General features: G+C 28.0%; 52 protein-coding genes (1 of these 52 cut by a window edge). 31 read left to right on the top strand and 21 right to left on the bottom strand.

Features of this window, described 5'->3' with window-relative positions; all coding sequences use genetic code 11:
* Positions 1 to 2: 2 nt before the first annotated feature.
* Both ppk2 (DS884_RS02880) and ppk2 (DS884_RS02885) read right to left on the bottom strand, forming a co-directional pair.
* Positions 3 to 785: a polyphosphate kinase 2 gene (gene ppk2 / locus DS884_RS02880; protein WP_093870725.1), complete on the bottom strand. Its 783-nt coding sequence runs from the start codon at positions 783 to 785 to the stop codon at positions 3 to 5.
* A 4-nt stretch (positions 786 to 789) separates the two neighbouring features.
* Positions 790 to 1,647, bottom strand: a complete 858-nt coding sequence (gene ppk2, locus DS884_RS02885) for a polyphosphate kinase 2 (RefSeq protein WP_093870724.1) — start codon at positions 1,645 to 1,647, stop codon at positions 790 to 792.
* A 69-nt stretch (positions 1,648 to 1,716) separates the two neighbouring features.
* Between ppk2 (DS884_RS02885) and DS884_RS02890 the strand changes: the two genes are divergently transcribed.
* Positions 1,717 to 2,667 (top strand): lipid A deacylase LpxR family protein, encoded by a 951-nt coding sequence (locus DS884_RS02890; protein ID WP_113785840.1) that lies wholly within the window; start codon positions 1,717 to 1,719, stop codon positions 2,665 to 2,667.
* A gap of 71 nt (positions 2,668 to 2,738) precedes the next feature.
* Positions 2,739 to 3,857 carry a DNA polymerase III subunit beta gene (dnaN, locus tag DS884_RS02895; RefSeq protein WP_093870723.1) on the top strand — a complete coding sequence of 373 codons (1,119 nt, stop codon included), beginning with the start codon at positions 2,739 to 2,741 and terminating at the stop codon, positions 3,855 to 3,857.
* A 77-nt stretch (positions 3,858 to 3,934) separates the two neighbouring features.
* On the opposite strand, the gene DS884_RS02900 is transcribed toward dnaN, so the two are convergent.
* Positions 3,935 to 4,891: a hypothetical protein gene (locus DS884_RS02900; protein ID WP_147239361.1), complete on the bottom strand. Its 957-nt coding sequence runs from the start codon at positions 4,889 to 4,891 to the stop codon at positions 3,935 to 3,937.
* Positions 4,892 to 5,281: 390 nt separating this feature from the next.
* Here DS884_RS02900 and DS884_RS02905 point away from each other — a divergent pair, with 390 nt between their 5' ends.
* The 7 genes from DS884_RS02905 to DS884_RS02935 all read left to right on the top strand — a co-directional run bounded on the left by DS884_RS02905 (position 5,282) and on the right by DS884_RS02935 (position 11,129).
* Positions 5,282 to 6,046: a ParA family protein gene (locus DS884_RS02905; protein WP_093870721.1), complete on the top strand. Its 765-nt coding sequence runs from the start codon at positions 5,282 to 5,284 to the stop codon at positions 6,044 to 6,046.
* Between the two features lie 7 nt (positions 6,047 to 6,053).
* Positions 6,054 to 6,941, top strand: a complete 888-nt coding sequence (locus DS884_RS02910; RefSeq protein WP_093870720.1) for a ParB/RepB/Spo0J family partition protein — start codon at positions 6,054 to 6,056, stop codon at positions 6,939 to 6,941.
* On the top strand, positions 6,942 to 7,523 hold the full coding sequence (locus DS884_RS02915; RefSeq protein ID WP_093870719.1) for a DUF5683 domain-containing protein: 582 nt from the start codon (positions 6,942 to 6,944) through the stop codon (positions 7,521 to 7,523). It abuts the gene before it with no gap.
* Positions 7,524 to 7,527: 4 nt separating this feature from the next.
* The gene (gene dapB / locus DS884_RS02920; RefSeq protein ID WP_093870718.1) at positions 7,528 to 8,229 is read left to right on the top strand and encodes a 4-hydroxy-tetrahydrodipicolinate reductase; all 702 of its coding nucleotides are present in this window, start codon (positions 7,528 to 7,530) and stop codon (positions 8,227 to 8,229) included.
* A 73-nt stretch (positions 8,230 to 8,302) separates the two neighbouring features.
* Positions 8,303 to 9,886: a signal peptidase I gene (gene lepB, locus DS884_RS02925; RefSeq protein WP_113785722.1), complete on the top strand. Its 1,584-nt coding sequence runs from the start codon at positions 8,303 to 8,305 to the stop codon at positions 9,884 to 9,886.
* Positions 9,886 to 10,503, top strand: a complete 618-nt coding sequence (locus DS884_RS02930; protein ID WP_093870716.1) for a WbqC family protein — start codon at positions 9,886 to 9,888, stop codon at positions 10,501 to 10,503. Before lepB ends, DS884_RS02930 begins: the two co-directional genes overlap by 1 nt.
* Positions 10,504 to 10,550: 47 nt before the next feature.
* On the top strand, positions 10,551 to 11,129 hold the full coding sequence (locus DS884_RS02935) for a Crp/Fnr family transcriptional regulator (protein WP_143032784.1): 579 nt from the start codon (positions 10,551 to 10,553) through the stop codon (positions 11,127 to 11,129).
* Positions 11,130 to 11,264: 135 nt separating this feature from the next.
* Here DS884_RS02935 and DS884_RS02940 read toward each other — a convergent pair whose 3' ends face one another.
* Genes DS884_RS02940 through DS884_RS02965 form a run of 6 tightly spaced genes read right to left on the bottom strand, consistent with a single transcriptional unit; the run spans position 11,265 to position 17,954 of the window.
* Positions 11,265 to 12,764, bottom strand: a complete 1,500-nt coding sequence (locus DS884_RS02940; RefSeq protein ID WP_113785723.1) for a lipopolysaccharide biosynthesis protein — start codon at positions 12,762 to 12,764, stop codon at positions 11,265 to 11,267.
* Position 12,765: 1 nt separating this feature from the next.
* Positions 12,766 to 13,851 (bottom strand): non-hydrolyzing UDP-N-acetylglucosamine 2-epimerase, encoded by a 1,086-nt coding sequence (gene wecB / locus DS884_RS02945; protein WP_113785724.1) that lies wholly within the window; start codon positions 13,849 to 13,851, stop codon positions 12,766 to 12,768.
* Positions 13,848 to 15,128, bottom strand: coding sequence for a glycosyltransferase family 4 protein (locus DS884_RS02950; RefSeq protein WP_199488179.1), 1,281 nt, complete (start codon positions 15,126 to 15,128; stop codon positions 13,848 to 13,850). The genes wecB (DS884_RS02945) and DS884_RS02950 overlap by 4 nt, the downstream gene beginning before the upstream one ends.
* A gap of 1 nt (position 15,129) precedes the next feature.
* On the bottom strand, positions 15,130 to 16,344 hold the full coding sequence (locus tag DS884_RS02955; RefSeq protein WP_113785726.1) for a glycosyltransferase: 1,215 nt from the start codon (positions 16,342 to 16,344) through the stop codon (positions 15,130 to 15,132).
* On the bottom strand, positions 16,341 to 17,432 hold the full coding sequence (gene wecB, locus DS884_RS02960) for a non-hydrolyzing UDP-N-acetylglucosamine 2-epimerase (RefSeq protein ID WP_093870710.1): 1,092 nt from the start codon (positions 17,430 to 17,432) through the stop codon (positions 16,341 to 16,343). The genes DS884_RS02955 and wecB (DS884_RS02960) overlap by 4 nt, the downstream gene beginning before the upstream one ends.
* Positions 17,433 to 17,954, bottom strand: coding sequence for a methyltransferase (locus DS884_RS02965; protein WP_113785727.1), 522 nt, complete (start codon positions 17,952 to 17,954; stop codon positions 17,433 to 17,435).
* A gap of 309 nt (positions 17,955 to 18,263) precedes the next feature.
* Here DS884_RS02965 and DS884_RS02970 point away from each other — a divergent pair, with 309 nt between their 5' ends.
* Complete coding sequence (locus DS884_RS02970; protein ID WP_113785728.1) at positions 18,264 to 19,958, top strand: AraC family transcriptional regulator; 1,695 nt, start codon at positions 18,264 to 18,266, stop codon at positions 19,956 to 19,958.
* Here the strand turns inward: DS884_RS02970 and DS884_RS02975 are convergent.
* Entirely contained in the window at positions 19,955 to 22,363 is a 2,409-nt protein-coding gene (locus DS884_RS02975; protein ID WP_113785729.1) for a YfhO family protein, read from the bottom strand. The two genes, DS884_RS02970 and DS884_RS02975, sit on opposite strands and share 4 nt — an antisense overlap.
* A gap of 2 nt (positions 22,364 to 22,365) precedes the next feature.
* Positions 22,366 to 22,641: a DUF4834 family protein gene (locus tag DS884_RS02980; RefSeq protein ID WP_233487098.1), complete on the bottom strand. Its 276-nt coding sequence runs from the start codon at positions 22,639 to 22,641 to the stop codon at positions 22,366 to 22,368.
* 144 nt (positions 22,642 to 22,785) lie between these two features.
* Here DS884_RS02980 and DS884_RS18380 point away from each other — a divergent pair, with 144 nt between their 5' ends.
* From DS884_RS18380 to DS884_RS03015, 7 genes are all read left to right on the top strand, one after another.
* Positions 22,786 to 24,156 (top strand): transporter, encoded by a 1,371-nt coding sequence (locus DS884_RS18380; protein ID WP_158530812.1) that lies wholly within the window; start codon positions 22,786 to 22,788, stop codon positions 24,154 to 24,156.
* Positions 24,157 to 24,179: 23 nt separating this feature from the next.
* Positions 24,180 to 25,298, top strand: a complete 1,119-nt coding sequence (locus DS884_RS02990; protein WP_113785730.1) for a GNAT family N-acetyltransferase — start codon at positions 24,180 to 24,182, stop codon at positions 25,296 to 25,298.
* Positions 25,298 to 26,008 (top strand): 16S rRNA (uracil(1498)-N(3))-methyltransferase, encoded by a 711-nt coding sequence (locus DS884_RS02995; protein WP_113785731.1) that lies wholly within the window; start codon positions 25,298 to 25,300, stop codon positions 26,006 to 26,008. Before DS884_RS02990 ends, DS884_RS02995 begins: the two co-directional genes overlap by 1 nt.
* Before the next feature lie 142 nt (positions 26,009 to 26,150).
* Positions 26,151 to 27,221: a helix-turn-helix domain-containing protein gene (locus DS884_RS03000; protein WP_113785732.1), complete on the top strand. Its 1,071-nt coding sequence runs from the start codon at positions 26,151 to 26,153 to the stop codon at positions 27,219 to 27,221.
* Positions 27,222 to 27,711: 490 nt separating this feature from the next.
* Positions 27,712 to 28,353, top strand: a complete 642-nt coding sequence (locus DS884_RS03005; protein WP_113785733.1) for a DUF4159 domain-containing protein — start codon at positions 27,712 to 27,714, stop codon at positions 28,351 to 28,353.
* Positions 28,337 to 29,254: a bile acid:sodium symporter family protein gene (locus DS884_RS03010; RefSeq protein WP_113785734.1), complete on the top strand. Its 918-nt coding sequence runs from the start codon at positions 28,337 to 28,339 to the stop codon at positions 29,252 to 29,254. Before DS884_RS03005 ends, DS884_RS03010 begins: the two co-directional genes overlap by 17 nt.
* A complete protein-coding gene (locus DS884_RS03015; RefSeq protein WP_113785735.1) occupies positions 29,254 to 30,297 on the top strand; it encodes a lysophospholipid acyltransferase family protein in 1,044 nt (347 codons plus the stop codon). The genes DS884_RS03010 and DS884_RS03015 overlap by 1 nt, the downstream gene beginning before the upstream one ends.
* Here DS884_RS03015 and DS884_RS03020 read toward each other — a convergent pair.
* From DS884_RS03020 to DS884_RS03035, 4 genes are read right to left on the bottom strand one after another with little or no spacing between them, the layout of a single operon-like run.
* The gene (locus DS884_RS03020; protein ID WP_113785736.1) at positions 30,284 to 33,202 is read right to left on the bottom strand and encodes a glycoside hydrolase family 3 N-terminal domain-containing protein; all 2,919 of its coding nucleotides are present in this window, start codon (positions 33,200 to 33,202) and stop codon (positions 30,284 to 30,286) included. The two genes, DS884_RS03015 and DS884_RS03020, sit on opposite strands and share 14 nt — an antisense overlap.
* 37 nt (positions 33,203 to 33,239) lie before the next feature.
* Positions 33,240 to 33,725, bottom strand: a complete 486-nt coding sequence (locus DS884_RS03025; RefSeq protein WP_113785737.1) for an ABC transporter ATPase — start codon at positions 33,723 to 33,725, stop codon at positions 33,240 to 33,242.
* A gap of 18 nt (positions 33,726 to 33,743) precedes the next feature.
* Positions 33,744 to 34,571, bottom strand: coding sequence for a 3'-5' exonuclease (locus DS884_RS03030; RefSeq protein ID WP_113785738.1), 828 nt, complete (start codon positions 34,569 to 34,571; stop codon positions 33,744 to 33,746).
* Between the two features lie 37 nt (positions 34,572 to 34,608).
* Positions 34,609 to 35,463 carry a PPK2 family polyphosphate kinase gene (locus DS884_RS03035; RefSeq protein ID WP_113785739.1) on the bottom strand — a complete coding sequence of 285 codons (855 nt, stop codon included), beginning with the start codon at positions 35,461 to 35,463 and terminating at the stop codon, positions 34,609 to 34,611.
* A 146-nt stretch (positions 35,464 to 35,609) separates the two neighbouring features.
* Between DS884_RS03035 and DS884_RS03040 the strand changes: the two genes are divergently transcribed.
* Genes DS884_RS03040 through DS884_RS03050 form a run of 3 tightly spaced genes read left to right on the top strand, consistent with a single transcriptional unit; the run spans position 35,610 to position 37,011 of the window.
* Positions 35,610 to 36,119, top strand: a complete 510-nt coding sequence (locus DS884_RS03040) for a flavodoxin family protein (protein ID WP_093870696.1) — start codon at positions 35,610 to 35,612, stop codon at positions 36,117 to 36,119.
* Positions 36,120 to 36,176: 57 nt separating this feature from the next.
* Positions 36,177 to 36,506 carry an ArsR/SmtB family transcription factor gene (locus DS884_RS03045; protein ID WP_093870695.1) on the top strand — a complete coding sequence of 110 codons (330 nt, stop codon included), beginning with the start codon at positions 36,177 to 36,179 and terminating at the stop codon, positions 36,504 to 36,506.
* A gap of 31 nt (positions 36,507 to 36,537) precedes the next feature.
* Positions 36,538 to 37,011, top strand: a complete 474-nt coding sequence (locus DS884_RS03050) for a DUF6428 family protein (protein ID WP_113785740.1) — start codon at positions 36,538 to 36,540, stop codon at positions 37,009 to 37,011.
* Positions 37,012 to 37,068: 57 nt separating this feature from the next.
* Here the strand turns inward: DS884_RS03050 and DS884_RS03055 are convergent, their stop codons facing one another.
* From DS884_RS03055 to DS884_RS03070, 3 genes are all read right to left on the bottom strand, one after another.
* The gene (locus DS884_RS03055) at positions 37,069 to 37,995 is read right to left on the bottom strand and encodes a GyrI-like domain-containing protein (RefSeq protein ID WP_113785741.1); all 927 of its coding nucleotides are present in this window, start codon (positions 37,993 to 37,995) and stop codon (positions 37,069 to 37,071) included.
* Between the two features lie 349 nt (positions 37,996 to 38,344).
* Complete coding sequence (locus tag DS884_RS03065) at positions 38,345 to 38,656, bottom strand: hypothetical protein (RefSeq protein WP_093870691.1); 312 nt, start codon at positions 38,654 to 38,656, stop codon at positions 38,345 to 38,347.
* Positions 38,649 to 39,953: an NAD(P)/FAD-dependent oxidoreductase gene (locus tag DS884_RS03070; RefSeq protein ID WP_113785743.1), complete on the bottom strand. Its 1,305-nt coding sequence runs from the start codon at positions 39,951 to 39,953 to the stop codon at positions 38,649 to 38,651. The genes DS884_RS03065 and DS884_RS03070 overlap by 8 nt, the downstream gene beginning before the upstream one ends.
* A gap of 86 nt (positions 39,954 to 40,039) precedes the next feature.
* Here DS884_RS03070 and DS884_RS03075 point away from each other — a divergent pair, with 86 nt between their 5' ends.
* On the top strand, positions 40,040 to 40,483 hold the full coding sequence (locus DS884_RS03075) for a hypothetical protein (protein WP_113785744.1): 444 nt from the start codon (positions 40,040 to 40,042) through the stop codon (positions 40,481 to 40,483).
* Between the two features lie 27 nt (positions 40,484 to 40,510).
* Here DS884_RS03075 and DS884_RS03080 read toward each other — a convergent pair whose 3' ends face one another.
* Positions 40,511 to 41,785: a metallophosphoesterase gene (locus tag DS884_RS03080; protein WP_113785745.1), complete on the bottom strand. Its 1,275-nt coding sequence runs from the start codon at positions 41,783 to 41,785 to the stop codon at positions 40,511 to 40,513.
* A gap of 11 nt (positions 41,786 to 41,796) precedes the next feature.
* The gene (locus DS884_RS03085) at positions 41,797 to 43,017 is read right to left on the bottom strand and encodes a hypothetical protein (protein WP_113785746.1); all 1,221 of its coding nucleotides are present in this window, start codon (positions 43,015 to 43,017) and stop codon (positions 41,797 to 41,799) included.
* Between the two features lie 148 nt (positions 43,018 to 43,165).
* Between DS884_RS03085 and DS884_RS03090 the strand changes: the two genes are divergently transcribed.
* Positions 43,166 to 45,037, top strand: coding sequence for a sensor histidine kinase (locus DS884_RS03090; RefSeq protein WP_113785747.1), 1,872 nt, complete (start codon positions 43,166 to 43,168; stop codon positions 45,035 to 45,037).
* A complete protein-coding gene (locus DS884_RS03095; RefSeq protein ID WP_233487099.1) occupies positions 45,037 to 45,681 on the top strand; it encodes a response regulator transcription factor in 645 nt (214 codons plus the stop codon). Before DS884_RS03090 ends, DS884_RS03095 begins: the two co-directional genes overlap by 1 nt.
* Before the next feature lie 5 nt (positions 45,682 to 45,686).
* Here DS884_RS03095 and DS884_RS03100 read toward each other — a convergent pair whose 3' ends face one another.
* Positions 45,687 to 46,442, bottom strand: a complete 756-nt coding sequence (locus DS884_RS03100; RefSeq protein WP_113785748.1) for an XRE family transcriptional regulator — start codon at positions 46,440 to 46,442, stop codon at positions 45,687 to 45,689.
* Positions 46,443 to 46,682: 240 nt separating this feature from the next.
* Between DS884_RS03100 and DS884_RS03105 the strand changes: the two genes are divergently transcribed.
* The 8 genes from DS884_RS03105 to DS884_RS03140 form a co-directional block, all read left to right on the top strand.
* Complete coding sequence (locus DS884_RS03105) at positions 46,683 to 47,078, top strand: molecular chaperone Tir (RefSeq protein WP_093870684.1); 396 nt, start codon at positions 46,683 to 46,685, stop codon at positions 47,076 to 47,078.
* Between the two features lie 12 nt (positions 47,079 to 47,090).
* Positions 47,091 to 47,807, top strand: a complete 717-nt coding sequence (locus tag DS884_RS03110; RefSeq protein WP_093870683.1) for a PspA/IM30 family protein — start codon at positions 47,091 to 47,093, stop codon at positions 47,805 to 47,807.
* A 2-nt stretch (positions 47,808 to 47,809) separates the two neighbouring features.
* Positions 47,810 to 48,514: a hypothetical protein gene (locus tag DS884_RS03115; RefSeq protein WP_113785749.1), complete on the top strand. Its 705-nt coding sequence runs from the start codon at positions 47,810 to 47,812 to the stop codon at positions 48,512 to 48,514.
* A gap of 18 nt (positions 48,515 to 48,532) precedes the next feature.
* Positions 48,533 to 50,602, top strand: coding sequence for a flotillin family protein (locus tag DS884_RS03120; RefSeq protein WP_093870681.1), 2,070 nt, complete (start codon positions 48,533 to 48,535; stop codon positions 50,600 to 50,602).
* A gap of 118 nt (positions 50,603 to 50,720) precedes the next feature.
* Entirely contained in the window at positions 50,721 to 55,577 is a 4,857-nt protein-coding gene (locus tag DS884_RS03125) for a DNA repair ATPase (protein ID WP_113785750.1), read from the top strand.
* A 38-nt stretch (positions 55,578 to 55,615) separates the two neighbouring features.
* On the top strand, positions 55,616 to 56,170 hold the full coding sequence (locus DS884_RS03130; protein WP_093870679.1) for a DUF4178 domain-containing protein: 555 nt from the start codon (positions 55,616 to 55,618) through the stop codon (positions 56,168 to 56,170).
* 2 nt (positions 56,171 to 56,172) lie between these two features.
* Positions 56,173 to 56,997 carry a hypothetical protein gene (locus DS884_RS03135; protein ID WP_093870678.1) on the top strand — a complete coding sequence of 275 codons (825 nt, stop codon included), beginning with the start codon at positions 56,173 to 56,175 and terminating at the stop codon, positions 56,995 to 56,997.
* 28 nt (positions 56,998 to 57,025) lie between these two features.
* A protein-coding gene (locus tag DS884_RS03140) for a DUF350 domain-containing protein (protein ID WP_113785751.1) crosses the window boundary here: on the top strand, positions 57,026 to 57,671 show its 5' portion. It continues 233 nt past the right edge of the window; 646 of the gene's 879 nt are visible here — the first part of the coding sequence; its start codon is at positions 57,026 to 57,028; its stop codon lies off the right edge, out of view.

Here is a 57,671-nt window from a genome sequence, read left to right on the forward strand (position 1 = left end):
ATTTATACCTTAATATTTTTATCATAAGGAATACTTTTTAAAATGTGATTTATCACATTTACTCTTGCTATGGTTTTTCTATTAGCTCTAATTACCTTCCAAGGAGAAACCACCGTATTAGTTTTAGAGAACATTGTTCTTTTATACTCTGTATAATCATCCCAAAGCTCTTGTGCTTTTTCATCTACTGGTGTCATTTTCCATTGTTTCAATGGATCATTTTTAATATCATTAAATCTTTTTGCTTGTTCTCTTTTATTTATTGACATGTAAATTTTAACTAAACGAATACCTGACTCTAAAATCATTCGTTCAAAATCATTCACTTGATTCATAAACACTTCGTACTCTTTCTCTGTACAAAAACCATTTACTGGTTCAACCACCGCTCTGTTATACCAACTTCTATCAAAAAACACCATTTCGCCCGCCTTAGGAAATCGCTCTACATAACGCTGAAAATACCATTGGGTTCTTTCATCTTCATTTGGTTTGGGTAATGCAACTATTCGCATATGCCTAGGATTGATTCGTTCAGTAATTCTTCTAATAGCACCACCTTTTCCTGCAGCATCTCTACCTTCAAAAATAACTATAATACGTTCATCTTTCTCTATTGCCCAAGTTTGTAACTTAATCAATTCTAACTGTAGCTTTTTTAACTTACGCTCATAATCCACATAACGAATTGCTCGCTCTATATTATAAGGTTCTTTTGACAAAATAGCTTTTAACCCTCTATTAGAATTAAGTTTATTAACGTCTTTCTGTGTTAAGTTTTCCATATAATTAATCTAAATGATTTACTGAACGGTAATAACGCATTACCACATTAGGGTCAGGGTTTAATATTGTGTTAGCATCTTCTTTTCCTTCATAATTAAATTGAGACAATACATGACGCATACACTCTACTCTTGCTTTTTTCTTATCATTCGTTTTCACAACAATCCATGGACTATATGTTGTATGTGTTTTGCTAAACATCTGATCTTTATAAAACGTATACTTATCCCACAATTCTTGTCCTTTTTTATCTACAGGACTAAACTTCCACCTCTTTAGTGGATTTTTATTTCGAGAATCAAAACGCCTTAACTGTTCTTCTTTAGATATAGATAACCAAAATTTAATAATAGTAACTCCATCTTCATATAACATATGCTCAAATTCAGGAACCTGTACCAAGAATTTTTTATATTGATTTTCACTACAAAACCCCATAACTGGCTCTACTACTGCTCTATTATACCAACTTCTATCAAAAAAAACTATTTCACCAGGATTGGGTAGCTCCTTAATATACCTTTGAAAATACCACTGACCCTTCTCTACTTCTGTAGGTTTGTTCAATGCTACTAAACGCATAGATCTAGGATTTAAGTGCTCCATAAATCGACGAATACTTCCTCCTTTACCAGCAGCATCTCTACCTTCAAAAATTACAGCTACTCTTTTATTATTTTTAGCAACCCATTGCTGTAACTTAACCAGTTCTATTTGAAGTTTTTTAAGCTCATTCTCATAATTTATTTTAACATCAACCTTCTCAATAGAAACTCCTTTTTCTTTAATCAACTCCCTTAATTCATCATTCGTAGAAACACTTTGAAAATCTGTTATAGTCAATTTTGGTTTTTCTTCCATATATAATAAAAAAATATAATATTTGCAGTTAAATTGTAGTATTGCTAAAATAAGATGATATTTACTTTTATGAAAAAAATTATTGCTTTTTTATTGATCTTATCTTCTCTTACCTCATTTTCACAACGTAAGTATAAAAAAGAGTTTAGTTTTTCTAACGATAATGACCTTTATATATCTTTAAGTCAAGATAGGTATTATACCAATGGAATGTTTTTCACATACCGATACCTAAGTAACAAGACTAATAAAAAAGTAGAAAAAAAAATATATGAACTACAATTAGGCCATAAAATGTATACTCCTTTCAAAGCAACAGTGCAAACACACGGAGAGCATGACAGACCTTTTGCTTCATATTTATATGGTAATTTTGGGATTAATTATTTTCTTAAAAATAACAACATCTTAAAAACCTCATTAGAAATTGGTGTTGTGGGACCAGCTTCATTAGGACAAGAACTACAAGACTTCATACATGATATTTATGGTTTCAGAAAAGCTATTGGATGGAAATATCAAATAAAAAATGCCTTTGCTTTAAATTTTAATACAAGTTTTACCACACCTTTATTTAAAGACAAATCAAACTACTACGATATAAACTGGACGAATAACGCATCTATAGGTACAGTTTTTACTAACATGTCTTCTGGTTTTTATGGTAGAATTGGCTTAAAACCTTTACAAAAACTTGTTAATTCAATAGCTTTCAACAGTAACCTTAACGATAAAAACTCTAAATTCAATAATGAAATAGAATCTTTTATCTATATAAAACCAATGATTAGTTACATTCTTTATGACGCTACAATTCAAGGTAGTTTCTTAAATACTGGTAGTCCAATAACATATTCAGTTATGCCTTTTATGTTTTCAACCGAAATTGGTATTCGTTTTACAGCAAATCGTTTTAATTTAGGATACACCATACATTACCACACAAAAAAACTAAAAAGCATTCAAGTACCATCAGGAAACTTTTACGGAAGCATCCAAATAAACTATCAATTTAATTAGTTTGTAAAATAAATTTTTAAAATCGTCAAATTAAGATATATTTGTAGTTCTAATCATTAGAAACTTAATCAATGAAATTTATCGTATCTAGCTCTCAATTATTAAAACAGTTACAAGTTTTAGGAGGAGTTATAAACAGCAATAATACGCTACCAATTTTAGATAATTTCCTATTTGAATTATCTGAAAATCAATTAAAAATATCATCATCAGATTTAGAAACTACAATGAGTGCCGTTGTAGAAGTTGAAAGTACCGATGCTGGAGCTATTGCAATTAATGCTCGTTTATTATTGGATACTTTAAAAACTTTTCCTGATCAACCCCTTACATTTAAAACTGAAGGTGATAGCACTATTGAAATTATTTCTGAGCAAGGAAAGTATGACATGGCTTATTTTAACGGAGAAGAATTTCCTAAAGCTGTTGAATTACCATCTCCAAGTAGCACTGAAATACCATCACATATTTTAGCTACAGCAATCACTAAAACTATATTTGCTGCTGGGAATGATGATTTAAGACCAGTAATGAGTGGTGTATTTTTTCAATTCAACTCAAAAGAATTAACTTTTGTTGCTACAGATGCTCACAAGCTTGTAAAATACACTCGTAAAGATGTTACTGCTGATAAATCTGCTGAGTTTATAATGCCAAAAAAGCCTTTAAACTTATTAAAAGGTATACTAGGTGGCTCAGAAGAAAATGTAACCATAGAGTATAATGACACTAATGCTAAATTTACATTTGACAATGTATTATTAATTTGTCGTTTAATTGATGGAAAATACCCAAATTACGAGGCTGTAATACCTAAAGAAAACCCAAATAAATTGACTGTTGACAGAGCATCATTTTTAAACTCTGTACGTCGTGTTTCAATATTTTCTAGTAAAACAACTCATCAAATTCGCTTAAAAATGGCTGGTACTGAGTTAAATATTTCTGCTGAAGATTTAGACTATTCTAATAAAGCTGATGAACGTTTACTTTGTGATTATCAAGGAGATGACATGCAAATTGGATTTAACTCTCGTTTTTTAAGTGAAATGTTAAACAATTTAAACTCAAATGATGTATTAATTGAAATGAGTTTACCTAATAGAGCTGGGATTTTAACACCTATTGATGGTACAGAAGAAGGAGAGCAAGTTACTATGTTAGTAATGCCTGTTATGTTAAACAGCTAAACTTTCTAAAAATATAAATAAGAAAGACCGTTTAAGCGTACTTAAACGGTCTTTCTTATTTATAAAACATACACTTCCTAGTAATTTACAACCTTAAAAGCAGTATTCCCATACCACTCTGCCCAATGTTCAGTATAGCCTTCTATAGGTATATAATGGAACAACGCTGGATCACCTACACAAAATTCATAAATTTTCATCACTTCATTTGTATGATTTGATATATTATCAAATAAAGGGTTTCTGTTCATTCTGAAATTGGTTCCCACAATTCTTGCTTGATAAGCCACTCCAAACTTTAATCTATTGTTAGTTCTAACGGTTACCCAAGCATTCCAAAACCACACTTGTCTGTATTGTTCTGTTTTAGTTTTTGCTCCAATAGAACTATAAAAGTACCAATGTTGATCAAATTGTTCAAGTCTCATTCTTACACTTCTATCATTTAAAAATGGTTCATGATTAACAATTCCTCTTGAAAAATATTCTTTTTTATTATTACCATGCTTATATACTTTTAAGAATTTATTGTATGTAATCGTTTTTTGATCAGAAATTTTAACTTTACCTAACTTGTAATCTGCCAAGAATGATTCAATCCCATTTTCATTTCCACTTTTGTATGTATAAACAAACTCACCATCTATTCTATAAATAGATCCTTCAATACTAACTTCTCCATTTTTATTTAATAGATATAACAGCATACTATCACTAGAACTTACTTCTGCTATTTCTTCTTTATTCAACTGATAATTTTTAGCCTCCTTAGCTTCAACGTTATACGCTAACAATAAAGAAACTCTACCATTTCTATCAAAATCTGATTTAGACAACTCTATCAAATCATTATTAGATTCAATACTTTCTTTAATAAAATACTCAAATTCTTTAAACGATGAAAAAGAAAGTATTCTACTATCTTCTTTAGAGATAACTTTAGTTTCGTTTTCTTTTTTTTCTTCTTTAATTTCTTCCTCTTGACAAGAAATAATCATGATACTTAACATGATTAGTGCAATAATTTTTTTCATAAAAAATAATATTTAATAGTTTTACCTACTCATACGCTTTTCGGCATCCGCGATAGATTTCAAGTTCAAACCTATCACTAACTAAAAATAATTACTTCAATAAGTTTCCGTAGTAAGCAGTTATATTTCCAAATGAACATTAAACAAACAAATTTTTGAAACACATAAGATATTTTTTATTTATGCTTTATTTTCGATAATACCTAATCATAAAAACATTATTAAATTTTAAAATAAAGCATTTTAAATAAAAAAATAATTTCATCTATTGACTCTTAAAACATCTTAAAATACAGTTAATAATGAGATTATTGTTTTTTGTTAACATCTTTCGCTTTAAAAAACCATAAATAATTGTAAATTTACCTCTTTCAAACTAGACAAATTACAATGGGTAGAATTATTGCAATAGCAAATCAAAAGGGTGGTGTTGGTAAAACAACAACCACTGTTAACTTAGCTGCAGCCTTAGGGGTTTTAGAAAATAAAGTACTATTAATTGATGCTGATCCGCAAGCAAACGCTACTTCTGGTTTAGGTATAGATGTAGAAAGTATTGAAAAGGGAACTTATCAAGTTTTAGAACTAACTGTTCCTCCAAAAGATACTATTATACAAACTACTTCTCCTAATGTAGATTTAATTCCTGCACATATTGATTTGGTTGCTATTGAAATAGAGCTTGTAGACAAACAAGAAAGAGAGTACATGCTAAAAAAAGCATTAGAAAGCATTAAAGATGAGTATGATTATATATTAATTGATTGCGCTCCTTCTTTGGGTTTAATAACTTTAAACTCTTTAGTTGCTGCAGATTCTGTAATTATACCAATACAATGTGAGTATTTTGCTCTTGAAGGTTTAGGTAAATTATTGAATACTATAAAAAGTGTTCAGAAAATTCATAATCAAGATCTAGATATTGAAGGCTTACTATTAACAATGTTCGATTCTCGTTTACGTCTTTCAAACCAAGTTGTTGAAGAAGTTCGTAAACACTTTAGTTCTATGGTTTTTGAAACAATAGTTCATAGAAACATCCGTTTAAGTGAAGCTCCAAGTTATGGTGAAAGCATAATTTCTTACGATGCAACCAGTAAAGGTGCCGTAAATTACTTAAATTTGGCGAACGAAATTTTAAATAAAAAGGCATAGTATAGTAATGGCAAAAGCAACAAAAAAACAAGCTCTAGGTAGAGGGTTATCAGCATTATTAAAAGAAACCGCAGAAGTAAACTCTGCTTCAGATAAAAATGCAGATAAATTAGTAGGAAGCATCGTTGAACTAGATATTAATTCTATTGATGTTAACCCTTATCAACCAAGAACTTATTTTGATGAGGAAGCTTTACGTGAGTTAGCTAGTTCAATTAAAGAGTTAGGTGTAATTCAACCAATTACTGTTCGTAAATTAGCTAGCGATAAATTCCAACTAGTTTCTGGTGAGCGTCGTTTTAGAGCTTCAAAATTAATAGGAAACAAAACTGTTCCTGCATACATTCGCTTAGCGAATGATCAAGAAATGTTAGAAATGGCTTTAGTTGAAAATATTCAACGTAAAAACCTTGATCCTATTGAAGTAGCTTTATCATACCAACGTTTAATTGATGAAATTCAATTAACACAAGAAGAACTTAGTACTAGAGTTGGAAAAAAACGTTCTACTGTAACGAATTATTTACGTTTACTAAAGTTAGACCCTATTATTCAAACTGGTATGCGTGATGGATTTATTTCTATGGGACATGGTAGAGCTTTAATTAACGTTGACAGTGCTACTGATCAGTTAAATATTTACGAAAAAATCCTTAGAGATAAACTATCTGTTCGTCAAACTGAAGAACTTGTTAAAAACTTAAAAGCAGGAACAGTTACTAAAGCGGCTAAGAAAAAAGCTTTACCAAAATATATTTCAGAAAGCGTTAATGACTTTAATGAATACTTTGGTAATAAAATAGACGTTACTGTTAATAATCGTGGAAGAGGAAAGATATCTATCCCTTTTACTTCTGAAGAAGACTTTAATCGTATAAAAAACTTATTAAAATAAGTGTTTCAAAAAAAAATTATACTAGTATTTTTAGGTTTCTTTTTATCGTATAACTCTTATGGTCAAAAGAAAGATACTTTGGCTATAAAAATAAAAAAATCTAAATTTACTACTAAAAAATACAACCCTCTATCACCATCAAAAGCAGCTTTTTATTCAGCTATTTTTCCTGGAGGAGGACAAATTTATAATAAAAAATACTGGAAAGCCCCTATTGTTTGGGGTGCAATTGGTGCTAGTATTTATTATTACACAACAAATAGTAATGAATATGATCGTTTTAGAAATGCTTTTAAATTAAGAAAACAAGGTTTAAAAGATGAATTTACTGACAGTAATGGTGATTATATAATATCTACTGCTGGTTTAGAGAACGCTCAAAAAGTACTTCGGAAAAATAGAGATTTATCCTTATTAACTGGAGTTTTACTTTATGTTTTACAAATAGTTGAAGCAAGTGTAAATGCACATTTACTTCAATTTAACACCGATGACAACTTATCTATAAATCCAACTATTTCAACTGATCCAATGCTTATTGAATCTCCAAAAGTTGGTTTAACATTTAAATATTCTTTTTAAAAAAATGAAAATAGCCTTACTTGGATATGGTAGAATGGGTAAAGAAATTGAAAAAATTGCTTTACAAAGAGGTCATGAAGTTGTAATTAAATACTCTGGTGAAGAAGATTATAATATCAAATTAGCAGATGTAGCTATTGATTTTAGTATTCCTGATGTAGCTTTTACTAATATTTCTAATTGCATTAACAACACAGTCCCTGTAGTGTCTGGAACCACTGGATGGTTAGATAAATATGAGGATATTGTGAATCTATGTGATGAAAAAAAAGGGGCTTTTATTTATGCTTCAAACTTTAGTTTAGGCGTTAATATCTTTTTTGAGCTAAATAAGCAGTTAGCTAAAATGATGAGTTCATTGGAGCAATATAATATTACTATGGAAGAGATTCACCATACAAAAAAATTAGACGCTCCTAGTGGAACTGCTATTACGCTTGCTGAGGGTATTATTGAAAACACCCATAAAACATCTTGGGAATTAGATAAACAAGTTTCAGAAAATAGTATTCCAATAAAGGCCATCCGTACACCTGAAGTACCAGGAACACATACTGTTACTTATAAATCTGAAGTTGACTCTATAGATATTAAACATACAGCACATAATAGGCAAGGATTTGCTTTAGGTGCTGTTGTAGCTGCAGAATGGCTTGCAAATAAAACAGGTGTTTACACTATGAATGACGTGTTAAACTTAGGTTAAAAACGTAACTTTTTAACTATAAAAGCACTAATAAATTGACTTTTGCCCTAATAGGGAATAAAAAATTTAAATTATGACATTTACTGAATGGTTTATCTTCTTTTTAATAATTCAAGCAATCCATTTTTTAGGAACTTGGAAACTATATGTAAAAGCAGGAAGGAAAGCATGGGAAGCTGCAGTACCAGTTTATAATGCTGTTATTTTAATGAAAATATTAAACCGTCCAATATGGTGGGTTATTTTATTATTTGTTCCTATTGTTAACTTATTAATGTTTCCTATTGTCTGGGTAGAAACTTGTAGAAGTTTTGGTTTTAATAAAGGAAAAGATACCATTTTAGCAATTTTTACACTAGGTTTATATATCTACTACATAAACTATGCTACTAATAGCTCTCACATAAAAAATCGTAGTTTAAAACCACCAAATGTTGTAGATGAATGGTTAAGTTCTATTGCTTTTGCCGTAATTGCTGCTACTTTAGTGCATACTTATTTTATGCAACCATATACTATTCCAACTTCATCTTTAGAAAAAACATTATTAGTTGGTGATTATTTATTTGTTAGTAAATTTCATTATGGGGCACGTGTTCCAATGACTACTGTAGCTGCTCCGATGGCTCATGACACGATTCCTGGTTTGGGTGCTAAGTCATTTTTATCAGATGATAACCCTGAAAATAAAAATAGTTGGAAAAATAAATTATCATTACCATACATGCGTTTGCCTGCGCTTCAAAAAATTAAACGTAATGATATTGTAGTCTTTAGTTGGCCTGCAGATTCTTTAAAAGCAATGTGGGGAGATAATTCAGGAAAATTTACCTATAAGCCTATAGATAAACGTACAAACTATGTAAAAAGATGTGTAGGTGTTGCTGGTGATAGTTTAGAAGTTAGAGATGGATATGTTTTTATTAATGGAAAGAAAACTATTTTACCAGACAGAGCTAAGCCTCAATGGTTTTTTGAGGTTGACACAGAAGGAAAAAACTTTAGTAGAGGTGCTGCTGAAAAATATAACATTCGAGAATGGGCTCCTAGAGATGGGAAATATATTTTAAATTTAACTGACGATGAAGCAGCTTTAATTAAAAAAGACCCAATAGTTAAAAGCATAACAAAAACATTAAGACCAAAAGGGCACTATGATAAATCTGTTTTCCCACACTGTCCTAAATACGCTTGGTCTTCAGATAATTTTGGACCTATTTATATTCCTAAAAAAGGAGTAACTGTTGAATTAAACGAAAATAGTATTCCTTTTTATGAGCAAATTATTAGAAGGTATGAAAATAACAATTTAACCATTTTTGGTAACAACATATACATTAACGGTAAAAAGGCAACATCATACACTTTTAAGCAAGATTATTACTGGATGATGGGTGATAATCGTCAAAACTCTTTAGACGCCAGAAACTGGGGATATGTACCTTTTGATCACGTTGTTGGGAAACCTGTAATGGTTTGGTTAAGTTGGGACCCAAAAGCTAAAAGTTTTGGTGACAAATTAAAATCAATTCGTTGGGATAGAATGTTTACAACTGTTGGAGGAAGTGGAAAACCAGTTTCTTATTTATGGGTTGTAATCGTATTGATTGCTGGTTATATTTTTTATAGTATCAGAAAAAGTAAAAAGAAAGCATAATGGCTCTTTTTATTCCTACTTATTTTGCTCCAATTGCTCAGTACTCTAAAATTTCACAATGTGATTCTGTTACATTTGAATTTGAAGATAATTTTCAAAAACAAACCTATAGAAATCGTTGTTATATATATGGCGCAAATGGGAAACTTTCTTTAAATATACCTGTAAAACACAAACAATCAGAAGGTAGAAAAAAAACAAAAGATGCTATGGTTGAAAATGAATTTCCATGGCAACAACAGCATTTTAAATCGTTACAATCTGCTTACCATACTTCTCCTTTTTTTGAGTTCTATGAAGACGATATTCATAAAATATTTAGTAAAAAGTATTCTTTTTTACATGATGTTGTTGTAGATACTCATTTATTTGTTGCTGATGCTTTACAAATAAGTGAATCTTACTCAAAAACTACTTGTTATGATGATACTGCTAAAGAAGATTTTAGAAGTTTAGCTATAGCTAAAAAGGGTATAAAAGTAGAAATGGATACTTATATTCAAATGTTTGATGATAAACATGGTTTTATCCCAAACCTTTCTATATTAGACCTATTATTTATGGAGGGACCAAATGCTATTAGTTTTTTAGAAAAAATTTCCTTAAATTTGAGATAAACGAATTATACTCTCCCCAAATATAATTGTTTCCTATTACATTTAAAATGAATACAATAGAACAATTTTTATCGGAATACAAGAGCTCTTTATCAACTACTTCGAAAAATAAATTAGAAAGTGCTCTTACTTTAAAACATTATAAAAAAAGTGATATCATAGCTGGTAAAAACCAAAAAGAATCTAAGTTTTTTATTTTAAAAAAGGGAGTAGTCTGCTCATTTTTAGTGGATCAAAAGGGTAAAAATTATATTAGAACATTATTTACTCCTATTTCAGTTATAGCTCCTCATAAATCATTAATAAATGCACCTAATTTAAATGTAGATTATTACTGTTTATCTGATTCTATTATTTTAGAAACAAAATTAAACCTGTTCTTGTCTTTGACTGAAAAGAATCATGATATTTCAATATTATTTTCAAAAATATTAATGCAAGAATACCTAAAATTAATAACTCGAGTAACACAATTAACCACTTTAAACGCTACAGAAAGGTATTTAATGTTAAAAAAAACGGTTCCAGAAATTGAAAAACAAATTCCTTTACATCAAATAGCGTCTTATTTAAATGTTACTGCAGTACAATTAAGTCGAATTAGAAGAAAGTTATATTCAAGTTAACATGTAAACATATGTTAACAAAAACTCTTATTATAACCCCTAATTTTGTCGGTTCATAAAAATAATGAGAATTCTGAAAAATTCAGTCTCCCCACATTTATATAGAAAGGTTTATTTTAATTAATAAACCTTTTTTTATACGAATCTATTTAACAAACCATTGAACTGTGTTGATATCTTTAGTTTATATACTATAAATATATATATAGGAATTATCAAGATACTTTTTAAAACAATATTTATTATTGGGTGAATAGAAAAGTTTAATAATGACATTTCAGGTATAGAAAAATTCCAAAAATTAAAAATAAAATATAATAGAACAATTATAAAAATCATTATAATAGTTTTGAATGTAAAAGGGTTCATTTTTAATTTATTTTGAACAAACCATAATTTAAAACATCCAAAGAAAAAAGTAATTATCAATGTAGCTAACGCTAAGCCATCGGTAGATAAATTTAAATTATAATAGAAATAATCATTTAAAAAATAAACACCTAATGCCATACCCAATCCAATAGGCAATACTATTCTATAAAATTTAGAATTGTTAATAATAGCTCCATTACTACCTAATAACATTAAAAATAGTTTAGCTGAAGAAATCATTAAAACAACTTTTTCACCTCCAGCATAACCATCACTAGGCATTATTTTAAACAACTCGGAAACATTCGTGTTTACCAATATAAAAAACAATCCTCCTATCAATAATAAGTTTATAGAACTCTTTTTATATAAACTTTCAACTTCCTTGCTATTATTTTCATTTATAGACTTTGACGTTAATGGCTGTAATATTTGGGTCATTGCTCTACTAGGCGCTTCAATGAACGACCCTATAAAAACAGCTACAGAGTAATAAGCGGCCATTGCAAATCCTTCTTTACCTGGTATCATAACCTTATCAATATCTAAAACAATGGCACCTGCACTACCTGCTAAAAGTATATATGAAGTGTATTTCAATACTTCTTTAAAATTAGAGGGTAATCCAAATGAAAATTTAGGTATATATAACTTAAACGCATACAGCATCATTAATATCGATCTTAAAACGTAAGCTAGGGCCATATAAAAAAGAAATTCTTGTTTTGTAATAACATCAAAAGAAACTGCAAAAAGCAAACTCATAACAGCTACTCTATTGTATAATTCTTTTAAAACATTACCAAATACCGATTGTAATTGTACTTTAGCCCAAGAATAAAACACTTCAAAATAAGCACAACAAACTGCAATTATATATATGTAAATTGTATAATTCTCAATAATCAAATTATCTTTTGAATTACTCTTTGAAACATAATTCATTATTAAATCATGAACAGAATCCCACAAAAAACCTACAGGTAAAGCTATAAATAGTGGTAAAAAAAGAACTAAATTCAAAAATTTATCTTTCTCTATTTTTGAAGTATAACTAGAAAAAAATTTGACAATAGTAAAATGAATTCCAAAAGCTATTATTGGCATTATAAGGTTTGAAGCTGCAAAAACATACGTGGCTAACCCATAATATTCTGAAGTTAAAAATCGGTCATATAAATAAACGGTGTTAACACCTCCAATTATAAATCCTAAGTAAATAACAAGAGTGTTTTTAAGCGATTGTTTTAATACTATTCCCAAATTATACTTGAATTAGTTTTTTTATTGATGTATAAATTTTCTCTCCAACATTAACACCATACAATTCTTTATCAAACAACTTAGTTGAAGTTAAAAAATAGTTGAAAGCTTCTATTATTTTTTTCTTTTCGAATCCTGTAATTAACGCATAATCATTATCAACTAATTCTACCCATTCAGTTTCTGTTCGAGCTATTACACAATGTTTTTTATTAAAGAAAGCTTCTTTTTGTAATCCTCCACTATCAGTTATAACCATAGTACAATTTTTTAATAACTCCAACATATCAAAATACCCTATAGGCTCTATTAAGGTAATTTTAGATTCTATTTCGAATTCTTTTAATTTAAGTGCTGTTCTTGGGTGCAATGGTAAAATTACTGGAGTATTTTTATTTATCTCTTCTAAAGCTTTAAAAATACTTTCAAGTGATTTTTTTGAATCTGTATTTTCTTGTCTATGAATAGTTGCTAAAACAAAATTGTTTTCAGCTAATTTTAATCTGTTAATTATAGTCGATTTCTCTTCTGAAAGCTTACTATAAAACTCAACAGCATCTTTCATAATATCACCATGCTTTTCAATTTTAATCGGTAAACTATCAAACCCTTCAATTTTTAAGTTTTTTAAAGAACTATTAGTTGGGCAACTCAACAAATCTGCAATCCTGTCAGTTACTATTCTATTCACTTCCTCTGGCATTTCCATATTAAATGACCGTAAACCAGCTTCAATATGCACAATCTTAATATTCATTTTTTTAGCAGTTAAAGCCCCTGCTAAAGTTGAATTAGTGTCTCCATAAACAATTACTGCGTCTGGTTGTTCTTTGTATAAAACCTCTTCTATTTTTTCCATCATTTGACCAGTCATAGCCCCATGATTTAGTCCATTAATATTTAAATTATATTTAGGTTTTGGGATTTTCATTTCATCAAAAAAAACAGCACTCATATTAACATCATAATGCTGACCTGTGTGAACTATGATTTCCTGAAAATCATTATGTTCAACTATAATTCTACTTAACACAGCTCCTTTTACAAACTGTGGTCTTGCTCCTAATATGGTTACTATTTTTTTCAAGAATTATTAATTTCTTTAAGTATTTCTGTTAATTGCCTTGTCAATTCTTGTCTATGAAATTTACCAATATCTTTTGAATCAACAGTTAAATTTTGGGCTTTATAACTATTATACAGATTAGTTATTATTATTTTTAACTTTCTTTTATTATCAAAACTTACTATGTCGCCTGAATTAGTAACATTTAAAATTTCTGCTAAATCACCATTTTCTGGTCCAATTGCTAATATAGGTCGTTTTGCTTGTAAATATTCAAAAATTTTACCTGTTATAATACCTTTTGCACTTGGTACGTTATTTACAGCTAATAATAAAATTTGTGATTTTTTTTGATAGTTCAACACTTCATTATGTGGAACATAATTAATTTTTTTCACACCCTTAAAGGAATATTTCTCTAAAGTTTCATCAATTTCTTTGGCTACTTTACCTATTAGTTTTATTTCTAAATCATTTGAAAACTGAACATTTTCTTTACAAATTTCATCTAATACTTCCCATAAAATTTTAGGATTCCTATCGGCATTCATTAATCCTATATGAGTTATAGAAAATGTTTCATCTAGATTAATCTTTTCTTTTTGGTCTTCTTCATTATCATATCCATTCGTTACTACATAAATTTTATTAGAATAGTCACAATAATTTTCTTTCATAGTTTTGCCAATAACTAAAGTTGCATCAGCTTTTTTTAAAACCTCTTTTTCTAATTTATGGTGCTTTTTTATTGATTTTTTAGTTAATGGTAATTGATGAAAATAATCTATATCTGTCCAAGGATCTCTAAAATCAGCTACCCACTTTATTCCTAATTCTTTCTTTAACTGTAAACCTATTAAATGCATACTATGAGGAGGCCCAGTAGTTATAAGTATATCTACAGTATTTTCTTTTAAATAGTTTTTAAGTTTTTTAACTGACGGCTTAACCCAAAACTTCCTAGCATCAGGTATAAAGTAATTTGCTCTTATATATTGTAATATTTTACCAAAAAAAGTGGGATTAGGATTTAAAAATCCTGCGCTAGTTTTAGATCCTTTTTTCTTAAATCTTGATAGTAAATTATTAGGTTCCAAAATAGGACTTTTAATAATCTCTATATTTTCAGGAATATCAATACATAAAGAAGTATCTACAAGTGGATAGTTAGGATTTTCAACAGTATATATAACAGGCTCAATCCCAAAGCTTCTTAAATACTTTACAAATTTAAGCCAACGTTGCACACCTGAACCTCCAGCTGGCACCCAATAATATGTTACTATTAAAACTTTCAATTTATAAATTATTATAGAATTTAACTAGCTTTATACTTTCTTCATCCCAGTTTTCACCTTCATCCATTACAGCTTTATAAGCGTTTTCTGTTTTAATCTCTAATAACTTTTTATTTTTATAAATCATTAAAATTTTTTTAGTAAAATCATTAAAATCATCAGCTTTAAAAACAAGACCAGAATCATATTTTTCAACAATTCTTTTTAATGGCTTACATGAACTTACCAATAATAAACTTTTACTCATCATTATTTGAAATAATTTATGAGGAATTGTATTATTTGTATGTTCATTAGCTTTATGAGGTATTATATTTACTGTAGACTTTTTCATTATAGTTGAGACTTCAGTAAATGGTCGATATCCAACAAAATCAACATACTTCTCCATTTGATTTTCTTTCACAATATTTTTTAATTGCTCCTCAACATCTGTACTCCCTTTTCCTATTAAAAAAAGCTTAGCATTTTTAATTGATTTTACAATTTCTGGCATAGCTTTTATTGCTGTATCAAGTCCTCTATGTGGTCCAAAACCACCTACATAAGTTATAGAAAAACTATCAGGGTTTATAACATTTTGAAGTACCTCATTTTTAAAATTTAAAGCAAACTCTTTCTTTTCTTGATTTGAAATTACAATTAATTTACTAGGGTCAATATCAAAATTTGATACTAGCTTTTGCTTCATCTCCTCTACTACACATATTATATTTTTATATTTAAGACAATATTTCCTTTCTTTTTTTGACCATAATTTAGGGTTCATAAAAAGGAAATTTTTAAATTTAATTAAATGATTTTTTTTCCATGAAAACCATGTTTTTAATGCCTCCGGATAATTTTCATGTAAATCTAAAACTATTTCTTTAACTCTTGATTTGAATAAATATCCTGTTCCTGCTAAAGGTAAATCATGAATATGTAAATATTCAATTTTATATTTTATCAACGCTTTTTTTATTCCAAAATAAAAAAAAGGATTAACATTAAAAACACTTTCAAATATATCTAAAATTCCTTTTTTAAAATTTGAATAATTCTTTCCTATTCTATAAACTGTTACTCCATTAATCGTTTCAATTTGCACTTCATTTTTCCTATGAGGGCATATAACAATGACTTTCTTATCAGCTGCTACTAATGCATCAGCTTCTTTTCTTACTCTTATATCATTAGGGTAAGAAGCATCGACTACCATTCCTATATAACTCATATTAAAAAATTAATACATTTTTCCAAAATTCTCTCTGTAGCTTTTCCGTCCCATAATTCAGGAACTACACCTTTTTTATTTTTTTTATCTTTTATCTTTTCTAAAAGAACTAATATTTTTTCATTATCAAAAGACATTAATACGTTTGTCCCTTTAGTTATTGTTATTGGACGTTCTGTATTTTCTCTAAGAGTTATACATGGAATTTGTTGAAAAGTAGTTTCTTCTTGAATACCTCCACTATCAGTAATAACACAAAGAGAATACTTTATTAATTTTTGAAATGCAAAATAATTTTGTGGAGGAATAATTTTTAATTTTTCAATTTTAGAAAGCTTATCATACAAATCATTTTTTATAAAACTACTTTTTGTTCTTGGGTGTAAAGAAAAAACTATACTACATTTCTTTGTTACACTTTTTAATAAATCAATAATCTTATGAAGAGCCTCTTTTCCATCTACATTTCTAGGTCTATGCATTGTAATTAACACATAGCTTTCGCTCCCAATCTCTTTTAATATATTTGAATTTTCAATTTCTTTTTCAAAATAAACTAATGTATCTATCATTGTATTACCTACAAAAGCTATTTGAGAGTCAGTTTTACCTATTTCCTTTAAGTTTGTAATTCCACTTTCTTCAGTTACAAAACAAATATCAGAAATCTCATCGGTTAATATCCTATTAATCTCTTCTGGCATCCGTCTATCTAAACTTCTGAGTCCACTTTCAATATGACCTAACTTAACATTTAACTTATTTGCTGTTATAGAAGCAGCAAGAGTTGAATTAACATCTCCTACTGAAAGTAATAAGTCTGGTTTAAAAGCTTCAATTACTTTTTCTAATTCAATCATTATCTCTCCAATTAAACTATTTGGAGTAGTACCTTTAACATTTAAAAAAAAATCAACTTCAATATTAAATTGTTTCAGAAACACGTCTGACATTTTTTCGTCATAATGTTGCCCAGTATGAACTATTTTTAAATCGATATTTTGATACTTTTTAGCTATTCTTTTGAATTGTGTAATTTTAACAAAATTAGGACGTGTACCTACTATTAATAAAATGTTTTTTTTCATTTAGTTATTTTTTTCAGCATAAACAGCATAATACCTTGGAGTAAATTTTCTTAAAATTGGTCTAATTCCTATTTTATTAATCGGACTTGTCCATTTTTCTGTTTGAACAATATTCCATCCAGATTTTTCAAGTAGCCAATCGTATTGCCAATCTTCAAATTCATGATAATGCCTATCCCACATATCTGTTCTACTTCTATAAGCTTCTTTAAACCACAACCTTAATGGAACAGTAGTTATTATTTTAGTCGCTTCTATCTCTCTTAACACATTAAATGGCGCCAATAAATGTTCAAATATCTCGAAAGCTGTTACTGCATCTACCTTATGTTTTTTTACCAACTCGGGCATTAAATCAAGATCTTCTCCATTAGTATTGAAAACAGTATAACCATGTTTTTCCATAACTTCGCTAAATGGATTTCTAACCCCTAAATCTAGAATTACAGCAGGAGCAGGTATATTTTTTTGTAAAAATTTAATAGTATGTGCGTATCTTTTAATTGGAAGTTGATTATACATTTATCTATTTTTAAGCAAATGTATCACTATTTTAGTTTTACTGGAAAAAACTATTAAGACTTTAAATAAAAAAAATCAAAACGTTTATTATACATTTTGATTTCTTAATAAAAACATAGTACTACTTTTTCTTTCAATCTTCCCTAAATGTTCGGACATTCATATAACAAACATATCAATCATTTTTAATTCAAAAAAAAAACATATTCCTTTTTTTATAAAAAGCACACTCTAAATTAATTTATATTTGCTTATAAATCTCGCTTTTTATAAAAAGCAAACACCTATAATCATTACTAGTTGCGCTTTATGAGGAAATCTATATTTTTTATTTTATTATTTTTAACCCTCTTCTCTTTTTCTCAAACTAAAACTAATTTTAATTCTAGTGACTCAATAAGTTTATACAATAAAAAATGTCTTTTCTTTATTAATAGAAATCAAGACAGTATAAAATATTACATACGTAAATTAAAAAACTTAAATAATGAATGTAGCTTATATCAAGCTTATACTTATGAAGCTAAACTGGCTTATCTAAATAGAAATTACAAGAAAACAGAATTGATTTGCAAAGAGGTACTCCTTAAAATTAAAAACAATGAAGATTTCTGTTTTAAAGCAATTAAAATCTCAATATATACTCGTTTATTTTGGTTAAAGAAAAAGTTAGGAGAGTATAATATTGCTTATAATTATTTAATGGAACAGGAAAAAGTTCTAAATAGTTTAGTTTTAAAAGATAAGTTTTATCATACTAATAAACTATCTCTCAAAAATCATTTGGCAATTATTAAATCTGAATTAGGATTTTATGATGAAGCTCTTAGAATACTAAAGCCTACATTACAACTTATTGATAAAGTTTATAGAAAAGACAAAATAGGCGCCTATCATTCATTAAAATTTAAATCAAACATTTTAAACTCTATAGGTAATGTATATTTATCTTTAAGTAAAAAAAATCAAAATTTACATTATATAGATTCTGCCTCTTTTTATTATAAAAAAGGTTATAATGTAGCTAAAAAATTTAATCCTCCTCATAAAGATTCGGAGATAATATATAACTTCAAAAAAACAAAGATTTTAATAGCTAAAGAAGAATATTCTAATGCCTTAAAATCAATAAACAACTATAAAAATATACATAATGGATATAACTATAATCATTATGAATATTTTCAAAAAGCCATTTGTTATTACAATTTGAAAAATGCTGATTCTACAATTTTTTATTCAAATAAGCTTTTAAATAATAAAAAAACAACTTGTAGACGCAGTACGTTAATTGCTTTGTACGATATTTTATCTAATCAATATAATAATTTAAAAAAAATAGATAGTGCTTTTAAATATTCTAAGCTAACTATGCTTCAATACGAATTAGCTAAAAAGAACAAAGAAAAAACATTTCAATTATTATATGAAAATGATTTTAATAGAGTAATCAAACTTAATAAAGAAATAAAAAAACAAAGTAATAGAAACCAAAATTATCTAATCATTGTTTTTTCCTTTATAGTAATTCTAGTTTTTCTGTTAGGATACTTAAAATTAAAAAAAGAAAATAAAAAGAAAATATCTGCTATTAATAAACTTAATAGCAAAACTCAAGAAAAACAAACAATTAAGAAAGAATATAATATTGATATAGAACTTGAAAACCAAATACTCTCTGCTATAGAAAAAATTAATGGTTCAAATACTTTCTTAAAATCAGATTTTTCAGTTTCGTCAATCGCTGAAGAAATCAATACAAATTCAACATATATTTCTTTTGTATTTAACAAACATTATAAAGAGTCCTTTAAACAGTTTTACACTAAAAAAAGAATTAATTATATCATTGAAAAATTAAAAACTAATACTGAATACAAGAAATACTCAATACAAGCTTTAGGAGAAGAAATTGGTTATACAAATGCTTCTGCTTTCTCTAGAGCCTTTAAAAAACAAACAGGATTAACTCCATCTTCTTTTTTAAAAAATCTAGAGAATTAAGCCTTTTCTTCTTTTTTTCTATTTAAGAAAAACCAACCTATTGAAACTAATAGTAACAATACATAAGATAATAATGCAATCGTGCTTCCTGTTTTTATAACTTTTGGCTCAAATTTAAACTCAATAGTGTGATTTCCTTTTGGAACTAACATTCCTCTTAAAACGTAATTTACTCTATAATGTGGAACCAATTCCCCATCAATATACGCATTCCAACCATCTTTGTAATAAATCTCAGAAAACACAGCAAATTGCTCTTTTCTTGTTGTTGATTTATAAACTAATTCAGTTATAGCATTTTTAATTAGAGCAATTGTAGCAGTTGAATCTTTTTCCTGTGGAAAGTTTATTTTCGAATTCTCTAAACTCGATTTTCTCAACACAGCTACTTCATTTGTTTTTAAATTATCTAATGCCTTAATCTCTTCATCAGCTGAATTCACTAATTTAATATTATTCACAAACCATGCGTTTCCGTTTGCTTCAGGATTTTCTTGAAACTTATCTTCTCCTGCAATAAAATACTTCGTGTTTAACATGTTTAACACCTCCATATTATTTTTTGCTATTTGATAATCAAATAATTCTTGATAACGTTTCATTTTTGCTGCATGATACCCACCTATAGAATTATGAAAATAAGAAGTCCTTCCATCCATCATAGGGTTTGTAGCAAAATTAGCTACACGATAATAACTTTTATCTTTTAAAATCTCATTATTTGCTTTACTAGCAACAAATGGCTTTATCACTTTTCGCTTAGTTGTAAAATCTTCTTTGTTTACATAATTTATATCTACAGAGATTAAATCGAAAAGAATTAATACTGTTAATCCAATAATAACAGGTATTTCTTTTAGTTTGTTTTTTAATAAAAACCATAATAATCCAGCTGATAACGTTACTAATATAAGTGAACGAATACCATCCATAAATAACATTGATTTTCTATCAGATTTTAATGCATCTATTAATTCTGGTAACTGTTGATATTGTGCATCTCTAATACCTTCAAAAGCAAATAAACTTGAACCAAAAACAGTAAAAACCAACAACAAACCACCAATAACATATAATGCTTTTTTAAGAGCTTCTTTTTTCTCTTCACTAGACACTTTTGATGAAAAGAACTCTTTTAAAGCTATAACTCCTAATAAAGGAACACATAGTTCAGCTATAACTTGAATAGAAGAAACTGCTCTAAATTTATTATAAAGAGGAACATAATCAATAAAAAAGTTAGTTAATACTTCAAAATTTTTACCCCAACTCATTAGTATTGAAAAAATCGTAGCAGAAACTAACCAGTACTTTAATCGGCCTCTTACTAAAAACACCCCAAGAAAAAATAAAAAGAAAAGTATAACTCCAATATAAGCAGGAGCTTCTACTATTGGCTGTTTCCCCCAATACGTTAATACTTGATTTGAATATTCTTTTGCTACACTTTTCCCTGCATTACTTTCTAAAGTTTGATAAAAATTAGAATTTTCACCTAACTTTTCAAAAGTTCCACCTCCCATGAAACGAGGCATTATTAAGTTGAAGGTTTCTGCAATTCCATAACTATATTCAGTAATATACTCTTTATCTAGCCCTGTTGATTTTTCTTTCGGCGTACCATCTGGATTTATTGTTAATTCAGATTTCCCTCTTGTGCTAAAATCAGCATATTGCTTCATTGACATCAATCGTGTAGCATTTACACTAATTCCAATAATTACAGCTACTACTAAAACTGACACCTGCTTAATAAAAACAGAAAGTTCTTTAGTTTTTACAGCCTCTATTCCTTCAACAATAACTAAAATTAATAAACAAAAACCAAGATAATATGTCATTTGAGGATGGTTTGCATAAATTTCTAAAGCCATTGCTAAAGAAGTAACCACAAAACCAAGTAAATATCTTTTTTGAAATAAATATAAAACTCCTGCAATTACCATAGGCATATACCCTATTGCATGAGCCTTGGCATTATGACCAGCTCCAAAAATGATAATTAGATAAGTTGAGAATCCAAAGGACAAACTACCTAGTATTGCAAGTTTCCAGTCAACCTTTAAAGCAATTAACAATAAGAAGAATCCTAAAAAATATAAGAATAAATAATCAGCAGGCCTAGGTAAAAAACGTAATCCTTTATCAAGGTAACGTACAAAATCATTTGGATAATATGCACTAACCTGAAAAGCTGGCATACCGCTAAAAGCATTTCCTAACCAATAAGGTTCTTCTCCATTTTCAACTCTATAATCAACAACTTGCTTCGACATCCCTTTAAACTGAGTAATATCACTCTGTTTAATTTGTTTTCCGCTTAAAACTGGATTAAAATAAATCAATGAAGCTATTGTAAAAACTACAATAGCTATCACGTAAGGTAAAAACTTTTTAAAATTCATAATTAATCAATTTCTTCAAAATCAACATACTCTCCTACTGAGTTATTGCTTTCTTTAGAGTTATTAGGTTTTTTATCTATTATTGTTTCACCTTCTTTAACAGTAGAACTTTGTTTTTCACCATACTGCTGTTGTGCTTTTTTTTGAACCTTATCAACTGCTTTCTTTAATAAGTATGGGCCAAATAGTTTTGCTAAAAACTTAATAGCATAATAAACTAAAAGAATAATTAAAATAGTTCGTAAAAGAGTCATAGGTCCAGCTTGATGTATTATCATACAAATAAAAATATTCAAAAAAATTACCCAAAAATAACAATTTGAAACAAAAGGTAACGTTAAGAGTTTACAAAACTTATAATATAGAGTAATTCATATTTTTACTGTATGTTTGTATTACTCCTTAAATTTGATTTTTACAACATGATAAAAAGGCTTTTTTTGTTTTTTATTTTTTGTACAACAACCTTTGTACAAGCACAGTACACCACTGTTATAAACTCAAATAGACCTGGGTTATCAGAAAGCCCATATAGTGTAGGTTCTGGAGTTTATCAACTTGAATCAAGTCTTTTTTATAGAAAGGTTCCAATAACTGCAACATTTAGTAACCCTCAATCTATTGGTTTAAATTTATTTTTTAGAACAAGTTTCATTAATGAAAAGCTTGAATTGAATTTAAACACCTCTTTATCTAATGATAAAATAGCATTTAAAAATATTTTTGAATCGTCATATAACAAAACTGGTTTAAGTGAATTTACTATTGGTGCTAAATATTTGGTATATGCACCTAAATATGATGATAAAACTAAAGAAATTAGAAGTTGGAAAGCCAGACATTCTTTTGATTATAAGCGATGGATTCCTCATGTTGGTGTTTATGCTGGACTTAGTTTTGGTAATTTTTTAAATGATTATCACGAGAAAGGTGGAATGAGCCCTAGAGTTGGTGTTTTACTTCAAAATGAATTTTCCGATAAATTAAATGTAGTTACTAATTTATTTTACAACAACATAGGTACTGAATTTTCTGAGTACTCATATGTTGTTACTGGTACCTATAATTTTAATGATTATTGGTCTGGTTTTGCTGAAATGCAAGGTGTTTTTGAAAAATATGAAAATAAAAGTAGTATTGGAGGTGGCGCTGCCTATTTATTTAACAAAAATCTTCAAATTAATGCTTCTGTAAGAGCTAACTTTGAAAGAAAAGAAATAGGTATTACTTCAACTATTGGTGTTTCATATAGGCTAGACAGGCATTTTGATACCTTTGCTGAAATTGACGAATTTGGAAATAAAATAGAAGAAGATAAGCCAATAAAATATGATGAAAATAGAGGTTTCTTTGGAAGGTTATTTAGCAAGATTAAAAGACTATTTAAAAAAGATAAAAAACGAGAACAAAAAGTTGATTTAGATATTTCTCCTAATAAAGATAATTCTACTATTAGAACAGAAAAACCTAGAAGACAGCGAGAAAAATCGTTAATCGATATTATTTCTAAAGAAGACAAAAAGGATAAAAAGAAAGCTAGCAAAGCTGAAAAGAAAGCGGCAAAAAAGGCGGCAAAAAAGGTAGAAAAAGAAAAGAGACGTCAAGAAAAAGAAAAAGAAAAAGAAATTAAACGTAAAGAAAAGGAACGCTTAAAACTGGAAAAGGAAAAAATAAAAGAAGCTGAACGTAAAGCTAAAGAACGTTTAAAACTTGAAAAAGAAATAAAAGAACTAGAAGAAGAAATAAAAAAAGAGGAAGAAAAAGAAAAAAAGAAAGAAGAAGACGATAATTAAAAAACAGAAATCATACACTTTATATGATTACCATTAAAGAAATAAATACTAAAAAGGAAATGAAACAGTTTGTTAAATTTCCTTTTTCACTTTATAAAGATAATCCTTACTGGGTACCACCAATAATAAATGACGAAATAGCCAGTTTTGATAAAACAAAAAACCCAGTTTTTGAACATGCTAATGCTCAATTTTTTATTGCATTAAAAAACGAAAAAATAGTTGGACGAATTGTAGCTATTATTAATACTTATGAAGTAGAGAAACAAGGATTAAAAAAAATGCGATTTGGTTGGTATGATGTTATTGATGATGTCAATGTTAGCAAAGCTTTATTAGATAAAGTAAAAGAAATAGGATATAAAAACAAGCTTGAATACGTAGAAGGTCCAATTGGCTTTAATAATCTTGACAAGACAGGTGTTTTGACAGAAGGTTTTAATCATATTGGTACTATGATCACATGGTATAACCATCCTTATTATAAAGTGCATTTAGAAGAATTAGGTTTTAAAAAAGAAAAAGAATATTTAGAAAATAAATTTCTTTTTAAAAATGTTGATGCAAAAAAATATAAAAGAATAAGTAACTTAATTCAAAATCGATATAATTTAAAACAACTAAATTTCACTTCTACTAAAAAAATAATGCCTTATGTAGATGAAATGTTTGATTTATTTGGTAAAACCTATTCAAAACTTTCAACCTACGTTCCTATTTCTGATGAACAAATAGCATATTTCAAAAAAAAATACATCAGTTTTATTAATCCTGAGTATATAAAATTTGTTATTGATAGTAATCATAAACTAGTTGGTTTTGCTATTGTAATGCCCTCTTTTTCTGAAGCGCTTCAAAAAGCAAAAGGTAAACTCTTTCCTTTTGGTCTTTTTCATTTACTAAACGCAAGAAAAAACTCTAAAGATGTTACTTTTTATTTAATTGGTGTACATCCTGACTATCAAAACAAAGGTGTTACTGCTATTTTATTTAGCCAATATTGTGAAACTTTTTCAGATAGAAATATTGAAAACTGTATTCGAACTCCTGAATTAGAAGAAAACGAAGCTATTCATAAAATTTGGAAAGATTTTAATCCAGAAACTCATAAAAGAAGAAGAACCTATAGAATTAATTTATAATGCAGTTATTTTACAATCAACATATTTCTGAAGACACAAAGCAATTCACTTTTGATAAAGATGAGAGCAGACATATAGTTCGTGTTTTACGTAAAAAAGAAGGTGATATACTTTACATAACAAATGGTAATCACTATTTATTTACTGTAGAAATAGTAATTGCCAGCGATAAAAAATGTATTGTAACTATTATTAAAAAAGAAGAAAAAAAAAGTTCACGAAATTATTATCTCCATGTTGCCATTGCTCCTACAAAAAACAACGACCGTTTAGAGTGGTTTCTTGAAAAGGCTACAGAAATTGGTATTGATGAAATCACACCTATTATTTGTAAAAATTCTGAAAGGAAAATTGTAAAAACTGAAAGGTTAGCTAAAATAATACAAGCTGCTATGAAACAATCATTGCAGTATAAATTACCTAAACTAAATGAGCCAGTTAAATTTTCTGAATTTATTCAACAAAAACTTTCAAGTCAATTATTTATAGCTCATTGTGAGGATGACGCTAAAAAGAATACTTTAAAAGACGGTATAGATTTAGCTTCAAGTTATACAATACTAATTGGTCCTGAAGGTGATTTTTCCATAGATGAAATTAAAAAATCTTTATCTCAAAAATTCATCCCTATAACCCTAGGTAACACAAGATTAAGAACAGAAACAGCTGGATTAACAGCAGTACAACAAATTAGTTTTTTACATCAATAATTCTTTTTTGTATATTTAACTCAATTAAAAATTAACATTGAGTACATCAGATTTCTTTAATTTGTTCTTACTTATTAGCGCGTTACATGGGTTTGCGTTTAGTATAATTCTGTTTTCATCAAAAAACGGCAAGGATAAAAGTATGCTATACTTAAATTTACTTATCCTATCTATTTCTTTAAACAACATACAGTCATGGGCCCTAGAAAACAAGTTATTCCAACATAAGTTCGCTTTAGATTATATTCAAATACCTTGGCATTTTTTAGCTATGCCTTTTTTGTATATGTTTTTAATTAATTATTTAAAAATAACTTCTAAAACTTATAACTTACTTAAACTTATAATTCCTCTTTTCATCTCTTCAATAGTTGCACAAGTTAGTTTTGTGTTATATTATAGTGCTGTTAATTCAAATGAGCATCAAGATTTTATTTACGAACGCTATACTTCAATTGAAGAAATAATTAGTTTCTCAATATCTATTAGCCTTTTTATCTATTCGTTCTATATTCTTTACAGAAGAGAAAAATTATTTCCAAAAATATTATCATACGATAATTTAAAATGGATTAATACTTTTTTCAAACTTTCATCAGTTGGCTACATCTTATGGATTACTGCATTAGTAATTAAAGTAAGTATGAATTTCAAAGGGTTTATGTTTTCTTATTACCCTTTAAGAATATATACAACCGTATTAATTTATTGGTTAGGTTACCAAGGACTTAGACAACTTAGAGTTTTAAAAGAGAGACAACACCTAAGGGAAGTTCTTTTAACATACCCTATAATTTCAGAAACAAAACAGGAAGTTAATTTAAACTCAACTGAAACAGCGATTTCTAATGAACAACTTGAAAAATATAAAGAATATTTTTTCAAGATAGATAGTTTCATAAGAGCAGAAAAAAAATTTTTACTTACAAAGTATACATTACAAAACCTTTCAGAAGATTTTGACTTTAGCCCTAGTACATTATCTCTTATAATCAATACAATAGCCAACAAGAGTTTTATTGATTATTTAAATGAAATGAGAATTGAGCAAGCTAAAAATTTATTAATTAATTCAGAATATCAAAATTATACAATTGCCTCAATAGGTCTTGAATCTGGATTTAATTCAAAATCAACTTTTTTTACCGTTTTCAAAAAACATACAGGTTTAACTCCATTTAATTATCGAAACAAAGCTTCTTTAGCTATTTAAGATGATTTTAACACTTAATTAGTTCGAAAACACTTAATCTGGACGTTTTCGAACTCAATTTATAAATAGATACACTAAATTTGATTTAAGAGAAATAAATATTTAAAATACAAGAATTTTGAAGGGGTTTTTTATTATTAAATATAATTTCTAAAAGATATTGTTGAGTTAAGAGCCTCAACGATGAGAAAGAAAAGGTTTAAACCTTAAACACCAGCTATGTATAGTTGGTGTTTTTTATTTAAATTAATTCAATGAATATTTTTTAAAAAGCACGAAAATTAGTTCGAAAACACCCATTCTGGACGTTTTCGAACTCTACAAATAAAAAAAACAATTATTATTGTAGTGAAATTAATTGAATTTTATATTTCTGAGATAGAAAGCTTTAATGATATTAAATTTCTTAAGGGGAAAAAAGAAAACACCAGTTATTATAGCTGGTGTTTTTTAATTATGTTTTATTATATTGTGAACTAAAATACTTTTAGTGAAAAGCAACATATTTATTTATTTATTCTTTTTTTCATTTTTTGTTAACGCTCAACAGATAGCAATTTTGAAATATCAAGGTGGTGGTGACTGGTATGCAAATCCAACAGCTTTACCAAATTTGATTACCTACACAAATACCTACACAAAAACATCAATTGACAAAGAACCGCAAACAGTTTCTTTAAATGATAATGCTTTATTTAATTACCCTATAATTTTTATAACTGGTCATGGTAATATCTTTTTTAATAGCGAAGATTCTGAAACCTTAAGAAACTATCTTACATCTGGTGGTTTTTTGCATATTTCAGATAATTATGGCTTAGATAAATATATCAGAAGAGAGTTAAAAAAAGTTTTTCCTACAAGTGAATTACAAGAAATACCTTTAAACCATCCTATTTACAATCAAACTTTTTCTTTTCCAAAAGGGCTTCCTAAAATACATGAGCATAACAAAAAAAAGCCACAAGGTTTTGGACTATTTCATAATGGCAGGTTGGTTTTGTTTTATGACTATGAAAGTGACTTAAATGATGGTTGGGAGGATTCTCCTGTACATAACAACCCAAAAGAAACAAGAGAAAAAGCTTTAAAAATGGGAGCTAATATTATTGAGTATGCTTTTAAACATTAAACTTTTTCAAATAGATTCTATTCAAATAAATTTTGACACAGAAGCACTCTGGATGCTAAATATAGCATTAGCTATCATTATGTTTGGTGTATCATTAGACATCTCTATAAACGATTTTAAAAGACTTTTTAAGAACCCGAAAATTATTTTAGTAGGAATACTATCACAATTCATTTTATTACCTTTATTTACATTTTTACTAGTTATTATTATAAAACCTCATCCTAGTTTTGCTTTAGGAATGATATTAATAGCTGCATGTCCAGGAGGTAATGTATCTAATTTTTTCAGTAAAATGGCAAAAGGGAATACTGCATTATCAATTAGTTTAACCGCTTTTGCTACTTTAGTCTGTATTGCTTTTACCCCTATTAACTTAAACTTATGGGGGAGTTTATATCCTCCCACTAAAGCTATTTTAAAAACAGTTAACCTTAACCCTTATGAATTAACAAAACTTGTTTTACTCATTTTAGGCATCCCTCTTTTGTTAGGAATGCTGGTTAACTATTATCACAAAGAAATGGCAAAAAAAATAAACATTGTTTTAAAACCGTTTTCAGTTTCCGTATTTCTCTTATTAATAATAATTGCATTATATGACAATGCTAATATTTTTAAAAACCACATACATTTAGTTTTATTCTTAGTAATTTTTCATAATCTATTTGCTTATTTCATTGGATACTCAACAGCTAAATTGTTTAAATTGTCGACCAAAGATTGTAAAACAATTTCAATAGAAACTGGAATACAAAATGGTGGCTTAGGATTGTTACTTATTTTTAGTTTTTTTGATGGCCTTGGAGGAATGGCTTTACTTGCTGCTTTTTGGGGAGTTTGGGACATCTTTTCAGGAATGTTATTAGCTACCTACTGGGGAAGAAAAAAGAAAACATAATGCGTACTATTTTATATTATACTTTTAAATTTTTTATTAAAACCGGTTTATTTTTTTATTCTAAAAAAATAAAAATAAATGGTAGTCAAAACATTCCCAAAGATGGAGCTGTTTTATTTACGGCTAATCATCCAAATGGGTTAATAGACCCAATATTAATTGCAACACATATTAAACGTAAAACTCACTTTTTAGTAAGAGCTGCTGTATTTAAAAAACCTATTGTTGCATATTTTTTTGATCTATTAGGAATGATGCCAGTTTATAGAATTAGAGACGGTATCAAACAATTATCAAAAAATGAAGCCATTTTTAACAAGTGTGAGCAGTTATTATCAAAAAACAAAACACTTCTTATTTTTCCTGAAGGGAGTCATAATCGTAAAAGATCAATTAGGCCATTAAGTAAAGGTTTTACTCGAATTATATTTCAAACACTTGATAAACATCCAAAAACAAAGCTTTACGTAGTTCCAGTTGGTATTACTTATCAAAACTCTTCAAAATATCCCTCAAAAATTGCTTTAAGTTTTGGTATTCCTATTGAAACCAACTCATATATGAACGAAGTGAATAGGTTTGAAGTAACTAAAAACTTAAAAAAAGAGGTTCTTGAACAGCTTAAACAACTAACTGTTCATATTCCAGATGATGCTAATTATGAAAAAACACTTACTAAATTAAATAAAGCTAATGTTGATTTTACAGAAATTCATAAAATAAATAATTTAGATTATACTAATAATATTAACGATAATTCAAAAAGTACATTTAACTATTTAAAACCATTACTTTTCTTAGTTATATTAAATAGTATTATTCCATATACATTATGGAAAATTGCTTCTAAAAAAGTAAATGAAATTGAATTTTTAGACACGTTTCGTTTTGGTTTTAATATTATCTTATTTCCTTTTTTTTATATTTTTCAAAGCTTAATTATTAACTATATATTTAATAAAGAAATCGCAATAATTTATTTAATAATTAGTTTCTTTATTATTCTTGCATACGCAAAACTATCCCCTACTAATGCAGAATAGCGTCTTGTATATCTTGCTGTATTTTTGTACGCATATTACTTCTTACAAGCCCTCTATTACGCATTGTTGGATATATCCTATTAGATAAAAACACATACAAAATACCACTTTCAGGATCTGCCCAAGTATAAGTTCCTGTAAAACCACTATGTCCAAAACTTTTATCAGAAACACATCCACAAGTTGGCTTTTCTTGAGGTCTTATTTGTGGTTTATCAAACCCTAAACCTCTTCTTACTTTTTTATGGGCATAATATCTTTTATTAAACTTCTCAATTGTTTCTTCTTCAAAATATTTCTTCCCCCCATAGCTTCCTTTCTGAAGGTACATTTGCATTATTTTAGCTACATCATTAGCGTTTGCAAATAAACCTGCATGACCACCAACACCACCTAACATAGCTGCTCCCATATCATGAACATAACCATGCACTAATTGATTTCTATAATAAGAATCTTTTTCCGTAGGTACAATCTGGCTCTTTTTAAACTTTTTAAGTGGTAAATACGTCATTCTATATGCCCCTAAAGAACTATAAAACATTTCATTTGCTAATTTATTTAACGGTCTCTTATATTTTCTTTCAATAATCTCTTTAAATATGTAGTACCCTAAGTCACTATACTTATATCCAGGCCTTTCTCTTTGTTCTGAATCTACAATATGCTTATATATTGTATCTCTATAACTTTTTGCTAAATATAAGTTCTTTGCTACTTTTATATTAAACTCTTTAGACTTTCTTTTTCTATAATATTGTAATGAGTTTTCACCAGTAATTGAATCTTTAGTTTCTAAATAAAAAGGAATCCAAGAACGTAATCGTCCATAATGAGACAGTATTTCTTTTAACAATAATGTATCTTTGTTAGACTTAGAATACCTAGGCAATACATCTCCTAAACTAGAAAAAAGACTAATTTTCTTATCTTCTTCAGCCTTCATAATCATAGGTAACGATGCTAATATTTTTGTTAACGACGCTAAATCATATATATCGGTTTTCTTTACTTTTCTTTTTTTAGAAAGTGTATGGTAACCAAAACTTTTATGGTAAAAAACTTTTCCATTTCGAGCTATTAAAACTTGACCACCTGGTGCCATTCTTTTCTTTAAAATAGTATCTATTCTTTTGTCAATAATCTTTAACTTCTCAGAAGAAACACCTACTTCTTCAGGAATAGTATACTCTAAAACATCTAGATCATTTACTACAATCCCTTGACCTACTTTAAAAGTATCATGAATACTCACTGGTAATTTACCTTGTGTTTTAAAAGCTCCAAATAAAGCTTGGGCTGTTAACTCTTGAGATAATTTACTGTTCTGATAAGAGACTACTACCGTTTTAATGTTTGTAAATGACTTTACCTTTAACAAGCTATAAGGACTCGCAAATACAGTTAATATTACATTATTATTACGAGAAATTTCTTGTAGCCATACTAACTCTTTGTTTGTAAATTTATACCCTTTCCATGGATGTTTATTTGATTTATGAAACCCTACTATTACTGTTGTGTATTTTTTCAATTTTTGATTCAAAACACTTAAATGTTTATCAGAAACTTGATCAACTTTAGCATAATTTTTAAGCATTTTAAAAAAGTCATTTCCTTTTGCATTTCCTAAAGAAACATATGCTATTTTTTTGGTTTCAAGGTTTTGTATAGGTAAATTTTCAGTATCATTTTTTACAACAGTAATTGCTTTTTTTATTAATCTCCTATGCAAAACATTATCTTTTGGCCTATGCAAGTCTTGTTGTAAACTATCTATAGATATCGGTTTATAATTAGCTAATCCAGCTAAAAATTTTGCCTTTAAAATTTTACTTACAGAATGGTTAATTCTTTCTTCAGTTAGCTCATTTTTTAAAATAGCTTCTTTAAATAAATTTATGGTCCCTGGAATATCTTGAGGAATCAACAACAAATCATTCCCTGCTAAAAAAGTAGCTAAATTTATTGAAGCTGGAGTATTGTAATTAGCTGCACCTTTCATATTTAAGCCATCAGTAATAACTAACCCCTTAAATCCTAACTTAGTTTGTAATAAATCGGTTACTATTGTTTTTGATAGCGAAGATGGTAATTCAATATTTTGCTCTAATTGAGGCATGCTTAAATGAGCAACCATAACACTAGAAACACCAGCTTTAAACATCTTTTTATACGGATATAACTCAATAGAGTCTAAACGTTGCTCTGTAAAATTTACAGTTGGAAGTGTTTTATGCGAATCTGTAGCTGTATCACCATGCCCAGGAAAATGCTTTGCATTTGCTAACACACCAACACTTTGCATTCCTTTAGTAAATGCTATTGCTTTTTCTGTTACGTTTTCTTTACTTTCTCCAAATGAACGATTACCAATAATAGGATTATTTGGATTTGTATTTATATCAACAACTGGTGCGAAATTTATATGAATACCTACTCTTTTACAATGCTCTCCTATCCTTTTACCTGTTTCTTCTAGCAACTTATTATCCGTTATTGCTCCTAAGGTCATATTCCAAGGAAAACGATACGCTTTTTTTAAACGCATATCTAATCCCCATTCACCATCAAAGCCTATCAATAAAGGTACTTTAGCTGTAGCCTGATATTTGTTATTTAGTAACACTTGTTTTTCAGGAGTTCCTTGCATAAAAATCAAATTACCAACATGATATTTTGTAAGCATATTTTTAATATACTTCTCATGCTCATCGTTTCTATTGGAATACGCCTGAATCATAAATAGCTGCCCTATTTTTTCATCAATAGACATTGATTTCAATATGCTATCTACCCAAATGGTTTGTGCTTCTTTATTTTTTGATTCTAATGGATCTAATTCTTGTCCATTTACCAAGTTTGCAATAATTACTAAAACAAATAAAACTACTTTTCTCTTCATACTTCAACTATAAATACTCTTTTATTAAACTCAATAGTTATACCAAAAATCGTTTATGCCAACTTTCGTTTGCAGGTACTTCCCATTTTGTTTCAAAATCTTCTTTTGTATTTATCATATTATTGAATACTATAGTATTTGAAGTTATTTTTTTATCGTCTACAAACTTCTTAAAATCAGACAACTTAACTATATTAATATTTTCTCCATCTTTAAAAGAAATATTCATTTTGTCCATTAAATCAATATTTAATTCTTTTTCAATTTCTTGAACAAAATGTACAGAAGAATCTATAGAACATCCCGAAACGTTATTAAAACCTTCGTCAACTGCTAGTACTAAAAACTGACTATATTTTATTGTAAACGATCCTTTTAAGTCATCTCCGTGTCGTGTCCAATTATCAATAAACAATAAAGCTTTAGCACTTATTAATTCTATTTCTTCTTGAGTAAACTCTCTATCTGCTTGATATATCCAAACTCTTGAATGGTCAGGTAAATTTTTATATTCTGTAAACATTTTCTTTGGTATTATTAATTACTTCATATTAAACTTTGCCTGTAATGCTTTTAATTTTTCATCATCAGACATTGTTTTAACAGGTGCAGTCATTCTTTCTTTTATTTGTCGTAAAACCTTTTTAGTGTATAAAGGAAAATCTGCATTTTGTATCCAGGAATTATATCCAGGATTTTCTTTTAACACATCCTCTACTAAACGCCCTTTGTATTTACCAAAAGAAAAAATTTCTTGCTTGTTGTCATTGAATAAAATAAAACCAGCAAAATCTGCACGTTGTGTATGAGAAGAAAACTCACTTAATTCTTCTACAGTGTTTCCTATATCATCATATTTACTTAGTTGCGCTAATAAAATTTCATAGGTTGCTAAGGTATCAGCTTCAGCAGAATGAGCACCTTCTAAATCTTTACCACAATAAAATTTATACCCTGCACTTAATGTTCTTTGTTCTTTTTTATGAAATATAACTTGAACATCAATAGCCTTTCTATTAGTCATATCAAAATCAATTCCAACTCTCATTAGCTCTTCAGCTAATAAAGGAATGTCAAATCGGTTAGAATTGAATCCTGCCAAATCACAACCTTCAATCATTTCGTTAATTTTTACAGATAAATCTTTAAAAGTTGGTTCAGTAACTACTTTCTCATTTGTAATTCCATGAATAGCGGTTGATGCTTCTGGTATTTCAATTTCTGGGTTTACCAACCATGTTTTACTTTCTTTATTTCCATTTGGAAAAACTTTTAATATTGATATTTCAACAATTCTATCTGTTGCAATACTTATTCCTGTAGTTTCTAAATCGAAAAATACAATTGGTTTTTTTAAATTTAATTCCATTTATTTTTATTGTGTTAAGCTTATAAAAGCTTTTTATTTATTCGTTATTTAATTGTGCCTTAAATTCATCAATTTGATCTATCACCTTTTGTGATAAAGTAGGCTCTTTAAAATTATATTGTTGTAGCTCTTCTAATAAAACTTTTGCTACAATATACCTTGCAGTTGGTTTATCATCAGCAGGAACAACATACCAAGGCGCATAATTTGTTGATGTTCTATTTAAAACATCTTCATAACACTCCTGATATTTATCCCATAATTTACGTTCTTTTAAATCTCCTGCAGAAAATTTCCAATTCTTTTCCGGAATATTTAAACGTCGTAATAACCTATTCTTTTGTTCATCTTTTGATAGATTTAAAAAGAATTTCAAAACTACAGTTCCATTTTCTTCTAAATGCTTTTCAAATTGATTTATTCTATCCATTCTTGAATGGTAAAAATCATCATTTAAATCTTCTAAATTCTTTACCGTAGGAATACTTTCTGAAAACACATACTCAGGGTGTACTCTTGTAACCAATACATTTTCATAATGAGTACGATTAAATACACCTATTTTTCCTTTAGCTGGAAGTGCTATATAGTGCCTCCATAAAAAATCATGTTTTAACTCCAATTCAGTAGGTACTTTAAAACTATGTACCTCTACCCCTCGGGCATTAACATCTTTAAAAACTTCTCGTATTAAACTATCTTTTCCTGAAGTATCCATTCCTTGTAAACATATCAAAACACCATATTTACCTTCTGCATACATAGTATCCTGTAATTCACTAATTTTTTTTCGAAGTTTTTTAAGCTCCTTTTTAGCATCTTTTTTTACTTCTTTTGTACTTAAAGTACTTAATTTAATTTCTTTGGAAACCTTATAGTGTTCTACGTTCATAAAAAAAATAGTAATTATACTATAAATGTACTAAAATTACTGCGTTTAATGATTGATTTTATCTTGGTTTTTATCAATTAATTCAATTACTCTTATTATTATTTTTCGTTTTTATTCTTGAATTTTAACCATTCAAAACTTAACACATGAAAAAAACTATTATAATTCAAGGAAGTTCAAAAAGTTACGGTAATACTAATACAGTAATTAATTATTTAAACAAGGATGAAAATTTTGACATTATCGACCTAAAAACCAAAAACATAGGCCCATTTGATTACGAATTCAAAAACAAAGAAGATGATTTTATCCCTTTACTAGAAGATATTATTAATAAATACGACACTATTGTGTTTGCTACACCAGTATATTGGTACAGTATGAGTGGTATTTTAAAAGATTTTTTTGATAGGATGTCTGACCTTTTACATTATAAGAAAGAGTTAGGACGTAAAATGAGAGGTAAAAACATGGCTATGATTAGTAACTCTGGTGCTAACGACTTAAAGCAAGGTTTTACTATGCCTTTTATTGAAAGCGCAAATTATTTAGGTATGAACTACCTTGGAGACACGCATGCTTGGTTTACAGAAGATGGAACTAATATTACTATTGAAGCAAAAGATAACATCGACACTTTTAGAAAATTATTTTAATTAAAAATTTTAAAACACAATTATTAATCGTAATATTGCAATATAATAATCAATTAAATGGGCCTTACTAAATCTGAAATATTTACAGAAGAGCAAAATGATATTGCAAAAATCGCTAAAGTTTTAGGGCATCCAGCTCGAATAGCAATAATTCAACATATTTTAAAAATAAAATCATGTATTTGCGGGGATTTAGTAAACGAAATTGGCTTAGCTCAACCTACCATATCACAGCATTTAAAGGAACTGAAAAATACAGGAATCATTAAAGGCAATATTGAAGGTACTAGTGTTTGCTATTGTATTGATCAAGAAAACTGGCCAATTATACAAGAAAAATTATTAAGTATTTTTTCACAAGAAAACAAAAATAACAATTGCTGTTAACAATAATAATTTAATAGAAAATCATAACACTATGAAACTTTCAGAAATAAAAAAACATCTTCAAAAATTAGAAACTATTGCGTTTGAATTACCTGATGGTAGCCTTGTTCCTTCTCACTTTCATGTTACTGAAGTAGGTAAAGTAAGTAAACACTTTATTGATTGCGGAGGAACTGTTAGAAAAGAAGAAGTTGTTAATTTTCAACTTTGGAACAAGGATGATTATGACCATCGTTTGCACCCAGAAAAATTAACTCACATTATTGAGTTATCAGAAAAAACTTTAGGTATTGAAGATTTAGAAATTGAAGTAGAATATCAAGGTGATACTATTGGTAAATATGCTTTAGACTTTAATAGTAAAAACTTTTTACTAGTTAATAAAGCAACAGCTTGTTTAGCTGAAGATCAATGTGGTATTACTTCCAATAAGAAACCTAAGGTTAACCTATCGGATTTAAACAAACAAACATCTTCTTGTGATCCAACTAGTGGTTGTTGCTAAATATAAAAACGCCGTTATTTTATTTTAAAATAACGGCATTTAAATTTTATTCTCAATCTATTCAACGGGAATACACAAATCTACAATCCATTTCCCATTTGGATGCTCTTGCCCGTTATTATAATAAATCTCAAAAGGATCTCTTTCTGATTTTCTATACCCTTGTTCACTCATCCATACAAAACTACTTTCCCAAGCTTGTTGAAACTCTTTTGAAGTTACTTCAAAACGAGAAATAATACACTTTGTAGCAGGTAATGTTTTCAAATTTACTTGACCATCTGAAGTAACTTTTTGACTTAACACCACACAAGCACTCATTCTAATCTTATTTGGATCAGTTATTTTTGGACTGTCATGATAAATAGTCAACATTCTAACATTTTCTTGATTCATTAGTCCTCTTGGAGTTGCCCATTTAATAAGTTCATTATAAGCGTTACCTATTAAATCCATTTTTCCTTGATAGCCTATATAAGCCAACTCCATATCAGGTACTGTTTTCACATCTGTTTTTATTGCATTCATTTTAATCCAGTTTAAAGCATTATTAATATTGTAAATATATTGCTCAAACCTTACCTCTATTTGACCATCTTTGCTTTTGGTTTTACAAATCTTGCTAAATTTACTTGGACTTTGTTTCTTAAATTCTTCTGGGGAAACTCCATAAAATTTTTTAAATCCTCTAGAAAAGGACGATAAACTAGTAAATCCTACTTTTTCAGACACTTCTGTTATTGTTTTTTCTTTTTGATGTAATAAAAAATGAGCCGCTTTTTCTATTCTTTTTCTAAAAACAAACTCATTAAGTGTTTCTTTAGTTACAATTTTAAAAAGTCTATGAAAGTGATATGGAGAAAAATAAGCAGCTTTTGCTACCTCTTCTAAATTAAGTTTTCTATCTAAATTTTCTTCTACAAAATCAATTGCTCTACCTACTCTTATGATAGTTTTATTAGAAATAATATTGGGTGAACTCATGAATATTTTTTTTGAAGTTGATAAAATAAAAAACCACTAACAAAGTACAAAACTACATCTATAATATCCGATGTATATCTTATGTTAGTTTGTGGTAAAAAAAACTCGAATACAAGTGAATAAAATAAAGAAATGTATAATACACCCCAAATAGGAATACAATATTTTTCATTTCCTTTACTCCATCTTAAAACATACAAACATATAGATAAAACTATTGGAACAATTAAAAAGTCATTTACATAAAAACGAACAAATCCAGGTAGTTCTATCTTATACAATGAAGCTAAATAAACAAAACTCCCAAGTAAACATGAAAAACAAAAATAGTATAACAACCCTTTCTTTTTCATCCAGCTGCCACCATAGCTATAAACCATGCTAAAAAAGCCCCTATTGCACTTACAACTAAAAAAACAGAATGTAATACCCAACCTGCAACTCTGTACAAAACAAAAGGATGTTTTATTAGTCTTTTTGCTAAATTTGGATTCTCTAATTCTTTTTTAACCTCTTCAATCTGCTCTTGCTTAAACTTAGCTACTTTTAATTCTTGTCTTTTTCTATGAGATATTAAATTTCCGCAACTTTTACAATAATCAGAATTCTCAGTAAAAACTCCACACTTCGAACATTTAATATTTGTTTTGATTTTAGACATTTTCTTTTTCGAATGAATATTTATTTTTCTTTTTATAAGGTCTAATAATCAGTCTAGTTTCTCTATCAAAACGAATATAGTTATACACCCAATTCATAAAAACAATTACTTTGTTTCTAAATCCTATTAATGAAAAAAGATGAACAAACATCCATACAAACCAAGCAAACACTCCTTGAAATTTCAGCTTTGGTAAATCTACTACTGCTTTATTTCTTCCAATGGTAGCCATTGAACCTTTATCATTATAAATAAAAGGGTTTAGTTTTTTTCCCTTTAATTCGAGAATAATATTTTTCGCCAATAACTTACCCTGCTGAATTGCAGGTTGAGCCATCATAGGATGTCCATAACTATAACCTTCAGTTTCCATACAAGCAACATCTCCTACAGCATATACATTTTCATAACCAAGTATTTTACTATACTTACTAACTTTAAATCTATTTGCTCTTTCAACTAAACAAGTACCTTCTAAACCTCCAATTACATCTCCTTTAACCCCAGCTGCCCAAATTACTGTTTGCGCATCAAAATGATCTTCTCCATCAGTTCTAACAGTTACTCCATTATAATCTAAAACTCGTAAGTTTTTCCAAACATCAACCCCTAATTTGATTAAGAAATCTTCTGCTTTTTCAGAAGCTTTCTTACTCATTCCTTTTAACAATTCTCCAGAACTTTGAATTAGATTTATTTTCATTTGCCTTATATCTAAATCTGGATAATCTTTAGGTAAAATACCTTTTTTCATTTCAGCTAAAGCACCTGCTAACTCAACACCTGTTGGCCCTCCACCCACAATAACAAAATTCATTAGAGCCAAACGCTTCTCTAGATTCTTTTCTAGTAAAGCTTCTTCAAAATTTTCTAATACTAAACTACGGATGTTTAATGCCTGCGGAACAGACTTCATTTCCATTGCAAATTTTTTAATATTAGTATTTCCAAAAAAATTAGTTGTTGATCCAGTAGCTATAACCAATTTATCATACTCTAAATTTCCTATAGATGTTTCTATTACATTTCTTTTAGCGTTTACATTGGTAACCTCAGCTAAACGAAAATAAAAATTATCAACATCATTAAATCTTTTTCTAAGTGGAAAAGCAATACTATCTGGTTCTAAACCACCTGTAGCTACTTGATATAATAAAGGTTGAAATGTATGGTAATTATGTTTATCAATTAAAACTACTTGAAGCTCTTGATTTTCCAATCCTCTTGCAACTGCTAATCCAGCAAAACCTCCACCTACTATTATAACACGCGGAAAACTGGTTTGAGGTATATTCATATATCTTAGTAATTAAATATATTATTGTAAGAACAAATTTAGCTAAAAATTCTTCTTTATATTCAGTTTTTTTATAGCTTTATAAAATGAAAAATTTTGTACTACGTTTTTTCAGAAAAAATAAAAAACACATAATAGTTAGCTGTAAAACTGATGAAGTTATAATCAATGATCAGAAATTTACTTTCCCTACCAATTACAACTCTTTAGTAGCTATTTTTGGAGAGCCCAACAGAAATTTAAACAAAAGTAAAAATTATGTTTTTTGGGATTCATTAGGCGTTTTTTGTAGATATACCGATACCGAAGAAATTTTTTCTATTAACTTTTTTCAAAACAAAAAAGATAGAAGCGAATACAATACTAAAAAACAATTTAGTGGAGAATTATTTTTAAATGATGAAAATATTACTAATAATGAATTTGATAAAATTTCATTAGGAAATATTTCAATTCTAAGGCTGGGTAGTGAAAACGAAATCCGTTATGGTTTTAGTATTGGAGTAAACAAAAGCTATAAACTTTTATAGGATCACTCCAATACTTTACATCATTCTTTATTCTTTAAAAAGTTTATTTTTTTCACCTAAATCATTTATTTTATAAAAAGCTGCATATTCAACTAACACTCCTTTTGTTTCTCCAGACTCAAATGTTTCCCCGTGCTTTACATCTATTTTAATAACTCTATTATTATAATCACTAGAAACATCATCAACTAATGAGTGTCCAATAATAATTTTTGAAGCGTTATACATTTTTAAAATATTTGATAAATCATCACCTGATGTTTTCTCTACAGAAGTTCCATTCATTAAAAGAGCTGTACTATGCTTAATATCTAAGTTTAACCTTCTATCCCAATATGGACTATTAATTGAACCAATAACATACTTGTCTCTTTCTTTTTTAAGGTTTTTAAGGCTAGTTACAATTCCATAATAATTCTTGGCTATATTATTTAGTTCAGTAATGCTATAATTACCTTCGTAATGAAATTTATTTAACCCCCCATGAACAAATATTAAATCTCCTATTTTCTCAACTATATTTTTTGTTCTTAACCATTTTCCTAACTCCGTTTTATTTGAATATAAAAACCTTAAAGCATCATCCCAACTTGTTTTTTTACTTATTTTTTTAGCTACCTCTATATATTTTTCATCATTATAAGAAACATTACCATACATATTCATAATTTCATGATTCCCTAAAATAAAGTGTACTTTTCCTCCACTTTTCTCAGCTTCACTTTCAAGATGATAAATTAGCCATAAAACCTGTGTTACTTGATTTCCCCTATCAAAAAAATCACCGTTTAAAACTAAATGTCCATTTCCAAAAATCCAATTAGCATACTTGTCAATAATCTTATTACTTCTCAAAAAGCTATAAAAACCATTAAAATTACCTTCTATGTCTGATATAGCAATAAGTTTATTAGGCATTTTATATACATCTACTTCCTTTTTTAAAGAACTCTTTAAGTTAACATTAAACTTACTCAGCTCCCTACAATTTGTTTTTACTACTATGTTGTTGTTTTCTTTTTTCGCTCTTTTAAATTCATTTTTATCAGTTACAAAAAACAAACTATCTTTAACAATATAAGGACCATCAACTCCATTAAAAGCAACTTCTACTTGCTCATTAATCTTAAATCCAAAAACTTTATTTTTTAACCATAATGCATTCAACCCTGACCAATAAAAATTGTGTTTTCCTTTTTTTGTATCTGTATCTTGGCACCCTAATATTATTGTTGTTAACACTAAATAAGCAATCATTAAAACACCGCTCCACTTTAAAACTTTTATACTGTTTTTTTTCATTACCCAATTTTTTACTTACGAAATAACTCATTACCTTTCAACATGTAAATACTCTTTTGTAAACTACCAATCATAGTTATAGAGTTATTTTCTAAATAAAATACCTCCCAATCTAAACCTCTATTATTAGTATAACCTAAACCTCCTTGATTTGTTAAAACAACTATTTTATCACGATTTAATATTTTTATTTTTTCTATTTTCTCATTTTCATTCGATAAAACTGGTAATTGTATTTTATTTTTTTTAACTCCTCCTTCACCGAACATAAAAAGTTCCTCTTCTAAAAAGTCATAAAACAAAAAATTAGTTTCATCAAAAAAATCAAAAGCCAACAAACTAGTTTTTTTCAAATCTAATTTAACCTCTTCCCAGGTAGCCCCCTTATCAAAGCTCCTCAATAGACTTTTGAACTTTGTATCAAACAAACAAACCGTATCTTTATTAAGGTATACTTCTTTTATATATTTAACATCCCTATAACTACCTCTAATATTAGCTAATTCAAATCCTTCCTTCCATGAACTGCCCCCATCTGAAGATTGTAAAACATACCCTTTCCCTCTTTTATTTGCTAACATTAACATGTCTTTAGAGTTAAAACATATGAAATCTCTAGTTAGGTACTCTATTTTTGGAACACTTACAGCTAACCAGTTCTTACCTCCATCTATTGAGATCTTATACTTATCACTCATTCTAGAATAAATAAAATTTTCATTTACTACTTTAAAGTCTAAAAAAACATCAGACTCATCTATAAGTACATCCCATAATTTCCCCCCATCAATAGTTTTATAAATAAAACTTTTGTTAAAAACATTAGAATTAATAGTAACACCAAAACCAATTTTATCATTTACAAATTCTACATAATTAAAAGACTCAGGTAAATCATATTTCTGCCAATTGAAATCTTTTACTTTTAAATAATGCTGAAAGATTTCTTTATTATGATTTCCTAATAATATTTTTAAAACTCCACTTGAAGCATTTGCAGGTATTTTAATTTTTAAATTATTTTTAGATAGTGAAATAATATCTAATAGATCTTCATTCAAATACACCTTTATATCTTTAGGAATATCAATCCCAAACAACTTTAGCTGAGTATTTCTTTCTACAAAGTTCGATGAAAGTTCATCAATACTACCTTCTAAAAAAAAGCTTTCTTTTTCTTTACATGATACAACTAAAAAAAGGCAAGTAAATATGTACAATATTTTATTCACAAGTTGATTATTTAAAATTATGACACAAAATTGAATATTGTATTTCGTAATTAAATAACCATATTCAGGTAATTTTATAATAACTGAATTCCGTTATAGCTCTTTTTTTTATTTTTCTTTAATTTGTATACATTCATCAGTAAAACACATGAAACTTTCATTTAGTTTTTTTTTATTTATTATTCTCACTTCTTTACATTCTTATTCTCAAGAAGAAAAGAACAAATTAGACCTAATAATAAATGAAATAACAAATGGTAAAACTCCTTTGAAAAACATACGTATAGCTGATTCAATACTGTATACACTTAAATCAACCCCAAACCATAATATCTATAAAATAAAAGCTCATCATATAAAGGGTATAAGTTTTTTTATATTACAAAAAGCTGATTCAGCTCAAGCAGAATTTAAAAAAGCTCTTAACTTTTTCAATCAGAATAGAGTACTCATAACGCAACTTCCAAAAAAATATACTTCATTAGCACTAGGTATTTCTCACTATGAAAAGAGTAAAGGGAATTATTATAACGCTTTTTCAATACTCTCAAATACTTTAAAAAATTTAGACACATTTAACATCAACAATAAAAGCAGGATACTAAGTAGTTTAGCTGATTTAAATTTACTAATGAACTACAAATCTAAAGCTAAAAAAAACGCTTTAAAAGTATTAAAAACACCAAACACAACTAAACTAACTCAAAATTTAAATTACATAACTCTAGGTAAAATTTACCTAACCTCAAACCTAGACTCTTCTTTATATTTTTATCAAAAAGCATCTTTATTTTTTAAAAAAAATAATCTCCCAACATTTTTTGCCAATAATACCAGTATTGCTGAAGTATTTATAAAAAAGGGAAAACTAAATAAGGCAAAAAAAATGTTATTAAACGCTGAGAATTATCAACAAAAACATGATAATGTTATTTTTCTAGGTAAAACTTACCTTTTATTATCTGAAATTGCTTTTCACGAAAAAAACACTTCGCAAGAATTAAAATACTTAACTAAGGCTGAAAGTTATTTAATTAACGACAACTATAAATTTGATATAGAAACACTATACAAACGGTTTACAAATTTTTATAAGAGAAAAGGAAATTTTAACAAAACACGTAAATATCAAATAAAAGCTCAACAAATTAAGGACAGCATTCATAACAGAGATAATATTTTTTTAGCAAAAGAACTAGAGTCAAAATACATGAATCTAGCTAAAGAAGATGAAATAAAAAAGCAAAAAGTACATATCCAAAAACAAAACAGTCGAAACAAAATACTATTTATTGCTCTTATATTAATTCTTGTTCTTCTTGTTTTTACTATTTTATTATACCGTAAAAAATTATATACACAAAAACAACTATCTAAAGAGAAATTAAAAACCCTTTTAGAATCTCAAAAAGTTAAAACAATGCAATCTCATTTAAATGGTCAAAATAAAGAAAGAAAAAGAATTGCCAAAGATTTACACGATAGTATTAGTGGAAATATAGCTGCTATAAAAATTAAATTAACAAATATAAATAGCAGTGATACTTCTGAAATAAAAAAAATAATAGCAAACATTGACGACACTTACAATGAAGTTCGTATTATATCTCACAATTTACTTCCAAAAGAGAACATAAACTTTACAACTAATATTAATGAACTTATTAACCTATATAAATCAAACGATTTAAAAATTGAATTTGACAGTTACCCTGAAAAAGAAATAAACAAGATATCTCAAATTATTTCATCTGAAGTTTACAAAATAATACAAGAACTAATAACCAACGTTATAAAGCATGCTGAAGCAACAAAAACTATGATTAATACAACTCTTCATGAAAATTATTTAAATATATTAGTTGAAGATAATGGTTTAGGTTTTGACCTCAATAAAAGTAAAAAAGGAATTGGTTTAAACAACATTACTTCAAGAGTTACAAAACTCAATGGAAACTTAGAAATAGATTCAACTTTAAAAAAAGGCACTACTATTAATATAAATATACCTGTGAAATAATGATTGAAAAAGTAAATATCTTAATTGTTGACGACCATAAAATGTTTTTAGAAGGAATTCAATCTATTTTACAAAAATCACCCATAATTAAAAATATTCACGTAGCTACAAATGGAGAAGAAGCGTTAAAAACTTTAAAACACACTAATTTTGATATTGTTATAAGCGATATTGATATGCCTTCTATGGACGGTATAGAACTTACTCAAAAAATAACACACACACACAATAATATTAAAATCATAATTGTTAGTTCTCATGCAAATGGAGAAACAATAACTAAAGCTATAAAAAAAGGAGCTAATGGTTACCTATTAAAAAACACTGGTAAAACAGAACTTTTTAAAGCTATTGAAACAGTTATTAGTGGGCAAAATTATTTTTCAAATAACATAAAAGAAATAATTAGTAACAGCATATTCAACCCAATTAAAACAAAAAAACAATCGGTAAAATTAAGCAGTAGAGAAAATGAGGTACTACTTTTAATCTCTCAAGAAAAAAACACACAAGAAATTGCCAATGAATTATTCATTTCATTCAATACAGTTGAAACTCATAGAAAAAATTTAATGCGGAAAATAGGAACAAAAAACATGGTTGGTTTAGTAAAATATGCTATCCAACAAGGATTAGTAAACTAAACGAATCACATTTTATTTTTAAGTTTAGCAAATTCTTTTTCTAAAAAAAGGAGCTTATCTTCTAAAGGATCACCGAGTTCTGGCAAGCGTTTAAAAAACACATATCTAATACGCCATAACTCTTTTACATCTGCTAAATTAAAAGTTTTGTCATCTATATTTTTATGATCTGCTCTCAAAACAACTTCTTTTTTAGCCACATAAAAACGCCTTAATATCAACTCATTTTTCACTAATACCAAAACTAAATCTCCATTATTTAATTTAGGTATAATAGCCAAAGGAACATATTCTCCTACAACAATATCTTTAGGGTATAAACCTTTGTCATGCATTGACATTTCAAGATTACTAACAGTAAAAGCTCTAAAGTTTTTTGATAAATTTAATGGTAATTGCATCATTGGCAAATCGTTTATAAAATTTTTCTTATCAAAATATTTTACATACTCACCACTATTTACATCAGTTATTAATGGTACACTTGCCAATTCTTCTTTTTCAACTTTTTCAGCCTGAAACGTTAAATCATCTTTAAATTGTAATAATTTATTTACAGTTAATTCAGCCGTTAGCAAATCACCTATAGGAATGCTAAAAAAATTAGCAATCTTAATTAAAGTATCTATCTTAGGTTCACTCCTACCTTCCTCGTAAGCCCCTAAAGTAGCCCTCTTTAGATCAAACAACTCGGCAAAAGCCTGCTGACTTAACCCTTTAACTCCTCTTATTTTTTTTATATTTTTTCCAAAAAAAGACATTATTTGCTAATTTTATTTGCAATATTAAAAATATTGTGTACTTTTACACTAACAATATTAGCTAATACTTTTGGTTTTTGCTAAAATTTTTAGTCAAATTTCAAAAAAAATTAAATTTACAACCTCAAAACTAAAAAAAATGGTATTAATAACTATCTATGTTACAAGTCTTATTTTAGGATCTTTTTTGTAATATTACACGTTTAAAGAAAACAATTAAATTAACTAACTCAATTGCTTATGATCAATCATTTCACTAAGACTAAAAACTTTTTACAAGAACTTAATTTTAACATCACAAAAGAAAACGAAGCTGATGGGGTTTTTGTCATTGAAAAGGAAAGTTTTGGTATAAAAAACTTAATTGTAGGTGTAGCATATCCTATAGTTATTATGGAACAATTTCTTTTTAAAGTAAATCAACCAAATGAAGAAATTTTCAAAAATCTTTTAAAGAAAAATAGAGATATAATTCACGGAGCTTTTGTTCTAGACGACAGTGGTGAACGCGTTATTTTTAGAGATACTTTACAATTAGAAAATTTAGATTTAAACGAATTAGAAGGAAGTTTAAACTCACTTAGTTTATTATTGAGTGAATACTCAGAACAAATTATAACATATTCAAAATATTAAAAAAAAATTATCATGAACATATTTAGAAGATTATTTAAAATAGGAAAAGCTGAAGCAAATTCTGCCATCGATAAAATGGAAGATCCAATTAAGATGACCGAACAAGGTATCAGAGATATGAAGCAAGATTTAGATAAAAGTCTTGAAGCTTTAGCACAAGTAAAAGCAATGGCAATTAGAGCCAACAATGAAAAAGAAGAGTATACTTCTAAAGCAGAAGATTACCAAAATAAAGCAATGCTTATTTTGAAAAAAGCTCAAAATGGTGATTTAGATGTTTCAGAAGCAGATCGTTTAGCTAAAGAGGCTTTAATTAAAAAGGAAGAAGCTACAAAACACATAGCTAGAACTTCTGAAGAGGCTGATAAATTTAACAAATCTGTTACTCAACTTGAAAAAAATGTTTCTGAAGTAAAATCAAATATTAGTAAATGGGAAAATGAATTAAAAACATTAAAAGCTAGAGTTAAAGTTAGTAATGCTACTAAAAACTTAAACAAACAAATGGCTGAAATTGATAGTTCTAGTACTGTAACAATGTTAGAACGAATGAAAGAAAAGGTGCAACAAGAAGAAGCTTTAGCTGAAGCTTATGGAGACATTGCAAACGAATCAAAAAGTATAGATGATGAGCTTGATGCTATTACTGACACTACAGAAGATAGCGCTTTAAGTGATTTAGAAAAATTAAAAGAAAAATTAGGTATTAATAACGATAAAGAAGCATAATATTGAATTCACTAACCGACATAATATTCTCTAATGTAAACATTACATTAACCATATTAGTTATTATACTAGTTATTTATTGGCTTGTAACTATGGTTTCTGGTATTGATTTTGACCTTGATGTGGACATCGATGTAGACGTTGATGTAGATGTGGATGCAGGTATTGAAGGAGGAAATGTTGACTTTCATGATATTGCAAATACAGAAGTAAATAAAGAAGATGTAGTAGGTAAGAGACGAAAGCCATTAAAATGGTGGCAAGTAATCCTTATTTACTTCAACTTTGTTGGACTTCCATTTATGTTTACTTTTACCTCTTGGATATTCATTTGGTGGATTTGTACAACAGTTAGTACTACAATAACAAATAGCTTTAATACCACTTTTGGTTTCGTATTAATGCTTGCGGGATTCTTTCCTTCATTATTTATTACTAAAGTTTTCACATCGCCCTTTAAAAGTTTTTTCAAAAACTTAAATCAAGATGGTGATAAACCAATTGACATTACTGGTAGAACTGGTGTTTCATTATCAAAAATAACAGACAAAAAGTTAGGTTCTGCTGAAATAAAAGCTGAAGGAGTTACTCTTTCTATTAATATTAAGTCCTTAAATGGAGAGTTAATCGAATTTAGAGATCAAATATTAATCATAAAACAAAGTGCAGACAAAACATTTTATTACGCACAAAAATATATCAACTAAAAAAACTAATTAATTACTATGCTAGAAAATTTAATACAAATAGGATCTATTGCAATCGGGTTAATCTTATTCTTGGTAATTGCATACTTTGCAATCGTTGCAATGTTTTACAAAAAAGTACCCCAAGGACAAGCTTTGGTTCGTACAGGTTTTAAGGGAACCAAAGTAGCTACAGACAGAGGAATGTATGTAGTTCCTGTATTTCACCGTGTAGAAATCATGGATATTTCTGTTAAGAAAATTCAAATAGAACGTTTAGGTAACGATGGACTTGTTTGTAAAGATAACATGCGAGCTGATATTAAAGTAGCCTTTTTTGTTCGTGTTAATAATGAAGTAGAGTTTATAAAAAAAGTAGCACAAACAATTGGATGTGAAAGAGCATCACATCATACAACATTAGAAGAATTATTTGAAGCTAAGTTTTCTGAAGCATTAAAAACGGTTGGAAAGAAGTTTCAGTTTACAGAATTATATGAAGCTCGTCGTGAATTTAGAGATGAAATTGTTGATATTATTGGTACTGATTTAAATGGTTACACTTTAGAAGATTGTGCTATTGATTACTTAGAACAAACACCTGTTTCTTTCTTAAAAGCTGATAATATTTTAGATGCTCAGGGGATTAAAAAAATCACTGAATTAACAGCAGCACAAAACATTAAGTCTAACTTAATTATGCGTGATGAAGAAAAAGTAATTCGTAAACAAGATGTTGAAGCTCGTGAAGCAATTTTAGAGTTAGATAAGCAATTAGCAGAAAAAGAAGAACAACAAAAACGTGAAATTGCTAACATCAAGGCACGTGAACAAGCAGAAACTTTAAAAGTTTCTGAAGAAGAACGTTTAAAGTCAGAAACAGCAAGAATCGCAACCGAAGAAAAAGTACAAGTTGCAGAAGAGAATATGCAACGTCAAATTATTGTTGCTGCAAAAAACAAACAACGTACCGATGTTGTAGAAACTGAACGTGTAGAAAAAGACAGAATGCTAGAAGCTACAGAACGTGAACGTATTGTTACTCTTGCTCAAATTGAAAAAGAAAAAGTAGTTGAAGTAGAAAAGAAAAATATTCAAGATGTTATTCGTGATCGTGTAACTTTAGAAAAAGGCGTGGTTGAAGAACAAGAAAACATGAAAGATATTGAAGCTTTTAAAACTGCCGATCGTAACAAACAAGTAAAAATTACAGTTGCTGAAGCAGATGCAGAAGAAGCTTTAATTAAAACAATAAAAGCTGCTGAAGCACAAAAAGAAGCTGCTAAGCAAAAAGCTGAAGAAATTAATATTGAAGCTCAAGCACAAAAAGAAGCGAGTGAAAAAGAAGCAGAGGCAAGAAAAACATTAGCAGAAGCTAAAGCTAAAGAAGAAGCTACTATAGGAATGTCTGAAGCACAAGTAATGCATGCAAAGGCAGATGCCAACGAACGTCAAGGACTTGTTGATGCAACTATTATTGAGAAAAAAGCGAAAGCGGAAGCTGCTGGAACTTTAGCAAAAGCAGAAGCTTTAAAAGAAGAAGGGATTGCTGAAGCTGAAGTTATTAAAGAAAAAGCATTAGCAGAAGCTACAGGAATTGAAGAAAAAGCGGAGGCAATGAAAAAACTTGATGGTGTTGGTAAAGAGCACGAAGAGTTTAAATTACGCTTAGAAAAAGAATTAAAAGTTGATTTAGCTCATATTAACGTTCAAAAAGATATTGCAGATGCACAAGCTCAAGTTATTGGAGATGCTTTAAAAGCTGCCAATATTGATATTGTAGGTGGAGAAACAATGTTCTTCGATCAAATAATTGGTCAAATTACTAAAGCTAAAGGAGTAGATAGACTTGTTAAGCACAGTACCAATATTCAAGATGTAAAAGATGCTATTTTGGGAAGTGATGATGTTAAGGGGAATTTACTAGAAAAAGTAAAAGATTTCGCTAACCAGTATGGAATTTCAACTGAGGATATTAAAAATTTAACGATTGCTAACCTTTTAATGGATTTAAAAGGAAAAGCAACAAATTCAGATGAAGAAAACTTATTTGGAAATCTATTTAATCTTGCTAAAGGTTTAGGACTATCTGATAATAAGTTATCATAATACATAAATTATGAGGTTAATTTAAAACTAACCTCATAGTTTGTATCTCACAATACTTTACAAGAATAAAAGCTATAATTCCGAAAAAGAACTCCTTTCTTTACCTTATAAAAAACATATGGAAAACCAAAATACTACTCAACAATTAGACGGCGGAACTTATGAAATTATTCAAGGTAGATTGCAAAAACAAAAGCAAGATTTACTAGAACGATTGCATAAATTAAATGATGCTAGAAAACATGTTTTTGGCACCATTGAAACCAAATTAATTGCTAATGATAGAATAAATACTGACAATAATTGTATTGCCAGAGATATTGTTTCTCTAGGTAACACTTCAATATTTGGATACAACGTACACTTTGGGTTACGAACCGATATAAAACTTTCAGATGTATTTAGTATTTATGAATTTAAAGACAATCACTTTCATCTACAATCATTGAACTTATTAAATGATGCTATTTTTACTGATGATTTCACCAATTTATATAAGTACTACAGAAACACTATTTTTTCAAAATTTGCTATTATTGGAAACTACCTATATATGGTTTTCCAATTAAGTGAAAACAAGAATGATATTAAAGCTTTTAAATGGCTTATTAAAGAAAACTCACTTCAATATATTGACAACAGAAGTGAACATGAATACAAGTTTCCCACCCAACATGAATTTAAATGGCAAGAAGCATCTAGAGATATGCATCGTTATGGTTCACACCCACATATTTCCATTTTAGATAAAATTTTTGTTGAAACTATTGGTGGTGACTTAACTATTAAAATTGAAGATAATACAGATGATGGAAAAGGTGTATTATCAGAACCTGTTGAACATATTGATCAAACTTTAGACGATGGTCAGTTTCGTTATGGAAATCTAGGAAATTTAATCACTCTTGAAATAAAACCATTCCAGGAAGACCCTAGATACTTTGTTTACAATCATAAGTTACAAGAAGTAAAAAAAATTGATAGTATAAAAGATACAGCTGTTCAGTTGCCTGATGATCATGGTATTATTTTCCCTAACGGTTATTACCTTCAAACTGGAGAATACAAATTATTTGAAAGCGACACGAAAGATGTTAAATTTCAAGAAAAAATAATTTCACCAAATGGAGAAGATTTCTTATATGTATTTTACGCAACCATTCGTGGATTATACATATTAATGTCTTACAATATTATTGAACAGGAAGTAAAAACCCCAATAATATGTAATGGATTTACCGTTTTAGAAAATGGTGAACTTTGTTATTTTCGTACAGAAAACGAACAAACCAAACACCATGTTGTTCAAATTTGGCAAACACCATATTTAAAAGGCGATTTTATACCTTCTCAACATCAAGATAGTCTATTATACAAAATAGGGAATAAAGATATTGTTAGTGCAATGGCTGAATGCCATGAATTAATAAACCTTTTAAACAAAGAAGATAACTATACTGGTTTATACGATGATATTGCTCGAATATCAAAAAACATCAATGATGCTTACTACTGGATACCAGAACAAGAAACTCATCAATTAAACCTTCCTATTTCACAAATTAATGAAGCTGCAAATGCCGCTATTGATGAATTTGAAAAAGTAGTACAATTAAAAAAACAAGCAGAATCAGAAACCAAAATTATCAATCAAAAATCTGATGAACTTTTTAGTAAAATAAAAAGTACTTCCTTTAAATCTATTGATGATTTTGTAGTACTATTAAGTAAACTTAGAACTTTACGAGGTGAAGTTATTAGCCTTCATGATATTCGTTATATAAATATCGAATTATTAACTGATTTAGAAACTCAAGTTGCAGAACAAAATAACTTAATATCTAAACGATGTGTTCAGTTTTTACTTAATGATAAAGCATTAGCTCCATATCATAAAAGAGTTAATGAAAAACAAGAAGCCTTACCTACAATAAAAAAAGTAATTGACGCTAAATCACTTGAAAAAGAAGTAAATCAAATTACAGCTGATTTAGAAATGTTAATCGAAATTGTGACTAATTTAGAAATTGAAGACACCTCACAATCAACAAAAATAATAGATAATATATCTTTAATTTTTGCCAGTTTAAATCAATTAAAATCTGGTATAAAAAACACTATAAAAAGTTTAGGTAGTAAAGAAGCTAAAGCTGATTTTACAGCTCAATTAAAGTTAATTGATCAAAGCATCATTAATTATATTGACATGGCTACCACTCCTGAAAAATGTGATGAGTTTCTTACTAAAACTGCTATTCAACTAGAAGAATTAGAAGGTAAATTTGCCGATTTCGAAGAGTTTATCACCCAAATAATTGAGAAAAGGGAAGAAATTCATAATGCGTTTGATAGCAGGAAAAATAGTTTAATTGAAAAACGAAATAAAAAAACAGTTGCATTACAAACTGCTTCTGAACGTATTTTAAAAGGAGTTAATAAAAAAGCTCAATCTTTTACCACAATCGAAGACATAAATGGCTATTTTGCAGCTGATTTAATGATTAATAAAGTTAGAGACATCATTAATCAATTAAAAGAACTTGATGATATAGGTAAAGCTGAAACCTTAGAAACACAATTAAAAGTTGCCAAAGAAGATTCTTTACGTAAGCTTAAAGACAAACAAGAACTTTATGAAGATGGTGAAAATGTAATTAGACTAGGAAAACATAAATTTGGTGTTAACAAACAATCATTAGACCTTACTATTGTTTATAAAAATGAAGGCCTTTTTTACCATTTAACTGGAACTAATTTTTATGAAGAAATCACGAATGAAACTCTTTTATCTTCCAAAAAATATTGGAACCAGGAATTAATATCTGAAAATGATACTGTTTATCGTTCTTCTTATTTAGCTTATAAATTATTTAGAAAATTCCCTGAGCAAGAACTGATTAATTTATCAGAAGAAAATTTACTAACTCTTGTTCAAAAAGAAAGTAGTAATTTATATTCTGAAGGCTATTTAAAAGGGGTTCACGATGTTGATGCTACAAAAATTTTATATACTTTAACTCACAAAAATCATGAACTAGGGCTACTCACCTATTCGTCAAATACAAGAGCATTTGCTCAATATTTTTGGCATCACTTAACTAAAAACCAACAAAACAGCTATAACACAACTATAAAAGCCTCTGGTGAAGTACTAAGTATTTTTCCAAACAGTACTTCTTACGATTTTATAATTAGTGAGTTAGAAAACGCTATTCAAATATTCAATAAAGAATCACAATTATTAAACATTACTAATTGTAGAGAGGTAGCAGAATACATTTTTAAAGAATTTCAACAAAATAACACATTTCAAATTAGTACGGATGCTATAGATATTAAAAATCTATTTATTAAAACTTTAGACAAACAAGATGCTTTGCATAAGTTTAAATCTGGAATACAAAAACTTGAAAAATATACCGCTAAAATACAATTAGCAACCCAATGGGTAACCTCTTTTATTAGCACAAAAAAGCCAGTTTTTAAAAACTATACTCATGAAGTAGTATGTTTACTTCTTTTTGAAACCCTTTCTAAATCAAATATTGTAAGTGTACATCCTAATACAAGTTTAAAAGATTTAAAAGGAAATCATTTAACCATAAATGATGGTGTTTTTAATTTCAATTACCATCAATTTATAACAGACTTACAACAGTTTATTGAAATTGAAGTTCCTAATTTTGAAAAGTACAGAGAAGCAAAACATCAGATTACTGAAAATTTAAAAGAAGAATTAAAATTAGAAGAATTTAAACCAAGAGTACTTTCTTCTTTTGTTAGAAATAAATTGATAGATCAAGTTTATTTTCCATTAATTGGAGATAATTTAGCAAAACAGCTAGGAACTGTTGGCAATAATAAACGTACCGATAGGATGGGAATGTTATTATTAATTTCTCCTCCTGGATATGGTAAAACTACTTTAATGGAATATTTATCAAATCGTTTAGGTTTGGTATTTATGAAAATAAACGGCCCAGCTATTGGACATGAAGTCACTTCTGTTGATCCTATGTCTGCTAATAACTCAGCCTCTAGAGAAGAACTAAAGAAATTAAATCTTGCATTTGAGATGGGAGACAATGTTATGTTATATCTCGACGATATTCAACATTGTAATCCTGAATTTTTACAAAAATTTATTTCACTGTCTGATGGTACTCGTAAAATTGAAGGTGTTTATAATGGAAAACCTAAAACCTACGATTTACGTGGTAAAAAGTTTTGTGTAATAATGGCTGGAAACCCATATACTGAAAGTGGTGATAAGTTTCAAATACCAGATATGCTTGCCAATAGAGCTGACATATATAACTTAGGAGATATAATAGGTGATACAGAACATTTATTCAAGTTGAGTTTAATAGAAAATTCAATGACTTCAAACCCTATACTGCATCAACTTAGTAGTAAATATTTTGAAGACGTATATACGCTTATTGATAAAGTTGAAAACAATACTCAAGAAATTAACTTAAAAGGAAATCATACAAAACAAGAAGTACAAGACTATACTGCTGTTTTAGAAAAAGTGATTACAGTTCGTGATACTATTTTAAAAGTAAATCAAACCTATATACAATCGGCTGCAATGGAAGATGCATATAGAACTGAACCTTCATTCAAATTACAAGGATCATATCGTGATATGAATAAATTGGTTGCAAAAATTGTACCTATAATGAATGATGATGAATTGCAACGATTACTATTATCTCATTATGAAAGTGAATCTCAAACGTTAACCTCATCGGCTGAAGCTAATTTATTAAAATACCGAGAATTAATAAATAATTTATCAAATGAAGAGTTAACTCGATGGGATAGCATCAAACAAATATTTATTAAAAATAATAAATTAAAAGGTTTTGGTGATAAAAATGAAATGGCTCAAATTTTAAGTCAAATGATGGCTTTTTCTGATAATTTAGAAGGAATTAAAGCTGTTTTAAAAAAAGGCTTAGATAAATAATATTATGTTTACATAAAAAACTAACTAAAACTAACACTATGGGATTTTTTGACCTATTCAAAAACAACAAAGAAAAAGAAGAAAAACATTACGACCCTACAAATATTAAAATAACGGATTTAGAAAAAGGATACTTACTAGATTACGACTTAGAAACCTGGACTGTTACTAAAATGTCTGAATATGATTGGGGTAATAATTTTTTCACTAGAGAATTTACTATAGAATCAAAAGGAAAAAAAAGATTTCTTCATATTGAGGATGATGATGAACTTATTATCACTCTTTCAGAAGAATTAAAATATAGAAAACTTGGTACAACCGTTACAACCTATATAGAAAATAACGGAAAACCACCTAAAGAAATTTCTTACCAAGATATTACCTATTATTTAGATGAAGAAGCTTCAGGATACTATAGAAATGTAGAAGCTGAAAACTGGGAAGAACTTATTTCTTTTGACTATTTAAATGAAGATGAAAATAAATGTTTAACTATAGAACAATGGGATGAAAATGATTTTGAAGCCAGCGTTGGAAAAACACTTAAAACATTTGAAATTAGTAATATTTTACCATCATATAACGAATAATTATGCGCCTTATTAAGTACTTTTTTCTATTAACTATATGCTTATTAATAAATGCATGTGGTGCAAGTAGAAAACCAAAATTTGTAAAATCACCTATTGATAATATAATTACAAAATATATTGATAAGAATAATTACAATGTCATATTAGCAGATATGGATTATAAAGAAGATACTGATAAGTATTTTCATAAATATCGAATTCTAATTGAAGAATCTAAACCTTTTTTAACAAAAGAAGAATTAAATGACACAATTAATAAACCTACTGATGTAAAAATTGTAAACACTGATTGGAAAGAGGTTTCTCCTATAACTTTTGACGAATACAAAAATGATTTAGGAATGACCATATTGAGTAAGAAAAATGGTAAACTCGACAAAAACTCAGCTCCAGCTGGTGTAAATAGTTACGTTGGAAACTCTAGATACGGTGAATGGAGAACTCATAGCAATGGTAGTTCTTTTTGGGCTTTTTACGGTCGTTATCGTTTATTCTCTGATTTATTTTATGGGTCTAGATATGGTTATGGATATGGCTACCCTAGAAATGACTGGAATGACTATAATAGAAATTATAGAAATAAAAAATCATACTATGGTAGTTCAAATAAATACGGAACGAAATATGGAAGTAACACCAATACTTCATGGAGTAAAAAACCACAAACATTTAAAAGCAGAGTAAATTCAAAGGTTAGTAAAAGTGCTTCTAGTTTAAAATCTAGAGGATATACTTCTAGTAAAAGCTATAGTAAAACAAAAAGAAGTAGTTCAAGATACAGTAGATCATCCTCTCGTTCTAGAAGTGGCGGATTTGGTAAATAACAACGATTTAAAAAACTAAACAAAATAGATGGAAAATCTAACCGAATATATAAACATTAACAGCTTACTACATTCTTTGGGATATGTAGCAACTGCTTTTATAATTTTTTACTTAGGGAAAATAATTTATAAATTATTAAACCCTAAAATTAATATAACACACGAACTTATAGAAAAAGATAATTTTGCTTTTATCCTTTCATATGTTGGGTATTTTATCGGACTTATTACTATCCTTGGAGGAGCAATTGTAGGAGAAAGTGCTGGTTTTTATACTGACCTAATTCATATTGGAGTTTATGGAATAGCAGGGATCATTTTATTGCATATATCAATTTTAATTAGCAACAAGTTAATCCTTCCAAAATTCGACATTAAAAAAGAGATTATAGAAGATAAAAATGAAGGTACTGGAATTATAGAGGCTTGTATATATATCGCCAATGCATTGTTACTTCATGGAGCTCTTATTGGTGAATCTACTAGTTTACAAGAAGGACTTTTAACATTTATTAGCTATTGGACAATAGGAAACTTTATGCTCGTTATAGCAATAAAAATCTTTACTTTATGGATTAGTTTTGATGTACACAAGCACATTGAAAAGGATAATGTAGCGGTAGGTGTTAGTTTTGGAGGAGCCATACTTGCTATTGGGATTATAATAATGAATG

This window comes from Tenacibaculum sp. E3R01 (assembly GCF_003318185.1).
Taxonomy (GTDB): domain Bacteria; phylum Bacteroidota; class Bacteroidia; order Flavobacteriales; family Flavobacteriaceae; genus Polaribacter; species Polaribacter halocynthiae.

What these genes read in the sequence shown, in the direction of transcription:
- ppk2 (WP_093870725.1), bottom strand. Translation starts at nt 785, where the DNA reads ATGGAAAACTTAACACAGAAAGACGTTAATAAACTTAATTCTAATAGA.
- ppk2 (WP_093870724.1), bottom strand. Translation starts at nt 1,647, where the DNA reads ATGGAAGAAAAACCAAAATTGACTATAACAGATTTTCAAAGTGTTTCT.
- DS884_RS02890 (WP_113785840.1), top strand. Translation starts at nt 1,717, where the DNA reads ATGAAAAAAATTATTGCTTTTTTATTGATCTTATCTTCTCTTACCTCA.
- dnaN (WP_093870723.1), top strand. Translation starts at nt 2,739, where the DNA reads ATGAAATTTATCGTATCTAGCTCTCAATTATTAAAACAGTTACAAGTT.
- DS884_RS02900 (WP_147239361.1), bottom strand. Translation starts at nt 4,891, where the DNA reads ATGAAAAAAATTATTGCACTAATCATGTTAAGTATCATGATTATTTCT.
- DS884_RS02905 (WP_093870721.1), top strand. Translation starts at nt 5,282, where the DNA reads ATGGGTAGAATTATTGCAATAGCAAATCAAAAGGGTGGTGTTGGTAAA.
- DS884_RS02910 (WP_093870720.1), top strand. Translation starts at nt 6,054, where the DNA reads ATGGCAAAAGCAACAAAAAAACAAGCTCTAGGTAGAGGGTTATCAGCA.
- dapB (WP_093870718.1), top strand. Translation starts at nt 7,528, where the DNA reads ATGAAAATAGCCTTACTTGGATATGGTAGAATGGGTAAAGAAATTGAA.
- lepB (WP_113785722.1), top strand. Translation starts at nt 8,303, where the DNA reads ATGACATTTACTGAATGGTTTATCTTCTTTTTAATAATTCAAGCAATC.
- DS884_RS02930 (WP_093870716.1), top strand. Translation starts at nt 9,886, where the DNA reads ATGGCTCTTTTTATTCCTACTTATTTTGCTCCAATTGCTCAGTACTCT.
- DS884_RS02935 (WP_143032784.1), top strand. Translation starts at nt 10,551, where the DNA reads ATGAATACAATAGAACAATTTTTATCGGAATACAAGAGCTCTTTATCA.
- DS884_RS02955 (WP_113785726.1), bottom strand. Translation starts at nt 16,344, where the DNA reads ATGAGTTATATAGGAATGGTAGTCGATGCTTCTTACCCTAATGATATA.
- wecB (WP_093870710.1), bottom strand. Translation starts at nt 17,432, where the DNA reads ATGAAAAAAAACATTTTATTAATAGTAGGTACACGTCCTAATTTTGTT.
- DS884_RS02965 (WP_113785727.1), bottom strand. Translation starts at nt 17,954, where the DNA reads ATGTATAATCAACTTCCAATTAAAAGATACGCACATACTATTAAATTT.
- DS884_RS02970 (WP_113785728.1), top strand. Translation starts at nt 18,264, where the DNA reads ATGAGGAAATCTATATTTTTTATTTTATTATTTTTAACCCTCTTCTCT.
- DS884_RS02975 (WP_113785729.1), bottom strand. Translation starts at nt 22,363, where the DNA reads ATGAATTTTAAAAAGTTTTTACCTTACGTGATAGCTATTGTAGTTTTT.
- DS884_RS02980 (WP_233487098.1), bottom strand. Translation starts at nt 22,641, where the DNA reads ATGATAATACATCAAGCTGGACCTATGACTCTTTTACGAACTATTTTA.
- DS884_RS18380 (WP_158530812.1), top strand. Translation starts at nt 22,786, where the DNA reads ATGATAAAAAGGCTTTTTTTGTTTTTTATTTTTTGTACAACAACCTTT.
- DS884_RS02990 (WP_113785730.1), top strand. Translation starts at nt 24,180, where the DNA reads ATGATTACCATTAAAGAAATAAATACTAAAAAGGAAATGAAACAGTTT.
- DS884_RS02995 (WP_113785731.1), top strand. Translation starts at nt 25,298, where the DNA reads ATGCAGTTATTTTACAATCAACATATTTCTGAAGACACAAAGCAATTC.
- DS884_RS03000 (WP_113785732.1), top strand. Translation starts at nt 26,151, where the DNA reads ATGCTATACTTAAATTTACTTATCCTATCTATTTCTTTAAACAACATA.
- DS884_RS03010 (WP_113785734.1), top strand. Translation starts at nt 28,337, where the DNA reads ATGCTTTTAAACATTAAACTTTTTCAAATAGATTCTATTCAAATAAAT.
- DS884_RS03015 (WP_113785735.1), top strand. Translation starts at nt 29,254, where the DNA reads ATGCGTACTATTTTATATTATACTTTTAAATTTTTTATTAAAACCGGT.
- DS884_RS03020 (WP_113785736.1), bottom strand. Translation starts at nt 33,202, where the DNA reads ATGAAGAGAAAAGTAGTTTTATTTGTTTTAGTAATTATTGCAAACTTG.
- DS884_RS03025 (WP_113785737.1), bottom strand. Translation starts at nt 33,725, where the DNA reads ATGTTTACAGAATATAAAAATTTACCTGACCATTCAAGAGTTTGGATA.
- DS884_RS03030 (WP_113785738.1), bottom strand. Translation starts at nt 34,571, where the DNA reads ATGGAATTAAATTTAAAAAAACCAATTGTATTTTTCGATTTAGAAACT.
- DS884_RS03035 (WP_113785739.1), bottom strand. Translation starts at nt 35,463, where the DNA reads ATGAACGTAGAACACTATAAGGTTTCCAAAGAAATTAAATTAAGTACT.
- DS884_RS03040 (WP_093870696.1), top strand. Translation starts at nt 35,610, where the DNA reads ATGAAAAAAACTATTATAATTCAAGGAAGTTCAAAAAGTTACGGTAAT.
- DS884_RS03045 (WP_093870695.1), top strand. Translation starts at nt 36,177, where the DNA reads ATGGGCCTTACTAAATCTGAAATATTTACAGAAGAGCAAAATGATATT.
- DS884_RS03050 (WP_113785740.1), top strand. Translation starts at nt 36,538, where the DNA reads ATGAAACTTTCAGAAATAAAAAAACATCTTCAAAAATTAGAAACTATT.
- DS884_RS03055 (WP_113785741.1), bottom strand. Translation starts at nt 37,995, where the DNA reads ATGAGTTCACCCAATATTATTTCTAATAAAACTATCATAAGAGTAGGT.
- DS884_RS03065 (WP_093870691.1), bottom strand. Translation starts at nt 38,656, where the DNA reads ATGTCTAAAATCAAAACAAATATTAAATGTTCGAAGTGTGGAGTTTTT.
- DS884_RS03070 (WP_113785743.1), bottom strand. Translation starts at nt 39,953, where the DNA reads ATGAATATACCTCAAACCAGTTTTCCGCGTGTTATAATAGTAGGTGGA.
- DS884_RS03075 (WP_113785744.1), top strand. Translation starts at nt 40,040, where the DNA reads ATGAAAAATTTTGTACTACGTTTTTTCAGAAAAAATAAAAAACACATA.
- DS884_RS03080 (WP_113785745.1), bottom strand. Translation starts at nt 41,785, where the DNA reads ATGAAAAAAAACAGTATAAAAGTTTTAAAGTGGAGCGGTGTTTTAATG.
- DS884_RS03090 (WP_113785747.1), top strand. Translation starts at nt 43,166, where the DNA reads ATGAAACTTTCATTTAGTTTTTTTTTATTTATTATTCTCACTTCTTTA.
- DS884_RS03095 (WP_233487099.1), top strand. Translation starts at nt 45,037, where the DNA reads ATGATTGAAAAAGTAAATATCTTAATTGTTGACGACCATAAAATGTTT.
- DS884_RS03100 (WP_113785748.1), bottom strand. Translation starts at nt 46,442, where the DNA reads ATGTCTTTTTTTGGAAAAAATATAAAAAAAATAAGAGGAGTTAAAGGG.
- DS884_RS03105 (WP_093870684.1), top strand. Translation starts at nt 46,683, where the DNA reads ATGATCAATCATTTCACTAAGACTAAAAACTTTTTACAAGAACTTAAT.
- DS884_RS03110 (WP_093870683.1), top strand. Translation starts at nt 47,091, where the DNA reads ATGAACATATTTAGAAGATTATTTAAAATAGGAAAAGCTGAAGCAAAT.
- DS884_RS03120 (WP_093870681.1), top strand. Translation starts at nt 48,533, where the DNA reads ATGCTAGAAAATTTAATACAAATAGGATCTATTGCAATCGGGTTAATC.
- DS884_RS03125 (WP_113785750.1), top strand. Translation starts at nt 50,721, where the DNA reads ATGGAAAACCAAAATACTACTCAACAATTAGACGGCGGAACTTATGAA.
- DS884_RS03130 (WP_093870679.1), top strand. Translation starts at nt 55,616, where the DNA reads ATGGGATTTTTTGACCTATTCAAAAACAACAAAGAAAAAGAAGAAAAA.
- DS884_RS03135 (WP_093870678.1), top strand. Translation starts at nt 56,173, where the DNA reads ATGCGCCTTATTAAGTACTTTTTTCTATTAACTATATGCTTATTAATA.